Source organism: Bacillus cereus group sp. RP37, assembly GCF_040459695.1.
Taxonomy (GTDB): Bacteria; Bacillota; Bacilli; order Bacillales; family Bacillaceae_G; genus Bacillus_A.
This window is the reverse complement of record NZ_JARVHP010000001.1, coordinates 461,370-517,759: the sequence shown is the minus strand read 5'-3', so window position 1 is coordinate 517,759 and position 56,390 is coordinate 461,370. Positions and strand designations below refer to the sequence as shown.

Genomic DNA, 56,390 nt, shown 5'->3' with positions numbered 1-56,390 from the left:
GTTCCTCTGTTAGCTCATACTCTTCTTCCAATCTTTCTATTGCAGATCCCCTATCCAGTAATGGAATTTCTAATAAAAATCCACCGTTCTCTTCCATTTCTTCAAATGAATCGATTGAATACGCACCGCTATCCTCAATCCAAAAAGCTGTTGTAATGAAAGGAACTGTTTCGCCTTCTACTTCTTCTAATACGTATTGAAGTGCTTCTTCTTTCGCAATTTCTATCACTTCAGAAGGTGCTCCTTCAAAATAATTTGCTGCATCAATCCACTCATCAATTCGCTCACTATTCACGTCTTGAAGACATACAATCGTGTAATTCGGATAAAACGTAATTGTCCCTTGTCCGCCTTGAGTATCTTGCATACTATAGTTACATCCATCCCATGAACTTTCATGTGAGAAATCAGGAGCATGCGCTGCAAAAATTGCGCCTGCAATCGACTTTAAAATGCATCCTTTCCATAATTGTTCTTTATTTATATGTAATTTATATTTACTCATCATCTTCCTCCATGCACATATTTTGTCTATTATCTTTCGATTTCTCATTTCTTGTAAAGTGATTTTTCATTATTTCAAAATAATAAAGCACCCTTTGCATAAAGGATGCTTTTACATTCATCTACCATTTCTCTCTACACGTCTCAATTAAGTGCAGCAAATACCTCTTCGTCATATCTGCCCTTCTCCACCTTGAGAGCATTCGCTTTTCTTTTGGGTTTTTCCGTATTCTCGCTACTTCTTTTAATAAAAGCTCCCATTCTTCCGCTGAATGTTCTAATAAGTATTGTAACCCTCTATCTTTTGAAACAATTGTTTTATGATCTAGTGTATATAAAATACGCCCCATCGTAACGACCGCTGATTCTACCCATTCTTCTATAAAGAATAAATATGGCTGCTTGGCCTTTCCACTCCAGTACTGTTCTACGTTGTATTTCATCGTATTTACTACATCATCCCACCCTATTTGAAACGAAAGGTCTCCCGCTTCTTTCCCGGTAACTGTAATGCCTTGATTTTTCAATGTCCACCATGTGACCGCATTAATGTCCCAATGTCCTATATCCGCCTTGCCATCTGCACAATACACGTACTCATTCATTTCATCATTGTATTTCCCTAAATCAGCAAGCGGAATATACATACCATCCATTCTTTTACCTAACGTACTACTACTAAGTTTCTTATGTAGTTCTACAAGTTGTTGTTTTTCAGCCTCATTCACGGAATCACTTATTACCGTAACAAAATCAACATCGCTCGTTTCCACATGAAATGCACCGAGCGCGATAGATCCGTAAATATATACGCCGACTATTTTTTCGTCTAAGAAAATTTCTTTTAACCCTACTATGTACTGCTCCATCAACTGCTCTACTTCTTTTGGTAACACATGCTTTACTACATTCTCCACATCTATCCCTCCAATGAAAAAAGCCTTTGCAAATTCGCAAAGACTTCCTACTTTATAAATATTTCTCGATTTCTTCGTAAACATCCTTCAAACGAGGATTTCCTTCTCCAACAATTTCTCCATTTACAAGAACGACCGGATAAAATAAATCTTCCTCCACTACACGTTCTGCAAATGCTTTTTTATCTTCATCTTCTTGTTCTTCTTGAAAATCAATATACTCGAAATTAAATTTATTTTCTTGTCCTTCATATTTACGACCAATCGCCGCTTGTATCCACTCAAACGTTTCTGTTGAAGATGGCATTCCAACGCAGCTCGCACAAATTACTTTCGTCCCATACACTTGCACATTAACCATTTCTTCTCCCCCACTTCTTGTTTCAACAGCATATTCAGATGTCTTATTACATAAGCACATCATTTTACAAACTTATTCCATACCCCTATACTGAAAAAACACGAAAAAATATTTCGACAATAAAACAAGAAGAGAAAAAATAGATTTTCCCCTCTATCTTGATTATAATAAAACTGATGAAAGGAGTCGATAAAAATGGAAAACCCACATATGCAAGAACAAGTACTAGAAGTATTAGATAAATTACGTCCATTCTTACTTCGCGATGGCGGAGACGTTGAATTAGTAGACATTGAAGAAGGTATCGTAAAATTACGCCTTATGGGTGCATGCGGAAGCTGCCCAAGTTCTACAATCACACTAAAAGCTGGTATCGAACGCGCGTTACTTGAAGAAGTACCAGGCGTTATCGAAGTAGAACAAGTATTTTAATCTAAAAGCAGACGCGGCTCGTTCAGAATCGCTTGCTAGAAAGAGACCCATTTGGGTCTCTTTTTTTATTCAAATATCACTTATGCGTTAACATCATAAAACAAAATTGGAAATCCTTCTCAAAAAATGCGATAATTGATACTATATAGTGAATCGTTCACACATATAAAGTAAAAAACATAGGGGGACGACACATGCCAAAAATGGGGAACACTTTTTTAACAATTCAAGAACTAGAAAAGAAAAAAGAGTATTTATTAGACCTTTCATCCGTTATACCGACATGGAATGTGAGCTATCAATTTTTATTTAAAGAAATCCAGCAAGAATTATTGAGTAAAGTAAATGAAAAACTCGAAAAGCATCAATTCGTTTTAAATATATGTGCAGATCAACAGGTAGGGGCATAATGTATTACATACAATTGTAGTATAAAAAAAGAGACCTCAATCGGTCTCTTTTTTTATTTTAAGACAGCCAATCTAATTTCCTAATTCCTAACTTATCGACCGGTAAACGAAGTGAGCCATAAAAATGCTTCATAAATTGCTCAGAACGGTTCACATCGTGTAAAATGGCTTCTAAGCGATCTCTATATATGCTTTTTTGTTCTTCGTTTCCAGTTTGATAATATCGTTCGACTGTTTCAAAATAGTGAAGCGGGAACAGGAGCCTTGCAAATAATAGGCGCCAACCAAATGAGGATAGCGAATAATTTCGTTCGTAATCTGTAACAAATTGAACGATTGTTTTCTCCCAGTCTTTCTTTTTTTCTATCATCATATAACGGATTAATTCTGCCATATCTCGAGTTGGGTGATCATACACCCAATCAAAAGGAAGTTTGAGACGCTTCGTTTGATGCCATAATAAGGGTGTAAATCGTTCTTGGCAAATTGTTGCTGCATCAGTCATTTGCGGCGTATCATCCATCTCTGTATCGACAACATACTGAATTGCATTTTCTGCAACTCCTAAGTAATACGGGAAGGATTCAATAAACAATTGATCGAATACGTCTGTAGGGTGGTTCATCACTTGTGATTGCCAAAACTTTTCTAATTGATCGAGCCTTTTTTCCCATAATGCTTTCCATTCACCAATGCGGCTTAATTGCTCGATTTCTTCTGGAAAGAATGCACCTCGTTTATGGAATATAGAAAGCTCACTTCCTAATGATGTAGCATGTCGTTCTAACGCACGCATACCTTTTAATAAGCAGTAATTTTGTTCTTCTATCTCACTTACATAGTAGCCGTGTATAGTCGGAACGAAAGTCGCTACAGTTAGATCCCCTTGCTGGTTCATGTAATCACTGAGCTTTTTCATCTCTACAAGTACTTCTTCCGCCATTTCTCCAATTGGAATAAGTACATAAATCTTGTTGCGAATCCAAAAGCTTTTATAGGGGCCAAGGGGGATTAATTCTTTAACATGCATATGATAATGCTCATAAATATGATGAATCATCGCAGTCGCCACCTATGGTTTTTCTTTATATATATGAGCTTGTGCTCGCCTTTCATTCCTATGCACATGATAAAGCAACGAAACGTATACAAATACTAAAAAGAAAAAAAGGTGATAAACATGAAAGAATCAAATCAACTACAAGAAAGAGCATTACAACTATTACAAGAGCGCGGTGTAACAATTGACGATATTGCTGAGCTTGTTCATTTTCTCCAAAAAAAATATCATCCAAATTTAGAGATGTCAGAATGCCGTTATAACGTTGAGCGTGTATTATCAAAACGTGAAGTACAAAACGCACTGATTACTGGTATCGAACTCGATGTTCTTGCTGAAAAAGGAATGTTAAGTGAGCCGTTACAAGATATCGTAAAACGTGATGAAGGCTTATACGGAATTGATGAAGTGATCGCACTTTCTATCGTTAATGTGTACGGCTCTATCGGTTTCACGAACTTTGGATATATCGATAAATTAAAACCTGGTATTTTAGAATTCTTAAATGATAAATCATCTGGAAAGGTACACACATTCCTTGATGATATCGTTGGCGGAATTGCTGCCGCTGCTTCAAGCCGTTTAGCGCATAGAGCTGAGCATTCGGAATGAAATATGAAAGACCGTCAGTTTCATACTGACGGTCTTTTGTATTCCATGAGCATAAATTCTCTTCCGCGGCTCAAAAAAATAGGACCTTGTTGAAAACCTATTTTTTTATATAGCGTAATCGCCCTTGTATTAAATGTCGCTACACTAAGTCGAAATGTTTTCGGCTTACATTCTTTAACAGCAAACGCTATCCCAGCTTGAAAAAACATTTTTCCAAGCCCTTTCCCTGTTAACGCTGGCTTCATGCCAAGTCCGATATCAATTACATCTTCTCCACCATATAAATGAGCATCTCTTCCCCCCGGCACTTGTGCATTTTCCCCAAAACAAAAATAGCCGATAAACTCTCCCTTATCGTCACAACAGCCGTAATACGTCCCATCTAATAATTCTTCTATTACTTCTTCCTCACCTGAAAAACTATACAAGTTATAAGGTTCTTCATACGTCCATGTATTTATCTCATTTGCTTCTTCTACCGTTAACTTATGTATATCCATCCTTCTCTCTCCTAATCAAGTATTCTATATATACTCATTCATTTTTCGTGCCTCATTTCCCTTCAATCGAATTATGCATAATTACATACGCGCGCCTATGAAACAAATGGTACAATTTAATTGAATCGCTGTTGCTACACTTCTTGATCAAAGAAAAGGCGTTAAAACGGATATTAGCGCCTTATCAAACTCAAGCAATTGGCACATTTTGTCATCATGAAAGACACTCGAAAGAGTGTCTTTTTTTTATATCTCACAAGGACTTACTCATTTCAAAATATAAACACATAAAATAATGTAACTCTTTACACACATGAACCCCTTTCTAAAAGTTGTGAAGTAGATTCAAAATAAAAAGCACTCTTGATTAGAGTGCTTTTTACATTCAAATAAGGAGGTTACATATATGGATAGTACTCTCGTATTTAACTTTGGTATTGGTATTGTTATTATTTTATTTGTTTTCTTTGTTCTTTGTATGAGCGGGGTATAGAAAGACGATTTTAGCCGTCTTTTTATACATACATATGTATTATTTGACTTCCACAAAAGAAGTAACCATAATAGTTACATAAATAAAAAAACTATTCACATATCCACAAATAGGAGGAAGAACAATGAAACATGTAATCGTTTATGCACACCCAAATACAGAAAGCTTCAACCATGCAATTTTAGAAACAGTAAAAAGTGAATTAGAAGAAAAAGGTCATGGAGTACGCGTTCGCGATCTATACGAATTAAACTTCAATCCAGTATTAGGCGCTTCCGATTTCATTTCATTTTCTCAAGGAAACACACCAGAAGATATTAAAGAAGAGCAAGAGCATATCTCTTGGGCTGATAGCATTACATTCATTTACCCAGTTTGGTGGGCGGGACTTCCTGCTATTTTAAAAGGATACGTTGACCGTGTATTTAGCCACGGCTTCGCTTATGCTTACGGTGAAAATGGTATCGAGAAGTTATTAAGCGGTAAAAAAGGCTTATTATTATCTACAATGGGAAATACAAAAGAAGCATACACAGCAGGCGGTATGTTTGACGCAATGAAGAAAACAGCTGATGTTGGTATTTTTGAATTTACAGGAATTGAAACAATTGAGCATACATTCTATACAAGTGTCCCTTCTGTGGATGATAATGTGCGTAAACAATATCTTGAAGAGGTTAAAGATGTTGTGAATCGTGCATTTTAATAAAAAAACTCCGGTTGTTAAAACCGGAGTTTTTTTATTTCATCATTAATTTCGGAATATATCTTTGAAGAATGCTTTCTAATTCATTCATATCTTCCTGTCTAATAAGTAAATTCACATTGTCATTCATTTTTTCTCGCCCGCGATATAAAAATATATTTTCTTTTGGATTTTCCCATGTTGATGTTTTATAGCCTTTCAATTCTTCATATGAATAAAAGTTTAATCCGTCTACTACACCTTTTTCATATATTTGTACACTTTTAATAAGATGGATGGCTATTAAAGTCATAAAACAACTTGCTACAGCATGAATACCTAGCTGAACGAGAAACTGTTCAACTGTATCAATATCACCACTTACGTACCGAGCATATATATACATACATTGTCCAATGAAATATGCTGGTCCAAGTAATGCAATCCAACGTCTTTTCATCCGAGGATACATTGCAATGAGTTTTCCTGCGCTTTTTTTCATTTCATTTATTTTATATATCTTCCGTAGAACAAAAAACAAAACACATAATGTAAAAACAAACATAATACATGACATCCAGTACATTCTTATTCTCCCCCTTACATCATTACATTTAAATTTTACATTTTATATACTTATAGTACATATGCAATTATGCATAAAAAAACAGGTAACCTCTTCCGGTTACCTGCATTTCATTACATCTTCTCAATCCACTCCGTCAAGTTATGCACAACTTGCGTTGGTTGAACTTCGTATTCTGTTAACTTCTCCACAGTTGTGACTCCAGTGTGGACAAGAAGCGTATGCATACCAGCATTTATTCCTGCTAAAATGTCTGTATCGTAGTTATCCCCAACCATTAATGCTTCATTCTTTTCTATGCCAAGCACTTTCAAAGCTTGTTCCATAATGATTGATTCTGGTTTTCCGATAAAGATTGGATCCACACCTGTTGATACTGCTACAACTGATGTTAATGAACCGTTACCTGGTAATAATCCGCGCTCAGTCGGAATGGCAATGTCTCCATTTGTGGAAATAAATGTTGCGCCGTTACGCACAGCAAGACAAGCTTTTGCTAATTTTTCATATGTGATATCACGATCTAAACCAACAACAACGAAATCAGGATTTTCATCCACAAGTTCAAATCCTTTTTCCACAAGTGCCTCATGTAACCCTTCTTCACCAATCATATATACAGTTGCGTCTTGTTTACGTTCATAAATGAAGTTCGCTGTTGCCATACTCGTTGTGAATACTTGCTCTGCTTCCGCTGGAATATCGAAACGAACAAGTTTTTCTGCCACCTGTTCTGGTTTACGTGTTGAATTATTCGTAACGAATAAATAAGGAATACCGCGCTCTCCTAATGCTTTTACGAAGTCACTCGCTTCTTCAATTTGTTCTTCTCCGCGATACATCGTACCGTCTAAGTCAATTAAGTAACCTTTATACATCATTATGTCTCTCCTTCTATGCTAACGTTCTCATCTATCATACCACTCTTATATTACCCGCTTTTTCCAAAGAAAAAAACGCTTTACCTTAAAGCGCCCCATAACGTTCATTTTTTCTCTTTTACTTGGTAAGAACAACTACAATCGCCCTCGCACATGTTTGCTAACGCTTTCACATCTGCACCTGCAAATAAACGCTCATACATCTCTTTTTCATCTTCACATACTTGCGAGAATCTCTCTGCAATTTCCTTTAACGGACAGTTTTGTTTTTCAATTACGAAAGAATTCTCTCCATCTCTCTTGATTTGAACCATATAACCATTTTTCTCTTGCATAGCTGCTATCTCTTGCACTTTATATGCTAAATTCTTTTGATTACTCACTCGCTTTTGCAACTGTTCTTCCATTCGCTTCGTTCTCTCTTTTAAAACGTGACGAAGTATTTTTTCATCGCCCATTCGAGCTAAATCTTCTAGCATATCAATCGCGAATTGCTTATACTCCTTCGGGAATGTATCTTCTCCCTTTTCGCTTAATCCATACAAATAAGTAGGTCTTCCGACATGTTGCCTTACCATCTTGGAATAAATGAAACCATCTTTCTCAAGATTACTTAAATGTCTTCGGATCGCCATTTCTGTAATCTCTAAAACGTCAGCTAGTTCTGCTACCGTGTGCTCTCCCTTTACTTTCAACAATTGCACAATTTCATCTTTCGTCGTACGTGCTTCCCCCATGCTTCACCCTTCTCCCTTTTCTTTCTCACATACAATATAAGATCCCCAAAAAGTAGTCCTGGGGATCTTATAAGCATAATTATTCTGGTACAAATGCAGATACAGGTCCTAATTCCTTCTCTAAATAACTGCGAATATTTGCTGGGTATTTTTCTACCACTGCAATATATTTTTGAATCGTCTTATATAATTCATCATGATTCATTTGAATATAATCTTGCGTAAGCATTTTTCGAAGAAGGATAATTTCTTTCATCCCTTGTCCATCTTCTGCACTTATCACTCGCTCGTCCATTAAAATATCAATAATATCTTCATAGCTTCCCGGATCGCGCATAATAAATCCATCAATCATCGCATTCCCTACATCTAATACACAATCAATAATTAGATGAGCTATACGTTCTAATGCGTAAAATTCAAACTCGGTTTCATATATCTTTTTCTCTTGAAATGTACTTGTTGCTCGTTCTAAACATACTAGCATTTGTTCTATTTTCTTTCTGTCTACAAAATACATGAATGTCACCTACCTGGAAATTAAAGCATTTACATTTTAATTGTAACGCTTTCTTCTGAAAAAATCGACAATTTTTCGAATTCACCTTTTCTCCGTTATTTGTTATAGTTATATTTGTATGATTTTTGAAATTGGAGGAATGGAATCTTGGAACGTGAACTCGCACTAGAAATTGTCCGTGTAACAGAAGCAGCAGCATTAGCATCCGCACAGTGGATGGGCCGCGGAAAGAAAAACGAAGCAGATGATGCAGCAACTACAGCAATGCGTGATATGTTCGATTCAGTAAACATGGCAGGTACAGTTGTAATTGGTGAAGGAGAACTTGATGAAGCACCGATGTTATATATTGGTGAAGAACTAGGAACAGGTAACGGTCCAGAAGTAGATATCGCCGTTGATCCATTAGAAGGTACAAACATCGTTGCAAAAGGTCTTGCAAATGCAATGGCAGTTATCGCAATCGCAGATAAAGGAAACCTTCTTCATGCTCCTGATATGTACATGGAAAAAATCGCGGTTGGTCCAAAAGCAGCTGGCAAAATTAGCTTAGATGATCCAATTGAAAAAACAATCGAAATTGTAGCAGAAGCTAACAATAAAAAGATTCGCGATCTAACAGTTATCATTCAAGAACGTGAACGTCATCAAGATATTATTGACCGTGTTCGTGCAAAAGGTGCACGCGTAAAATTATTTGGTGATGGTGATGTTGGTGCGTCAATTGCAACAGCACTACCTGGAACAGGTATCGACTTATTCGTAGGTATTGGCGGAGCTCCAGAAGGTGTTATTTCTGCAGCAGCATTAAAGTGCCTTGAAGGTGAAATGCAAGCTCGCTTAGTTCCAATGAACGAAGAAGAAGAAGCTCGTTGTCGTGAAATGGGATTAGAAGACCCTCGTCAACTTCTTATGTTAGATGACTTAGTATCTGGGGATGATGCAATCTTCTCAGCAACTGGTGTATCTGCTGGTGAGTTATTAGACGGTGTTAAATTCCTTGGCGGAGATTTAGCTGAAACATACTCTATCGTAATGCGTTACAAAACAAGAACGGTACGATTCATTAAAACGCATCACCATTTAGATCATAAACCACACTTAAACTTAGATATTTAATAAAGGAGCCATGTGTATGGAAGAACGTTTCTTTCTGTACGACGATACAGTCGCTACAAGAACTCGTTTCGTTAGCTTTATGGGAGAAAATGAGCGTCATGATTTAGCGCTACTATACTCCGATCGTCATTACGGTAAAACAATTGTACTTGATATGCAAAGTAATAAATTTGCAATCATCGGTCCTGACGATTTAAACGAACCAGGCTACTTAGAGCACGCATTTTCTATGACTGAAGAAATTGCAGAAGAATTACGCTCATTTTTATTTGAACTTATATAATTTATCGTAGGCACCAGCTATTTTAGCTGGTGTTTTTTCATCACAAAAGTTTTGAATTTTCAATCTTCTGTGTTATAATTAAGAATAAATCTATTTGGATAGAAAGGACGTTATCTACGTATGCCAACATTTACTTTGTAATGGACCAGCAATTGGATAGCATTACTCTCAAAAAAGCACCACGCTTTTTCAAGGGAGTAGTCTGCCCATTCCCATTACAAAGGAACGTAATGCATCTGTAGTATGATGTTTACGGAGGTTCCTCTTTGGGGAACCTCCTTTTATTTTTGTCTTTTTCTCATGTCTTCATACTACAAGACATCCAAATAGCTGTATTACGTTCCTTTACCACTACTATAAGAGGTGAAGGAACATGCAGAAAGTACAACTTTCTTGGAGTTTATATGAAAACGAGCAAAACACAATTGAAAAGTATTGTAAAAATTGCAGACGCACTACCCTATTTACTGATACGAATATTCGTAGGCATAACGCCAATGGAAAAAATATATACCGCTTTGCCATTTATAAATGCCCGAAAGATCATACTTGGAACCAAAAACTTCGTATTTATAAAGCTTTTACCGATCATGTAGAGACAGTCGATATAAAGCAGCAAGATCAAATAGAAACAACTACTACCATTTCCATTACAAAGCATAAAGAAAGTGGCATAGCGGAAATCACTGTTGTATTAGACATTGTCTTCGGTTCCCACCGAATGGATAAAGCCTTATCCACATATATTTCCGAATGGAGCCGTACACTCATTGTGGATAAAATTAAAAATGGGGATATTCAATTAAACGGACAACAAATGAAGCCAAATACCATACTTTCTGAAGGCGATTCTATTTCGATTTGTTTATGAGGGGGAATCTCATGTTAAATGTGAGAAAAGGAACGATTGATTTATTAGACGAATTAGATGCAATGTATACGGAATGTAAAAAAGTACTCTTACAAAATCAGATTTATCAATGGGACGATTCTTACCCTACGCGAGAGCATATTTCCTATCACTTAGTGCAAGATGAACTTTACTGCCTATTTGAGCATGATTCACTCGTTGGCGCTGTTGTATTAAATGAATGGCAATCTCCTGAATACGCACTTATTGACTGGTCAGAAACAGACGGTCGCTTTCTTATCGTCCATTCTTTCGTCATCCATCCACTTACACAAGGAAAAGGATATAGCAAATTACTTTTATCCTTTTGGGAAAATGAAGCAAGACGGATTGGCTACAAAGGAATACACCTAGATTGCTTTACAGGAAATCCGATTTCATTAAACCTATACGAAAAGAACAATTATATTTGCCGAGGTGCTGTTTATTTTTCCAGTAAACAGCCTCCTCATAATTGGTATAACTGCTATGAAAAAATCCTCTTACAATCGTAAGAGGATTTTTTTATTTCTTCACTTTTCGTAATACGAAGTGTGCACAACCGAAGTTACAGTACTCGTATAAATACTCCGTTAACGTACTAATTTTCGTATCATATGTCGCACGCTGGTTACTATCATCAAAGAATCCGCGCAATCTAAGTTGCTCATAACCCCAGTCTCCAACGATGTAATCATATTTATTTAAAATTTCTGCATAGCGCTCTTTAAATGCTTCTTCACTAAAACCGTCACGAAAGTTTTTAATTACTTCGTACTGAACATTATTAATGCTCACCGTAGCATGAATCTCTTGCTTTTGCTCCATCATTAACTTCCTCTCTAAGCATTCTTCTTTTTATCGTATCACAAAGCATACCAACCAACAATTTCAAATACAAAAAATTGAAAATTAGTGCATGCTATGGAGAAGGAGGTGATACATCGTGAAAAAACAAATTATACTCTCTCTTCTCACTCTTTCCTTATTTGCAGGCTGTCAAACAAATAATAAAGCTGAAATGGAACGTGAAGAAGGAAGCCGTGTTCTTGTTTCCAATAAAAACGACATGTATCATACGGAAAATACAAATACACGATTAACGAGAGTAGGTTATTCATCTAAACAAAAACATGAAGTATCTAACAAACAAGTAGGAGCCATTAACCGTGAGAAAGTCGCTGAAATGATTACAAGCATGGCAGTCAAACTTCCTGACGTTACAAACGCTGCTACGCTCGTTACCGATGATGAAGTATTTGTTGTATACCGTGCAAACACAACAGATCCAAAACTCGTAGCAGATCAAGTATATAAAACTGCTTTGTCCATCGTCCCTCGCTATTATAAAGCATATGTATCAACAGACCAAAAGTTGATTTCTCAAATTCAAGGCCTTCAATCTGGTGCATTAAATGATACAGAATATACACAGAGCCTCGATATGTTAAAGCGTGAAATGAGTAAAAACCCTCATTTGAACAATACAGGGGATCAGACTTTGAATGATATGATAAAAAAATAAAGAAGGTGGAGAAAACCTCCACCTTCTTTATTTTTTTACTATTTCTTACAATCTGCATAAAACTCCATCGCATCACACATAAACTGCGCTAACCCTTCGCCAAACTTATCGATATTTTTTGTAAAGCGCTCATCAGCGACGTACATTTGGCCGAGGCCCTTAAAAGCATCTAATGAATATTCACCGAAGTTTTGCAAGTAATCGTACCATACTCCAATTGCTTCCTGCGCCTCTTTAGAATCAGGTGCGCCGTGTCTAAGCGCCGCTAAATTTCTGTAAATCGTATTAAACTCTTCTTGATTATCTTTTGACATACCTTTTGCATATTCGTTCGCTTTATCTACAGCTACATCTCCCCATTTTTCACGTGCCTCTTCTTCATATGGGTTATGGCTGAAATCGAATCCTTCAAATTTCTCTTTATTTGTCATTTCAATCTCTCCTTTTGTATGCTGAATTGTTTTATCAATCGTCGCAATCACTTTATCTAACCTTACACGCTTTTCAAGAAGCATTTTCTTATGAAGCTGTAGTGCTTCTTCTCGATCAAATGACGGGCTCATGATAATTTCTTTAATTTTCTTCAAAGGGAAGCCTAGCTCTTTAAAAAATAAAATTTGCTGCAATGTCTCTAAATTTTCATTGGAATACAGACGATATCCAGACTCTGTCGTCTCGTCTGGGGTTAACAACCCGATTTCATCATAATGATGCAGTGTGCGCACACTAATTCCAACTAAATTAGCTACTTCTTTTACCTTCATTGTCATGTGTATCTCCCCCTTAGTACATACGATAAAGTATGACGCAACGTTAGAGTCAATAAGTAAATTCATTTTCTTTATAAAATATTTCATGCATAATAGATATGTACATATATTAGAAAGCGGTGAAAATATGGTTTCAAATACTGTAATTGCCAGCATCATCTTTCAACTCATTGTCTCGATTCTGGTCCCAATTATTGTACTCGTTTATTTCCGTAAAAAATATAATATTAATTGGAAAGTGGTCGGTGTTGGTGTTCTTATCTTTATCGGATTTACCCAAATTCTCGAAACACCATTCCACCTATTTATGCGCGGTAATCCAGCAATCGCTCCAATTTTAGAAAATCCATTTGTCTTCGCACTGTATGGTGGACTAACTGCTGGTATTTTTGAAGAATTAGGACGCTTCGTTGCCTTCTTTTTCCTACTAAAAAAATATCAAGAATATAAAGATGGTTTTGCTTATGGAATTGGTCACGGCGGGATAGAATCCATTTTAGTTGGCGGATTCTCTGCATTCCAAGCACTTATATTTGCGAATTCAATTAACAGCGGTAGCTTCGCTCAAATGGTTGAAAAAATGCCAGAGCTAAGCCGCCTACAGGACATGTTAATTCAGCAACCTGCCTACTTATACTTCCTTGGTAGCTTCGAAAGAATTATGGCACTCGTGCTGCAAATCGCCTTTACAATGCTTGTCTTATACGCAGTAAAACAGAAGAAATATATCTTCCTTGTGTACGCTGTATTATTCCACGCATTTGTAGACTTTTTTGCGGCACTTTATCAAACAAAAACAATCAACATCTTTGTTGCAGAAGGAATTACCCTTCTCTTCACAATCGGTGCTGTCATTCTTATTCGTAAAATGAAAGCGAAATTAATGAGTGTGCCGGAGTAAAAAATAAACCACCAAAATTGGTGGTTTATTTTTTACCTGTTATTACGGACAGTAAGACTAATAATCAGTGGACAAACCTCACTGATTACGGTTTTACTCTATATGGATTATCATAATGACGATAGCTTTTTCCCGCTTGTAACTCCCTCTTTGTTTCTGCATCTATAACAATGTACTTATGAAACTCTTCTACTTCATTTTGAGAAAAGGAAGCGAAAAAATAAACTTGGCGATCAGGGTGAACAAAAGAATCTTGAAGCACCACTTCACCCCGACAACCCACGGCTGTTTTTTGCCTAAAAGAAGATTCTTCATCGGGCACTTCTTTAAATACGACTTTTTTTCGAACACTGTATGCTGCATTTTCATATTCTTTATAAATTTTCTTATCTAATTGTTCGTAAAACACATCCTCACTAACAAATGGCTTATGTCGATTACTTGGATAATCTAACTTTTGATTGGATTGTGCATATGTTGTGGACAATTGCGTAAGAAAACAAATCATGAATACGATACATATCATTTTTTTCATCATTGCACCTCGATTTTCTATTATCCACATTACTTTTCCACCTATTCAAATCAATATGCCGTTTCCAATAAAAAGGAATTATTTCCACTTTTGTCGAAGTATATAGCGTCAACTTGAAAGATGGGGATGAATTATGAAGAAAATAATTGTAATACGACATTGTTCAGCCGCTGGACAAGAACGTGATGCCGAGTTAACAATTGCAGGAAAAAATCAAGCAAACACCCTTGCTACATTCCTCTTAGAAGACCAACCACAAATAGATCATATTATTTCAAGCCCATTTGTGCGAGCTATCGATTCTATACGGCCCTATGCGCTCCAAGCTAACTTGTCTATTCAAGAAGATGAAAGATTAGCTGAACGCATATTAAGCGACGTTCCAATGGATGATTGGATGCAGAAACTAGAGTCTACTTTTACAAATATAGATATTGCCTTTTCAGGCGGAGAGTCAACAAAACAAGCAACGGACCGTGCTATATCGCTTATCCAAGACGTTTTAAAATTAAACCATACTACAACGCTACTTGTTACACATGGAAACTTACTTACGCTCATTTTAAGGCACTTTGATCAGACGATTGGCTTTAATGAATGGCGAGCTCTAACGAATCCTGATATTTACGAAATTACAATCGATGAACAATGTGTCCTAAAACGATTATGGGAAGCACCGTCCAAGTAATATCTCTTTCCAACATATTCAGTTGACGCCACGAGAAGAAACTGTACTAACAATAGAAAGGGGTATCACTCCATATGTACGAAGATGTACTTGCTTTACTACATAAAACAAATGCTTCTTACGAAAAGTTTGAACACGAACCAGTACTCGATTATGAAACAGATCGTATCGTACGTGAAAGGCTTGGCTTACAAGGCACTCCAAGTAAAAGCTTATTTTTAAAATCAAAGTCTGGAGATTATTACGTATTTTTCACGTTAGAGGGCACAAGGCTAAACCGGGGAGAGATGAAAGAAATAACTGGAGAAAGCTTATCTCTCTGTTCTCCTGATGAACTGCGAGACAAAACTGGTTGCGCACCAGGATGTGTAGCTCCTTTCGGTTATTCACAAAGTGTAACAATTATTGTGGATAGTGCTATTTATACGTACGATAAAATTTTAATTACACCTGGTGTACCTGAATTTACAATTGAATTATCCACAGAGGAATTAAAAAAGATTTTATTCACGTGCACAAATACTGTTTTAGAGTTCAAACAAAAAGAGAGCTAATAATTAGCTCTCTTTTTTCATTATTTTGCTTCTGCTGTTTTTTCTTTCGCAGAACGAACTTGCTCGTCCGCATGGTAAGAAGAACGCACAAGTGGACCAGCTTCACAGTGGCTAAAGCCTTTGCTAAGTGCAATTTCTTTAAGCTCTGCAAATTCTGCTGGTGGGTAATATTTAAGAACTGGTAAATGCTTCTTAGATGGTTGTAGGTATTGTCCAAGAGTTAAAATATCCACATTGTTTGCACGTAAGTCATCCATTGCTTCAATTAAATCTTCTCTCGTTTCACCTAAGCCCACCATAATGCTCGATTTAGTTGGAATATCAGGCTGCATTTCTTTCGCTCGACGTAAAAACTCTAATGAACGGTCATATTTTGCTCTAGCGCGAACTCGGTTAGATAATCGACGTACTGTTTCAATGTTATGGTTTAAAATATCTGGTTTTGCATCCATTAACATTTTTAAGTTTTCTTCTACTCCACCCATATCAGATGGTAATACTTCTATTGACGTAAATGGATTTTTACGACGAACAGCGCGTACTGTTTCAGCAAAAACAGCTGCTCCGCCGTCTTTTAAATCATCACGTGCAACCGCTGTTATAACAACGTGCTTTAAGCCCATTTGTACTACAGAATCTGCTACGCGTTCTGGCTCTTGTAAATCAAGCTCAGTTGGTAAGCCTGTTTTAACCGCACAAAAACGACAAGCACGTGTACAAACCGCACCTAAAATCATAAATGTTGCTGTTTTTCTTACAGCCCAGCATTCATGAATATTCGGACATTTCGCCTCTTCACAAACTGTATGAAGATTCTTAGAACGCATCATTTTCTTTAAGCCTGTATAGTTTTCATTCGTGTTTAACTTAATTTTCAACCATTCGGGCTTGCGCTTATATTCTGTTTGTTTTGTCATGGTTATCAACTCCGCACAATATGAAATAGTTTACCGTGTTCGCTTCTTTCAATGTAACATATCTATTCTAACGTATGAAAGCGATTTGCTCAAATGAAGATTCTAAGATTTTTTCCAATCGTTCCCTATAATGAAATACTCCGTATATCCCACACTAAAAAGAGTGATGTTGTGAAAGGAGTCTATTTCATGCTTCGAAAAATTTCTCTTTTGCTTTCGATTTGCTTTCTTCTTCACCAAAACATCGCTTACGGTGAAGATAATCAGCAAAGCATATACGAAAAGCGCATGGCACTATATAAAGAAACCGAGCAATCTTCAGGCATTCCGTGGTATTACTTAGCTGCAATGGATCAATATGAAAGAAATATACGGAGCGTAAGAAAAGATATTCCAAAAAAACCAGATGCCATCATTTCCCTTTATTTCAAACCAGAAATATGGGCTGGACCCGTTAATGGTAACGACACTCTCCCCCATACAATTTCTCTATTTGGCGGGATGGGTTTAGATGGTGACAAAGATGGATTTGCAAATGCAAATAACGACCGTGACCTTCTGCATACAGCAGCAACGATTTTAAAGAAACAAGGAACGTCCGAAGACCGCATTCACATTATGCTTTGGGAATATTATAGACGTGCGAAAACAGTTGATTTAATTACCGAATACGCCCGTATTTATAAACATTATGGACGTATTAATTTAGAAGGAAATGCTTTTCCTCTTCCTATTCGCAGTGACCATAGCTACCGTAGTACTTTCGGCGCTGGAAGAAGTTTTGGGGGAAGACGAATTCATGAAGGAACCGATATTTTTGCAGGCTATGGCGTACCAGTAAGATCCACTTGCTATGGCATTATTGAAACAAAAGGCTGGAACCGTCTTGGCGGATGGCGCATCGGTATTCGCGACCTTCATAATAATTATCATTATTACGCTCATTTAGGCGGATTCTCAAAAGAAATACAGCTTGGACAAATTGTCGAGCCTGGAAAAGTAATCGGATTTGTTGGTAGCACCGGTTACGGCCCTCCTGGCACAGCTGGAAAATTCCCGCCCCACCTACATTTCGGTATGTATAAAGACAATGGTTATACAGAATGGGCTTTCGATCCATACATGCATTTAAGTCTTTGGGAGCGAAAAGAACGCGCGAATACAAAACGATAACCGTAGCATATCGCTACGGTTATTTTTTATATACATCTAACTATCCGTTTTCTTTTTATCAGGTACAACAACACTCCCACTCCCATAATAAGTAGGCACTTCCCCTTGAACAATGCGCGTCGCAATCGGAACATCTTGTTTTACTTTTATTTCTTTCGTATGAAATGGAATAATGACTTGCAACGTGACTTCCATCTCCATAATGATTTGAATCGCTGTCGTATTGATCCCGTGCGGTTCAATTTTTTGTTTAATATCCGTATTCACATGACCAATCGTCGTGAAATCAATTGGAATATCGGGTCCTATATTTCCAAGAAGCGCATTATCCGTCACACGACCAAAAGGAACTGCCATCGTTGCCCCATTTTTTTCAGAAATACCTAGCCCCTTCAAATTACCTTGTTCTACTTGCTGTAAATATTTTTCTATGTATGTGGTCGTTGACGTTACGATTTCATTTACTTGCTTCGTATTTAAATTAATTGTGGATACTTTCCCGTTTTTATCATTTTGTACTTTCATTAATGAATCGACATCGAACCCTTCATCAATTCTGTCTTTTACCGCCTTCGTCATAACTGCTGTCGCCATTTTTTGCGTCTCTACTTCCCCATATTTAATTAATGTCGGCTGAATGCTGCTATTCACAATCCATAATCCTTGTACTAGTAATATGATAAAAAGAATAAACGACATAAGCAGTATGTACCGAAAGGAAATGGGCCCCCTTCGAAACCGCGAATTTTTCGAACGAAATATACTCATAAAAAACCCTCCTTCTTATATTATTTCTATGCAAGAAGGAGGGACGATATATGCTTATCTCATTTTTAATAGTGCTTCTTTTCCGATTGTGCCGGCCGTAATACCTAAAGCTTCAGCTTCAATCGTTACTGATTCTAGCGGTGCTTCAAGAAGTTGTTCAATCGTTCTTACACCAACCGCACGGCCAGCAATAATTCCTCGATCACCTAACTTCTCATTTAAAAGACCTACATCTAATGCACCGCACATAATATATCCTTTATCGCTCATTACAGCTAGCAAATTTGTCTTTGGAAGTTTAACACTAACCGCAATAAACGTATAATTATCGATTATAATTGGCTCCACATTAACCATAGTTCACACTCCTCTCTTTCTTATCTGTATGACAAGAGAAAAATGAGTGTTACAAGTTAACTAGCCTATAGTTTGACGGAAGATGTATGAGTTATCAACATGTCTGTTAACACATCTCTAAGTAGTTCTGGCATATAATATTGTTTGTCAGAAAGTGTGGATAGCTCTGGGTATAAGTATCCAAATGTAAACATATCAATCGTTCCTACCGTATATATGCGATCTAATTCCAGCGATTCCCCATTAATCAATACATCTTCCAGTAAAATTTTGTTCCCAGGAATCGTATCTGGAATGACTTCTACACCAGCGTAAATCATTTTCCCCATCACTTTTCCGCGAAATCCGAATCCTTTTACCTCAAGGTTCTCCATATTCGGACGACGTGCTTTCAAAATAACTTCTCTTAACGTTTTCCCAGGTACTTTTAATAGACATGGATTAATTGGATGTGGACAAATTCTGTGAATATCTCCGCGCGTCACAACACCCTCTTCTAATCCTTCAAGAAGTACACCAGCGTTCACCATTCCAATCTCAGCACTGCACCACGTTTTCAGTGCATTTGCTAACATGTGCGAAAATGACGTCTCATGAAACCAATCAATCGGTAATGATTCCTTTAAATGAACGACAGGCTCTTCCATAATATGTTTACTTTCTTCCTGCAGCACTTCGATTGTGGATAACGTTTTGCTATAAGCACCTAAACGTTCTGTCTTAATCGCTCTACCGTCCTTTTTCAACAGCTTCTTCGTCTCTTTATCCACAGTAAGCTGAACGTGCCCAACGTAACGTCCCCACTTTTCACAACAACAAAGTAACGTATTATTCATAAGAACACCTCGCTCAAATAAATGATGCGTATGTGCCCCTAAAATAACATCTATATCATAATGCTCCGCCATATACTCATCCATACTTTTTCCAAGGTGAGAAAGGACAACCGTAATATGAGCCTCATCTCGCACTTCTTCTAAAATAGACTCTAAATGGATAAGCGGATCTTCAATATGCCAATCAAGCATATGATAAAACTCTGGATACGCAACCGTTAACCCGATAAAGGCAATCGTAATCCCATCTGTCGTTGTATGTAATTTATAAGGCTTTGCCCAATCTGGACGTACACCTTCTTTTTCAAATAAATTCGCGACGAGCACCTCAAACCCAGCATCATCATATAGACGATTCAAATGCTCCTTCGCTAACGTAATTCCTTCATTATTTCCGATCGTTACATAATCATATAACGCCTCATTTAAAAGCTTCGTATTGCCAAGCCCATTTGTTGCTTCCGAAATACTATGAAAACGATCCACATGATCGCCGATATCAACCGTCAAAACGGTCTCTCCCGCTTCCTGTCTACGCTTTTTCTCTCCTTGTACAAACCGAGAAATTTGCGGCCAATTTTCAAAATGACTATGTATATCGTTTGTATGATAAAGGTGGATGATTGTTTCTTTATTTATATTCAGAGAAAAAACCTCCTCTCAGTTCCTTACTGCCATTTACGCTACACGTACGCAATAATCCTGTAAATACTTTTCGTCTTTTCTTGCTATTTTACATTGTACTCGCATTATGAGAAAAAGCAAAAGATTGCCCTTTTAATGTGAGAAATCTTATATTACTTTTTCTAATCTGTTGATTAGTTTGAGGGAGATTTTTCAGGGAGTTTGTTGGGAGCTTCTTCTGTGGATTCTTCTGTGGATTCTTCTGTGGATTTGTCAGTATCTTTGCCTTGCTTCTAGTCATATAGGTGCTCCTCTCCTATTTTCGCATGTTGAGGGGTATATGAGGTGTTTCTTTTGTCGTAATTTGTTGGTAAATCGATATCCCTTGTCGAAGCGTTGATATATTGAAATAATCGTTGATATATTCAGGGTTATGATCGATATATTTGAAAAATCGTTGATATATTTAGCTGAACACCCACCTGGGTATCCGCCCTCCCTCCCGATCCAATCCGAACCCACACAACATAAAAAAAGCGCCCTGCATAGCAGGACGCTTCCTCATTTCTATTTAACCAATAGAACCTTCCATCTCAAACTTGATTAGGCGGTTCATTTCAACTGCGTATTCCATTGGAAGTTCGCGAGTGAATGGCTCGATGAAGCCCATTACGATCATTTCTGTAGCTTCTTGCTCAGAAATACCGCGGCTCATTAGGTAGAATAATTGTTCTTCTGATACTTTCGATACTTTCGCTTCATGCTCAAGTGAAACGTAATCGTTTTTGATTTCGTTATAAGGAATTGTATCAGATGTAGATTGGTTATCCATGATTAACGTGTCACACTCGATGTTAGAGCGAGAGTTTTTCGCTTTTGGTCCGAAGTGTACGATACCACGGTAAGTTACTTTACCACCATGCTTCGCAATCGATTTAGAAACGATTGTTGAAGACGTGTTTGGTGCTAAGTGAATCATTTTCGCACCAGCATCTTGGTGTTGGCCTTTACCAGCAATCGCGATAGATAATGTTAAACCACGAGCGCCTTCGCCTTTTAAGATAACTGCTGGGTATTTCATCGTTAATTTAGATCCGATGTTACCGTCAATCCATTCCATCGTTGCGTTTTCTTCACAAACCGCACGTTTTGTAACTAGGTTGTATACGTTGTTCGCCCAGTTTTGGATTGTAGTGTAACGGCAATAAGCATCTTTCTTAATGATGATTTCTACTACCGCACTATGAAGTGAGTTAGTTGTGTAAACAGGTGCTGTACAACCTTCTACGTAGTGTACGTGTGCGCCTTCGTCTACGATGATAAGCGTACGCTCGAATTGTCCCATATTTTCAGAGTTAATACGGAAATACGCTTGAAGTGGTGTATCCACTTTAATACCTTTTGGAACGTAGATGAATGATCCACCAGACCAAACTGCAGAGTTTAATGCAGAGAATTTGTTGTCTGTTGGTGGGATTACTTTTCCGAAGTGCTCACGGAAAATGTCTTCGTTCTCTTTTAATGCGCTATCTGTATCTTTAAATACGATTCCTAGAGCTTCTAGGTCTTCTTTCATGTTGTGGTATACAACTTCAGATTCGTACTGTGCAGATACACCAGCTAAATATTTTTGCTCAGCTTCTGGAATACCTAATTTATCAAATGTCGCTTTAATTTCATCAGGTACTTCATCCCAAGACTTCTCAGATTTCTCAGATGGTTTTACGTAGTACGTAATTTCATCGAAATCTAAGTCGTTTAAGTCGCCGCCCCATTGTGGCATTGGCATTTCATAGAACTTATCCAGTGATTTTAAACGGAAGTCTAACATCCACTGTGGTTCTTCTTTCATACGTGAAATCTCTTCAACGATCTCTTTTGTTAAACCGCGTCCAGCACGGAAAATCGAAACGTCTTTGTCTTTGAAACCATATTTATAATCGCCGATATCTGGCAGTTGCTTCGCCATGTTGGTGTGTCCCTCCTTAGATAACCTCGTTTTTAGGAACCTTTAACATTACTTATCTTCGTTTAAGCCCTTTTCTAACGCTTTCCACGCTAATGTTGCACATTTAATACGTGCAGGGAACTTGCATACGCCTTGTAATGCTTCAATATCTCCTAAATCGATGCTGTCATCGTACTCTTTTCCTAGCATCATGTCAGAGAAAATTTTAGAAAGCTGAAGTGCCTCTTCAATTTTCTTCCCTTTTACTGCTTGTGTCATCATTGAAGCTGAAGACATTGAGATGGAACATCCTTCGCCTTCAAACTTCGCCTCTTGCACAATCCCCTCTTCTACTTTCATCGTAAGTTGAATACGATCGCCGCAAGTTGGATTGTTCAAGTTAACGGTAACACTATCTTCTAACACGCCATGGTTACGAGGATTCTTATAATGATCCATAATAACTTGACGGTATAACGTATCTAAATTATTAAATGACATTTGTGAAATACTCCTTTGTCTTGATTAGCGATTCAACAAATGTATCAATTTCTTCTTTTGTATTATATAAATAGAAGCTCGCACGTGCTGTTGAAGAAGCTTTTAGCCACTTCATAAGCGGTTGTGCACAGTGGTGTCCTGCGCGAACTGCAATGCCTTCTACATCTAATACAGTTGCTACATCGTGAGGATGTACGTCTTCAATATTAAATGTAACCAGGCCAGCGCGATGCTTTGGACCATAAATTGTAACGCCATCTACTTCTGATAGTCTTTCTAAAGCGTATTGCGCTAATTCATGCTCATGCTTTTCAATATTATGAAGACCGATTTCTTCAAGGAAATCAATTGCCGCACCAAGTCCGATTGCATTACCGATAATCGGTGTACCTGCTTCAAACTTCCACGGAAGCTCTTTCCACGTAGATTCTTGTAAATCTACGAAATCGATCATTTCACCACCAAATTCAATTGGCTCCATATTGTTTAGCAATTCTTTCTTGCCATATAATACGCCGATACCTGTAGGTCCGCACATCTTATGAGCAGATAATGCGTAGAAATCACAGTTTAAATCTTGTACATCTACTTTCATATGAGGTGTACTTTGTGCACCGTCAACGACCATAATTGCACCGTTTTCGTGTGCGATTGCTCCGATTTCTTTTACAGGGTTAATCGTTCCAAGTACGTTTGATACTTGCATAATAGAAACGATTTTTGTATTCGGTGTAACTGTTTGACGAACATCTTCTAAAGAAATTGTACCGTCTGGTTGAAGCGGAAGGTATTTTAAAGTTGCACCCGTTTTCTTCGCAACTTGCTGCCACGGAATGATGTTACTATGGTGCTCCATGTAAGAAATAACGATTTCATCGCCTTCTTTTACATTATCAAGACCATAGCTAGCCGCTACTGTATTTAATGCAGTTGTCGTTCCGCGCGTGAAAATAATCTCTTCCATTGATTTCGCGTTAATAAACTTGCGAACTTTCTCGCGTGCACCTTCATACGCGTCGGTAGCTTTCGTACCGAGCGTATGAACACCGCGATGCACGTTAGAATTATATTCTTTATAGTAACGTTCTAACGTTTCAATGACTTGAATTGGTTTTTGAGAAGTTGCTGCACTATCGAAATAAACAAGTTGTTTGCCGTTCACTTTTTGATCAAGAATTGGAAACTGTTTGCGTATTTCATGAATATTCATTAGCGAACTTTCCTTTCAATTACCTCAACAAGCTGTGCTTTTACTCCTTCAATTGGAAGCTCATTTACTACAGGTGCTAAGAATCCATGGATGACTAAACGTTCTGCTTCGCGTTTTGGAATACCACGGCTCATCAAGTAGTATAATTGGTACGGATCTACGCGGCCTACTGAAGCTGCGTGACCTGCCATTACATCATCTTCATCAATTAGAAGAATTGGGTTTGCGTCACCGCGAGCTTTCTCATCTAACATAAGAACGCGAGAAGATTGTTGTGCATTTGATTTAGATGCACCGTGTTCAATCTTACCAATTCCGTTAAAGATAGATGTTGCACTATCTTTTTGTACACCGTGCTTTAAGATCCAACCTTCAGAGTGTTTACCGAAGTGAACAACTTTAGTTGTAAAGTTTTGTGTTTGGTTACCACGGCCAATTGTTACTGTTTTCGTATCAGCATATGATCCGTCGCCCATTAAGTTCGTAACGTTCTCTGAAATTGTGTTTCCGTCATTCATAAGACCTAGAGCCCAATCAATGCGGCCGTCGCGTCCAACAACACCGCGGCGGTTAACATAAGTTGTTACGTCTTTTGCTAATAGATCAACCGCACCGAATTTCACTTGTGCGCCTTGTTCCACGATTACTTCTGCTACGATATTTGCAATACCTTTAGCATTTTCATTTGCAACGTAGTTTTCTACATAAGTTGCAGTACTGTTCGCATCAGCTACGAATAATACGTGGTTATATACGTTAGCTTCTTCGCCGTCTACTAAGAATACAGCTTGAAGTGGAGTTTCAAGAACAACGTTTTTCGGAACATATACAAATGCACCGCCGTTGATTAATGCAGCATGAAGTGCAGTTAAACGATGCTCGTCTACCTTCACGCCGTCTTTCATTAAATACTTTTGTAATAGTTCAGCATGCTCTGTTGCAGCTGTTACGATGTCTGTAAAAATAACACCTTTTTCTTTTGCTTCGTCTGCTAAAGAAACGAATGCAGTTGTACCAGTGCGTTGTACTAATACGCTGTTATTTTCATCGATTAAGTTTTTCACTGCTTCTGGAAGCTCTGTTAAAGAACTTACAGGCTCTTGCTTAGCAGCGTCGCCTTTTCCGATAAAGTCCCATTTTTCAATTTTCGTTTTATCAGGCGTTGGCATTGGAAGTTCAGTTGCTTGTGCAAGAGCTTGTAAGCGGAACTCAGTCAACCAAGCAGCTTCGTTTACTTCGCTTGCGCGTTGACGGATTGTTTCTTGATCGAAAGGTAATGTACCGATTGTCATGTTTATGCTCCTCTCTTACGCTTCTTGCTCTGTTGTTTCGTCTTCAATACCTAATTCTTTTTTAATCCAGTCGTAACCTTCAGCTTCTAGACGTTGTGCAAGCTCAGGGCCACCAGATTTAACGATACGACCGTTCATCATAACGTGAACGAAGTCTGGAGTGATGTAGTTTAATAAGCGTTGGTAATGCGTAATCATTAGGCAACCGAACTCTTCGCCGCGCATTTGGTTAATACCTTTAGATACAACTTTTAATGCATCGATATCAAGACCAGAGTCGATTTCGTCTAAGATTGCGATTTTTGGCTCAATCATCATTAATTGAAGAATTTCGTTACGTTTTTTCTCACCGCCAGAGAAACCTTCGTTTAAGTAACGTTGTGCCATTTCTGGATCCATTTCTAGGAATTCCATGTTTTTATCTAATGTACGGATAAATTTCATAAGAGAAATTTCATCGCCTTCTTCACGACGTGCATTAATTGCAGAACGTAAGAAGTCAGCGTTTGTTACTCCGCTAATTTCACTTGGATATTGCATTGCTAGGAATAGACCAGCTTGTGCGCGCTCATCTACTTCCATTTCTAATACATCTTCACCGTCGATGATGATGCTACCTTCTGTTACTTCATACTTTGGGTGACCCATAATCGCAGAAGATAAAGTTGATTTACCTGTTCCGTTAGGTCCCATAATTGCGTGGATTTCTCCACCCTTTACTTCAAGGTTTACACCTTTTAAAATTTCTTTGCCATCAATTGATACGTGTAAGTCTTTAACCGTTAATGTAGAACCAGCCATCTCAATACCTCCATTAATCCTATATATACATTTTAAAAATTACTAAAACGTTCATATTCTCATTTTATTCTCATTCTAATCTTATATCAAATAAAATGATATCGCAAACGATGAAAAAATGTAACAATTTTTTCACAAATGTATATAAGTATTTCCCTTGCATCCTTATATGATACACCTTTCTTCTTATTTATATAAAGAAAAAAGGACTGGGAATTTTCCAGTCCTTTCCTTATACTTATTCACTTACCGGAAGTACAGCACCTTTATATTCTTTAGTAATAAAATCTTGAATTTCTTTTGAATGCAGTACTTCTACTAGCTCTTTAATTTCTTTTTTCTTCTCGTCACCTTTACGAACTGCAATAATATTTGCATACGGAGAATCTGATCCTTCAATCGCAATTGCATCTTTTGTTGGATTTAATTTCGCGTCAATTGCGTAGTTTGAATTAATAAATAGAGCATCACCTTCATTATTTTCATACAGCTTTGGTGACAATCCAGGCTCTACATCTGTTTTAAATTTTAAGTTTTTCGGATTTTCTACAACATCTTTTACTGTTGCTTTAACAACATCTACACCGTCTTTTAATTTAATCACGCCGCCTTTTTGTAATAGTGCTAACATACGGCCACGCTCCGCTACGTTATTACTCATAATCACTGTCCCGCCATCTGGCAAGTCTTTTAAGCTTTTATATTTCTTAGAATAGATACCCATTGGCTCTAAATGGATTTTTCCTGCGTTTACAATTTTATATCCTTTTTCTTGAATTTCTTTATTTAAATACGGAATGTGCTGAAAATAGTTCGCATCAATTTCTTTATCCGCTAACGCTTTATTCGGTAACACATAGTCTTGGAATTTTTTAATTTCTAATTTAATACCCTTTTTCTCTAATATTGGCTGTGCTTTTTCTAAAATAACAGCGTGCGGCACGTTAGAAGCTCCAACAACAAGCTTATTCTCATCTTTCCCCCCGCAAGCAGCTAATGTAAATACAGATAGCGCTGTAACAACTGACAGTAGAATCTTTTTCATATGATGTCCCCTTCTCCCCAATAGTTATGTAGTTAGAAAAAAGGGCCGGCATACACCAGCCCTTTTCAGCAATTATTCTTTTACAGGAACAACCGCTCCTTTATATTCTTTAGTAATAAAGTCTTCGATTTCTTTAGAATGCAATACTTCTACAAGTTCTTTAATCGCTTTTTTATCTTTATCACCTTTACGAACTACTAATACGTTTGCGTATGGAGAATCATCACCTTCAATTGCAATCGCATCTTTTTCTGGGTTTAATTTCGCATCAATTGCATAGTTCGAGTTAATTAAAACAGCGTCTCCTTCTTTATTGTTATACACTTGTGGTAACAAACCAGGCTCAATATCCGTTTTGAACTTTAAGTTTTTCGGATTATCTGCAATATCTTTTGGAGTTGCACTAACTGGATCTACTCCGTCTTTAATTTTTAAAATGCCTTCTTTTTGTAAAATTGCTAAACCACGTCCATGGTCAGTAACGGAATTACTCATAATAATTGTCGCCCCGTCTGGAAGTTCTTTTAAGCTCTTATATTTTTGAGAATATACACCAATTGGCTCTAAATGAATTTTCCCTGCTATTTCAAAATCATATTTTTTATCCTTAATTTCTTTTTCCAAATACGGAATGTGCTGGAAGTAGTTTGCATCTAAATCCTTATCCGCTAACGATTTATTTGGTAATACGTAGTCTTGGAATTTTTTAATTTCTAACTCAATTCCTTTTTTCTCTAATAAAGGTTTAGCCTTTTCTAAAATAACCGCATGCGGCACGTTAGAAGCCCCCACAACTAGTTTCTTTTCATCTTTATCTTTCCCGCCACAAGCAGCTAACCCAAAAATTGAAGTTGAAATAAGTGCTGTAAGTAATAATTTTTTCATTTGAAACATCCTCCCGTTTTTTATTATCGTTTATCTATTCGAGTCGTTACACGATCACCAATCCACTGAATGAAAAATACAACTAGTAATACACAAATTGTCGCAACGATTGTTACATCGTTATTTCCTCGTTGAAATCCTTCTAAATAAGCAAGTGTTCCAAGACCACCAGCACCAACAACTCCCGCCATTGCTGTATAGCCTACTAACGCAATTGTGGTAACCGTAATACCAGATACTAACGCTGGTAACGATTCTGGAATTAACACTTTCAAAATAATTGTGCTTGTTTTTGCTCCCATCGCTTTCGAAGCTTCAATTACACCTTTATCAATTTCACGAAGTGCGATTTCAACCATTCTCGCGTAAAATGGTGCCGCTCCAATAATTAAAGCTGGAAGTGCTGCACTCGCTCCAAGAATTGTTCCAAGCAGAATCTTTGTGAATGGGATTAATAAAATGATTAAAATAATGAACGGTATCGAGCGGAAAATGTTTACGAACGCTCCAATTGCCGTGTTAACCGCTTTGTTTTCCCATATATTATCTTTCGCTGTCATAAAGAGTAACAATCCTAAAATTAGTCCTAAAACAAATGTTGCAAGAGCGGCGATTGCCGTCATATATAACGTTTCACCAGTTGCTTCTAACATTTGATTCCAATCAACATTTGTGAGTAACTTATCCATGTGCAATCACCTCCAGCTCTACTTGATCTTGATGTATTCCCTCTATTGCTTGCTGAATCGCTGTTTCCTCACCATTTAAATGAACAACTAAACTACCGTAAGAACCATTATTCGTTTGTGCGATATTCCCTTGCAAAATGCTAACTTCTATATCACTGCGTTGCATCAATCTTTGAAGTACTGGTCTTTCTACAGCCTCACCGATAAACTGCAAACGAATTACTTTACCATCTGGATACTTTTCAATTAAACTTTCAATCGTTTCATTTGTATCTTCAGAATCCGTTAACTGCTGTACAAATCGTTTTGTAATATCTTTCTGTGGATTACGGAATACATCAAGTACTGGACCTGTTTCTACAATCTTTCCTTTCTCCATTACCGCAACACGATTACAAATCTTTCGAATCACGTGCATCTCGTGTGTAATGAGTACAATTGTTAAACCGAGACGCTTATTAATATCTAATAATAAATCTAAAATTTGATCTGTCGTTTCTGGATCAAGAGCTGACGTTGCTTCATCACATAAAAGTACTTGTGGGTTATTAGCTAACGCTCTTGCAATCCCAACGCGTTGCTTTTGTCCTCCGCTTAGCTGGGATGGATACGCGTCTCCTCTTCCTTCTAATCCAACAAGGTGAATTAACTCGTCAACACGTTTTCTTCTCACCGCCTTATCGACTCCTGCAATTTCAAGTGGGAACTCGATATTTTCACGTACAGTTCGTGACCAAAGTAAGTTGAAGTGCTGAAAAATCATTCCGATCTCTTGCCTTGCCTTACGAAGTTCGCTTCCTGTAATGGCTGAAATGACACGATTTGCAATTGTAATTTGTCCTGAAGTTGGTTTCTCTAGCTGATTGAATAATCTGATTAACGAACTTTTCCCAGCACCACTATATCCGATAACACCAAATATTTCGCCTTTCTCTATTTTTAAATTGGCGTTATCTACAGCAGTGACATCACCGCTTTTTGCTTTATATATTTTCTTTACATTCTCTAATAGAATCATGGTGTATCACCCCTTTTTTATTTGGATCGACTCCGCAATTTTTTATGTTTAATGCGTGTAGTCCACCGTTATCATTACTTTTATTATTTGAATGTCCTCCACATTCAAACAACAAAAAAACCTTTCCGCTTTAGAGAAGCAGAAAGGTTTATATGCGTATATAACAACATTATCCCTCTCTCTCATCTCTCAAAGCATTTGCTTTGCAGGAATTGGCACCATTTCAACATAAGTTGACGGTTGCCGGGCTTCACAGGGCACAGTCCCTCCACCTCTCTTGATAAGAGAAATCAGATTACATTTTCGTCTGATTTGTAATTTATGAAATTGTCTATATTTTATGAATTGAATTGTATCAATATCCATACACCATGTCAACAGAAATTTTCGCAAAAAATGAAACTTCAGAATTTTAAGCACCTACTGACATCGGTTTACATATATGAAACATCGATTCAACTAATAGCATCGTTCGATACGTTCCCGAATATTGTACACGTCCATCGTTCATTAACATTTGCAATCGTACATTGCCGTTCACCAATTGTTTTACATCTTCTTCATCAACACAAACGATTTGCTCCGTTCCTCTTTCCTCATGTAGCAGCTCTATATAATCTCTTGAAATTTGTAACGAACAACTTTCATCTCCAAAGCGAAAATTCACAGTTTTTTCTCCTTGTCTTAAAAGCGGCTCTAAATGATATTGACCATTAGCGTAATTTACAAATGATTGCAGCAAAGAATATAATTTCACCCTAAATCACATCCTTCATATCACTTTCTATTACACATACCATTCCCTCTCACTAAAGAGCAATCCTGTTACTTTCGCTCGACAAATACTGTAACCACCCTGCATCTCGACATATTTCCCAAGAAATATGTCGAGGCGGCAAAAACTTTGCCGCCTACTTTAATTCCGTATATAAATATTCAACCGAATGAAATGCATATATCTTCTTCATGAGTGTCCCATTTTCAAAAACAAGTAAACACGGTACACTTTCGATTCCATACTCTTTCGCTAAATGCGGAGCATAATTTAAATCTAACATTCCAATTTTCAAGTCTTCAATTGTCATCTCAACGACTGTTAACATCTTTTTTGCTAATTGGCATGTTCCACACATTGGAGTATATACATATAACACTGTTTTTTCTTCATTCTCTATTAGGGCTGTTGCTTCGGCTCCTGTCCAGTCAATCACTTCTATCATTCCTTACCGTAAATATTCTGTATAAACGTCAATGTCAGCTCCCCATAATACATTTGCTAAGTGTGAAGATGGCGCGGTTGCCACTTCCCGGTACGAGCGATCAATATAAATATGCTCTGCTTGCGGAAATTCTTTTCGAAATTGTTTCCTTAACTTTTCTCCAGCATCATCAGCATCCACTAGCACATATACTTCCTTATCAAAAAACTGATCAATGAGCTCATCCATTTTCGACAAACCAATTGTACCATTTGTACAAACAATTTCCACCGGTTCACGAATAATAGATTCAATCTTTCTTCTATCTGATTTACCTTCTACAATAATGACTTTTTCCACATAAATCATATGTCATCACCCGATCACCATATACTATACAACCTTTAACTTAGTATATAGTATATTCGTTATTTTCATGTTGTTTCCTGTTTATTTTTGCAAAAGAAAAGCGGAGCCGACTGTTCAGCCCTGTTGGCTAAGGTTCTTTCGTACAGAAGACGCTTTTTGTCTTCTCTTGCGGAAGATTCTTAGACATGAAGGACTAGGAGGTGGAGCTAGACAAAGAAAAGCGCAAGCGGCTCGTTCAGATTGTGAGGGGGATGGAGCTTCTGACGTAAAGGCGCTTTTTGCCTTGCAGGAAGAAGTGAAGCCACCGAACAATCTAGCCGCTGGAGCTAGATCATAATGAAAAGCGCAAACGAAAAAGTTTTTTCAAAAAATGTTCTCCTACACAATAATTAGTATATGATTCTACATTCATTATTTAACCCAAAATAAAAAAGGACAGCACAAAGGCTGTCCTTTAGTCGACTATAATTAGTCTTGGTTTGTCATTTCTGCATATTTTTCTGCAGTTAATAACTTCTCAACTTGGCTTGCATCAGAAAGTTCAACTTTAACCATCCATGCACCCTCGTATGGAGATTCGTTAACAAGTTCTGGTTGGTCACTTAATTCTTCGTTTACTGCTACAACTTTACCGCTTACAGGAGCGTATAACTCAGAAACTGTTTTAACAGATTCTACGCTTCCGAATGGCTCGTCAGCTTCGATTGTTGCACCTACTTCAGGAAGTTCAACGAATACGATATCGCCTAGCTCACCTTGTGCAAAGTGAGTAATACCGATAACAACTTCATTACCTTCAGTTTTTACCCATTCGTGTTCTTCAGAGTAACGTAAATTATTTGGAATGCTCATGACTGTACCTCCAGTGAATGTATTAATTATGTAAAAATACCTTATTGGTACTTTTTCCACACACTTTCAAACTGCTCTTCGTTAAAACCAAGTGTTACATTCGTTCCATCTGTTACAATTGGACGCTTAATCAACATGCCATCAGATGCTAAAAGCTCATACATTTCGTCTTCGCTCGCATCTTTTAACTTATCTTTCAGACCAAGTTCACGGTAACGCATTCCACTTGTATTAAAGAATTTTTTCAATGGTAATTCACTTTTTTCATGTAAATTACGTAAATCTTCTTTTGATGGTGGATTTTCAACAATATGAATCATCTCATATGCTACATCGTTTGCCTCAAACCATTTCTTTGCTTTTTGACATGTGCCACACTTTGGATATGAATAAAATGTTACTGTCATAAATTCACCTACTTTTTTACTAACCTTTACCTTTATCATATAGAAAACGTTTTATTATTTCAAACGATTATTCGCTAAACTTTTACTTATTTCGTGATAATTTTTAATAATCCTGCAAATTTTTCTTATTTTTCCGCCATTTGTTAAGAAAAAAATAAATATATAATTTTTTTAGATTCTTCTCTCATCCTTCGCCGAACATATATCTTAAACTAACGTTTGATTAACTCCTTATATTTCTTTGTTAGCCCTTGAGCTGCATCAGTTTCTTCCTACCGAACATACATCTTAAACAAACGTTTGATTAATTCCCATTTTTCTTTGTTAGCCCTTGAGCTGCATTGCTTTCTTCCTACCGAACATACATCTTAAACAAACGTTTGATTAATTCTCATTTTTTCTTTGTTAACCCTTGTGCTACATCGATTTCTTCCTACCGAACATACATCTTAAACAAACGTTTATTTAAAAAATAAGAAGCCTCGTTTACAGGCTCCTTCATCATCTATTCAAATAATCTGCAATTGTTTGAAATACTACGGTATACATATTATGAATACTTTCTTCAGTATTTCCACCATTGGACAAACCAACTGCCCATTGTTGCCCTTCACCACTTCCAATATTTGCAAATCCTTGCGTATACATAGCATTTACATCTTTTCTTGCACTGTTATACTCTATCCCTTTTGTAGTAAAAATTGAATATGATTTATCTTGTAAACCGATAAAAAACACTGGTTTCTTTAGCGATGAAAATACATTTTTATACTGATCTGTTGAGGCTTCTTGAAAGTGATCTTTCATTATTAGAAAACCATCCACTTCCTTAGATTTCTTTTCCAGTTCCTCTAACTTCATTTCCTCAAACTTTATATTCCTAAACGTATCTTTCGGCTTTTCTCCAATAACTCCAATTACGAGTGCTCTTCCGTTATATTCTAATTTCTCTCCTTCTTTATCCTTTGCACACCCAGCACCTACTAGGCATATCAATATAAAAAATAAGAAATACGATAAACGCTTCATTTAGCACCCTCCCCTTCTTTTCAGTCAAGTGACAAAAACGTAAGGTGAATTCAAGAAAATGTAAGTAAAATCGATAGCTCAAATTACGTTTCTATATTATAATCAATTGAATTTACTTACATTACTAAACATAGGAGATTATCATGAAGAAATTTAAACTTTCATCTTTTCTTCCGTTAAGTTATATACTTCTACTCGTACTCGTAAGTCCCCTTTACGATGTATTAAATAAATCGACTGTACACGCAGTAGATGTCACAACTGTAGTAGATGATTGGATTCCATTTGTGAAAGCATTTATTATTCCTTATTTACTTTGGTTTCCTTACTTATACGGCGCACTTATTTATTACTGCTTTGCGAATCGAAAACAATATTATGTCACTTTAAGTAGTATCATTCTTGGAAAACTTGCTTGTTTTTCTATTTATTATTTTTGGCAGACAACTGTACCACGTCCAACAGTCGTTGGATCAGACGTATTTTCCGAACTAGTTCGCTATATTTATAGTATCGATCAACCGGTAAACTGTTTCCCTAGCATTCACGTTCTTACTACCTTTGTCATTATGCTAGCTGCTTTTAAACGTAGAGAACAACATGCTTTTGAATATTATATCCTTACGTTCTTCGGTACGCTTATTATTTTATCCACGCTATTTACGAAGCAACACGCATTTGTAGACGCCATTTCTGGAATGACGCTTGCAAGCATACTTTACTTCGGCGTTCAGCTTTTATTAGCAAAAGAAACCGTACGTGTTCCAGTAAAACAAAATCAAAAAATGTAAAAAGCAGACTGTGGCTTCCAGTCTGCTTTTCTCTATATAAAAGGAGATTTTCAATTTAAGATTGCGGTACAGTCATATCACCAGAGTGAATACGACCTGCTTTTTTAAGAGCAATGTAAAGTATATAAGAAACAGCTACTGGAATGATGATATAAGTGATTACCATCGCTGGGACAACTTCCCATCCTTCGCTGGAAATTAAATTAATTGGTGCGATAAGAGAACTTAATCCAAGACCTGCAATTTCTTTTCCTGCTTCCAGTTGGAAAATTAATGCTGATACAGGACCAACTATAGCACTGGCGACGACTGTTGGGACGAGAATCATTGGATTTTTAGTGATATTTGGCAACTGTACTTTCGGAGTACAAAGCGCTTGAGCTAATATGCCACCTAAATTATTTTCTTTCGCTGAGATGACAGAGAATCCGATAAACTGAGCAACGCAGCCTGCAAGAGCAGCACCACCTGCCACACCGTCTAAGCTAAGTGCGATCGCTAACGCAGCTGATGAAGCTGGAGAGATAAGTAATAGGCCCCAAACGACTGCAATGACGATAGAAGCGATAAACGGGCTACCAGCTGAACTATCTTTAATAAACGCTCCAACTGTATTTAACACAGGAGTAATATTATGAGACAACCAAATACCGACTAAACCAGAACCTAATATGGCCGCAAATGGAACGAGCATCATATCTAACGCAGTTTTTCCGCTTAAACGTTTACCAATATATACAGCTAAAGTCGCTGTTAATAATGCACCGATTGGCTCACCTGTTTTAATAATTAGACCTGCTTCAGTAATTGAAATGGATCCGGCACCAATCGCTCCAGCTACCATAGCTGAGAAGATTACAAGACCATTTGCACCGAGCATAAAGGCAATTCCGGCACCAATGGCTGGTGCCATAAGTGATTTTGCAACAACTCCGATTGTAATAAGCAATGGAATATCAACAATTCTTCCTATATTTTCGATTAGTAAACCAATTCCAAGGGATACGAAAATACCTTGTGCAATTCCAGCTGATGCTTTAAATACACGGGACATTATATATTCCTTCATTTGTTTCACCTTCTCCTATAAGTTAGTAACCAATTGTTTTCATATAATCACGTAACATATCGTTTGATTTTGCGAATCGAGATTCTTCATCCTCTGTTAAGTTTAGTTCTACAACTTCTTTCATACCATCTCTAGTAATAATGGCTGGCACTCCTGTACAAATATCATACTCACCGTACTCACCATCTAAAATAGCTGATACAGCAATTACACGGTGATCATCGTTAAAGATTGAACTCGCAATATATGCTAGAGAATTTCCGATTCCGTAATAAGTAGTGCCTTTTCGTTTATAAATTTCCCATCCTGCTTTTGCAGTCTTCTCAACAATTTCATCTAAGTCTATTTCACCAAATTGGTCTTTTTTCTCTTCTAAAATTTGCAGAATTGGCTTTCCACCAACAGTTACGTGAGACCAAGCAACCATTTGAGAATCACCATGTTCTCCTAGGGAATACCCATGAATACTACGAGGATCTACATGTAACATTTCAGATAAAATTGTTCGTAAGCGAGAAGAATCTAGTGATGTACCAGTACCGATCACACGATTTCTAGGTAATCCAGATAATTTCCACACCTGATAAGTAATAATATCAACTGGGTTCGATGCAAGTAAGAAAATACCATCAAATCCACTTTCCATTACGCCGCCAACAATGCTTTCCATAATCTTCGCACTCGCTCCTAAAGTATCTAAGCGACTTTGCCCTGGTTTTGGTGCTGGTCCTGCTGTAATAATAACGATGTCCATATCTTTGCAGTCTTCATAGCTTCCTGCATATACTTTTGTTCTTGTATTTGTAAAGTTAATGCAGTGTGATAAATCCATTGCTTCCCCAACTGCACGTTCATGATTTATATCAATTAATAATAGTTCTTCGCAAATGCCTTGATTTACAATGGAATATGCACAACTTGATCCAACTAATCCAGTACCGATAATTGCAATTTTTCTTGTATTTCTTTTCATAGCAATCTCTCCTAATTGATCATATAATCTATTTCTTTTGTTCTTTACACTCCTAATTATAGAGATTCCCACGATAGAAACCATGGATACTTTGTGAAATGTTGAGCAAACTTTTGTCCTTTTTGTGAATTGTTATATTCCATTTTCGTCATATTTGTTACAACTGGAAAAATATTTATTATATATTTATTGACATGCCCAAAACAAAAAAACGAGCGACTTCATTCGCTCGTTTTTTTATCCCCTTATTCCGCACTTAATTGACCTTTTAATTGCTGTACAATCATTGGGTTAGCAGGTGCAGCTGGCTTATAATAACTCTTTTGCTTTGCGTACTCATACATATTACGTTGACGCATCTCATCTTGATTACGAATTTGGATTAACGTTTGATGTAACTGTTCATTATCAGACTGAGAAATATAATTTGCATAACTTGTTAAACTTGCATTTAACCCTGCTAAATAATCATTTACCATATCTTTTTCATTCATGTTCTGCTTCCTCCTATCCTAGAAAAGTCATTAATTGCTGTTTCGTATTTCGTGCATCTTGCGCATCCTTTTGTAGCATTTGTTTCAGTTGTGGATCTGTACACGTCTGTGCATACTGCTCCAACTTGTTAATAATTGTTGCGTGTCCACCAATTAAATGACGTAAGTTTTCTACTTCAAGCTCTGTTAAGTTTTGCATAGAATACTCCTACCTTTCTTTATTCGTTCACTGTTAGTATTTAGCTCTTTTTTGATTGTATACATGAATTAGCTTTTTCACGTGCATACAAAATAAAAGATGAATAGCTAAGCCATTCATCTTTTATACTGGTTATGTATTTATTTTTATAGAGACACAATCATACTTATACTCACAAGTAAGTTCCATACAATGTGTAAAATAATACTAGGTATAATAGATTGCGTCTTTTTGTATAACATTGCAAATACCATTCCCATAATCGTTGCCGTAATTAGAAGACCTCCATGAAGAATTCCAAAAATGAAGGAAGAAATAATGATACCAACTAAAAAATTATATTTCTTTTCTAAAAATCGATATAAAATACCTCGAAATAGAATTTCTTCTTTAACCGGTGTAATTATAGCAACACTTAACACATATATAATACTTTGTATGCTATTTTGAATCCCGAAGCTCCCTAATTGTTCCTTCTGTTCTGCTGCACTTTCAAAACTAAACACATGTAACGTTAAATATTGTGATAACGCAATGACTATAAAACCAATTAATAGATATAAATATGTCTTCCCATTCTTCAAAACGGATACATCCCAAATAGATTTAATAAAATGAAGAACTGGTTTATAAGCTAATAAAACGATAGCAACAACAGCTGCATCAAATAAGAGTAAATAATATCCTTCTAAATTAGTACTTAATACTTCTTCTCCATAAATCTCAAAGGCTAAACCAAGGAATAATCCTCCTAGGAGTGAACTCCCTATAATCATTGCTATCGTTACAAATAGATTTTTATATGTTATATTCTCTATTTTTCTTTCCACACTATACGCTTCTAACACTGTTTTACTCACAGTATCCCTCCAGTTATTCTCATTTATCTTAATAAAACCCTTTAATTGAAATATAAAGATAATATAACAAAATTTCCAAAAAGAATAATATGCAATTTTACATATTATGAAAACTTTATATTTTATAGTTTTAGGAATAGGATTGCTATGCAATAATTATTATATGAAATTTCAAAAAACACTTCCTATCCACCATAACCCTCGCATCATATAAAACTTATTAGTTAAAGGAGCAATGAACATGAAAACACATGACTTCCTTACAGAAATCCAGAAAGGTTCTGAGCCTAGTCCATATCAAGATCCTATCGCATTTATTTTCGTTTGCCTTTCCTTAGCCATATACACATTTTTCAAACCAGCTAAATAATATCATTTAACAAGAAAGAGCCTCTAAACCATTAGAGACTCTTTTCCAGTTAATATCTTCTTTTTAAAACTACGATAGTTAAAGCATAAGAACAAAGTACCCCTGCTAATAAAAATGCATTTGCTAATTTATACTGTTCACCTGTCAATGAATATAGATTCCCAATTAAAAAGATAACTAAATATAGAAATAAAAATACAAACAATGAAATTTTAGCTGCATTCCCTGTAATATGCTCGCCTCTTTCATCTTCCCCTTCATTCTTCTGAAAACGTGTTGAATATAAAACACCTATTAGCCCTGCTACTGAGATTATTATCCCTATTACAATACTCATTCCGTTTCCCCCTCTATCTTATATTGAAAAACTTCATGAAACTCCTTACCTAAAATATGTGCAATTTCAAAAGCTAAAATTAAAGATGGATTATAACGATTCGCTTCAATTGAGGCGATTGTTTGTCTACTTACCCCAGCTTTGTTCGCTAAATCTGTTTGTGACCAGCGCTTTTCTGCTCTGAGTACAACGAGATTATTTTGTAAATTCCCACTTTGTTTCATAACCTCTCCTTGTTTTACATTATTTTCTATATTTTGATTGTAATTTATTTTTAACATCATGTAAACTATTTTTAACATAAATAAAGTGAAACTTTAATCCTCCCACCTACCATTCTTTTGGAATCATATGCACTAAAAAAACCTTAGAATCGCTTCTAAGGTTTTTAGTTGCCTCGCTTCTTATTTAATTTCTCATTCCATGTAATCCTTTAATAAACGTTTCCAATAATACATGTAAACTTGTATCTAAATCTAGCGGCAAACCAAATCCACCCTGCTGTTCAATCGACGCAAATCCATGACAAATACTTCTGAATCCACGTGTCGCATGAAGTGCATTCTCTCCTTCTAAGCCGTATTGTTGTAAAACATGAAGACAAAGCTTCACAATTCCGTCTCCTGCTTTTCTTACTTCTTCATCTCGTAAAAAGGTTGCTTCATACAGTCCAGGATGTTTGCGTACGAATGCTACATACGCTTCTCCTAATGCATGAATTGCTTCATCCATACGTTTATTCTCGGTCGCTTCTTCCAGCTTGTTATGCAGCTGTTGTATTCCGTAAATACCAAGATGTTTCCGTACATCTTGTAACCCTTTCACATGATTATATAGTGAGGGAGAACGTATCCCTAACGTTTGCGCTAATGAAGCTAACGTTACTTCTTGTATTCCATTTGCATCTGCTATTTCTGCAGCTGTTTCTATAATTTTCTGTAATGTAAGTCCGATTCTCGGTGACATAAATTAACCCTCTTTCTTACTTTCTATATTCCGCTTCGCTTCCTTAATAGCAAGCTCTATGACAACCCCTGGATCCTTTATCATTTTTCCGTGCCCTGCCGCAAGCAAGGAAGGCTCATATTCTCTTAACTTCTCTGCACTTTGTAATGATATGTCTTTGCTCCACGTTGCCATCGCCGGAAACGGAAACCAAAATTTCATTTGTCCTGAAACAGCCATACCTCCTCTTGTTTGGAATGCATCCCCGACAATCAGAGCTTTATTTCTTACATCAAGAAACGACATGGAGCCTGGTGTATGTCCCGGTGTCATAATCGCAAGAAGCGATCCAACTCGGTCGCCATCTTCTAATAAAACATCAGGTACCGTTTTTATCTTTTTAGGTACACCGCCTTTTATTGGCGTATTTGGTTCATCCTTTTGTAACGTCGTATCTCCTTCTAACAGCTTTGCTTCCCTCTTAGAAATATAGACTGGAACATGAGGAATTACTTCCTTTAATGCGTCTAATGCACCGATGTGATCATCATGCGCATGTGTTAATACAATCTTAGTAATTGGTTTCCCTATTTTCTCAGCCGCCTGCAAGATCCCTTTTGCGCTATATGGCAAAGCAGCATCAATTAAAGTTAAACCATCTTCTTCCTCCACAAAGTAACAATTTACAGGAAACACTCTTGGCAAAAATGACAATTGATATACCGTTTTTTCATGTATCATTCTCATATTTCCATCTCCCTTTTCACGAAAACTAATACCATTAGTTTTATTATACTAATGTCATTAGTTTTATGTCACTAAAAATTTCTTTTTTTCAAAAAAAATAACAGTAGTCGTTTATACGACTACTGTTATTTAAAGGTATTAAACTGTGTAACGCTCATCTTCTAAAATTTTCGCAGCGATCTCACGTTTCTTCGGAATTACGTTAAGTGGTGTGTGGCGAGTTAATTTACGTAATGATGATAACATCATGCGCAGCATGTCGCCGTTTTCAACTGCGATAAGTGTTTCTTTCGCATCTGCTTCGATTTCGTTGAATGCTTCTTGGCAGAATACTTCAGTGTATAACACTTTTTGTTTATTCTTTTCAAGGCCAGTTGTTTTAATTGCTTTTTCTGTACGAAGAACAGCAGACTCCATTGCGTATAGGTTGCTTACGATGTCAGCGATATTCACAAGAATTTCTTGCTCTTTATCTAGTGCTTTACCGTATTTTTGAGCTGCTAATCCAGCTACCATTAAGCCGATTTTTTTCGCGTTAGTTACTAAATATTTTTGAAGTGCTAATGGCTCATCGCCTACTTCTTCTGGCATCATCATCATTAACTCTTCTTGTAATTTTTGTGCTTTTTGAAGAAGCGGTAATTCACCTTTCATCGCTTTACGTAAGAACGTACCTGGTACGATTAGGCGGTTAATTTCGTTCGTTCCTTCGAAAATACGGTTAATACGAGAGTCACGGTACATTCTTTCAATCTCGTACTCTGCCATAAATCCGTAACCACCATGAATTTGAACACCTTCATCTACTGTATAATCTAGTACTTCAGAACCGAATACTTTATTTAAAGAACACTCGATTGCATATTCAGCGATAGAAGCTGCTACTGCTTTACCGTCTTTTACTTCTTCTTCAGATAATGTGCTCATGCGGCTTTCGAATAGACCTACTGTACGATATACAGAGCTTTCAGCTGCATATGTTTTCGCTGCCATATTCGCAAGTTTCTCTTGAATTAATGGGAATCGAGCGATTGGTTGTTTGAACTGTTGACGTTGGTTTGCATATTGTGCTGAAATTTCTACTGCACGTTTCGCAGATCCAACTGTACCAACACCTAATTTATAACGGCCGATATTTAAAATGTTGAACGCGATAATATGACCTTTACCGATTTCACCAAGTAAGTTTTCTTTCGGTACTAATGCATCTTCTAAAATTAAAGTACGAGTTGATGAACATTTAATACCCATTTTCTTTTCTTCTGGGCTTGTAGATACGCCAGCATACTCTTTCTCTACGATAAATGCTGAGAAGTGCTCTCCATCAATTTTTGCGTATACGATAAATACATCAGCAAATGCAGAGTTTGTAATCCATTGTTTTTCACCGTTTAATACGTAATGTGTACCTTCTGCATTTAAACGTGCAGTTGTTTTTGCGCCTAATGCGTCAGATCCTGAACCTGGCTCTGTTAATGCGTATGCAGCTAATTTTTCACCAGTTGCAAGTAATGGTAAATACTTTTTCTTTTGCTCTTCGTTACCGAATAACACGATTGGTAAAGATCCGATACCTACGTGAGCACCGTGAGTAATTGCAAAGCCACCAGCGCGAGAGAATTTCTCTGCGATTAACGCTGAGCTTACTTTATCAAGACCAATTCCGCCGTACTCTTCTGGTACGTCAGCGCCTAATAAACCAAGTTCCCCAGCTTCTTTTAAAAGACGAACAGAACGATCAAACTCGTGTTGCTCTAAATATTCAAGCTCTGGAAGAACTTCATTCACAATAAAGTCCTCTGTCGTTTTTGCAATCATTTTATGCTCAGATGAAAAATCCTCTGGCGTAAACACTTGATCAATCGTAATCTCATCAACTAAAAAGCTACCGCCTTTAACCGCATTTCCTACTGTTTTTTCCATGAAAATTTCCTCCTTCATATTTTCATAAGCCGCTTCTCTCATTTTGAAAGAAGCTGGCTCTCAATTTTATTTTTTATAAACCTTTGTCGCTTCCATTCTTTTCTTTAGCGTCGTCTCGTTCTGAGCGAGCCACCTGCACTTTTTTTCAATCCAGTTCCGGTGGCTAGAACAGTCGGTCGTTTCACCCCTTCCTGTGAGGCAAAAAGCGCCTCTTCGTCAGGGCTTCCAACGCCCTCTTGTTCTGAGCAAGCCACCTGCACTTTTTTCAATCCAGTTCCAGCGGCTAGAATGTTCGGTGGCTTCGCTTCTTCCTGCGAGGCAAAGAGCGCCTCTACGTCTGAAGCTCCATCCCCCTCACATTCTGAGCGAGCCGCTTCCACTTTTTTTATAGTAATTCAAACACTCCCGCTGCTCCCATTCCGCCGCCGATACACATTGTTACGATACCGAATTGTTGGTTGCGGCGTTTCATTTCGTGAATAAGAGATAGTGTTAGTTTTGCTCCTGTACAGCCAAGTGGATGTCCAAGTGCGATTGCACCGCCGTTTACGTTTACTTTTTCTTCATCTAAACCAAGTTCACGAATAACTTGGATTGATTGAGAAGCGAATGCTTCATTTAGTTCGAATAGGCCAATATCAGATAGCTCTAAACCAGCTAATTTTAACGCCTTTGGAATTGCAGCGATTGGACCGATTCCCATTACTTCTGGTGGTACGCCAGCTACTGCAAATGAACGGAATTTCGCAAGTGGCTTCATACCATCACTCACTGCTTTTTCACGATCCATTAATAGTACAGATGCTGCACCGTCACTCATTTGTGAAGAGTTACCAGCTGTTACAGAACCGCGAACGTTAAATGCTGGACGTAATTTACCTAAAATGTCTAGCGACGTTTCTGCTCTTACACCTTCGTCTTGTGCGAAAATGATTGTTTCTTCTTGCAGTTTGTTATTTGATCCAACAGTACGTAACGTTACATCTACAGATACTGTTTCATCAGCAAAGTTCCCTGCAGCTAATGCTTTCGCAGCACGTTGATGACTTCTTACTGCAAATGCATCTTGCTCTTCACGAGAAATTCCATATTTCACAGCAACTTGCTCTGCTGTATGTCCCATACCCATATAATATTCTGGAGCTGCTTCTACAAGGCGACTATTCGGACGAACAACGTGTCCCATCATCGGAACTAAACTCATTGATTCCGCTCCGCCTGATAATACAGCTTCCGAGTGACCAAGCATAATGCGCTCTGCTCCGTAAGCGATACTTTGTAAACCTGAAGAACAGTAACGGTTAATCGTAATAGCTGGAACATCGTAAGAAAGTCCTGCTAGTCCGCCGATATTACGAGCCATGTTCAAGCCTTGCTCTGCTTCTGGCATCGCACAACCGAAAATTAAATCGTCGATTGGTCCTTCATAATTCGCACGCTTTAACGTTTCCTTTACTACTAATGCCCCTAGATCGTCAGGACGAACTGTTTTTAATGAACCCCTCTTTGCTTTTCCAATTGGTGTTCTTGCTCCCGCAACAATGACAGCTTCTCTCATGAACGATATCTCCCCTCGTTATTAGTTACGTAATGGCTTTCCTTTTACAAGCATGTGCTGCATTCTTGCTTGTGATTTCATCTCACTTACTAAGCTAATAAATGCTTCACGTTCTACATCTAATAAATACTGCTCATCAACTTCTGTTCCGTACGGCACTTTTCCGCCCGCAATGACATATGCAAGTTTCTTCGCAATGTGAAGATCATGTTCAGAAATGTAACCTGATAAATGCATTGCTTCTGCACCAAGTACAAGAGTTGCATATCCTGTTTCACCAACAACTGGTATCTTTTTACGGATCGGTGCTTTATAGCCAGCTTCATATAAAGCAAGTGCTTTTTGTTTCGCATCATATAGTAAATGATCACCATTCACACTAATACCGTCTTTATCGCCTAAGAAGTTGTTCGATACAGCTTCTTGTGCTGATGTAGAAACTTTCGCCATCGCTACAGATTCGAATACTTTATTCGCAACTTTTTGCAGATCAAACTCTACACCGTTTGGCATTTTATTTAAGTGTTTAATGTATAGCTCTTTATTACCGCCTCCGCCAGGGATTAAGCCAACCCCAACTTCTACTAAGCCCATATACGTTTCGCTAGAAGCTTGAATGCTAGCTGCTGGTAAGCAAACTTCTGTACCTCCGCCAAGCGTCATACCGTATGGTGCTGCTACAACTGGCTTAGAAGAGTACTTAATTTTCGTCATCGCATCTTGGAAGTTTTTAACAACTAACTCGATTTCAAAGTAGTTGTCATCTTGTGCTTCCATTAAGATCATCGCTAGGTTCGCACCAACGCAGAAGTTCTTCGATTGGTTACCGATAACAAGACCTTTATAATTCTTCTCTACTTCATCAACAGCGTAGTTAATCATTTGCGTAATATCCATACCGATTGCATTGCTCTTCGAATGGAATTCTAAGCAAAGGATGCCGTCACCTAAATCGATTAAGCTCGCTCCGCTATTTTTCTTTAATACGCCATTTTTCGCTTTTAATTGTTTAAGGGAAATTGCCTTTTTATTACGTTCGATTCGCTTATATTCGCCATTATCGTAATAGTAGCTATCTCCGTTATCATGTTTGTAGAAAGTAGTGAAACCTTTCTCTAACATTTCTTTCACCCAAGTCGGAACAACTACGCCGTTTTCTTCCATCTTTTGAACGGACTTTTCAACGCCAATTGCATCCCAAACTTCAAATGGTCCTTGCTCCCAGCCGAAGCCCCACTTCATCGCTTGGTCAATTGCAACGATATCGTCAGCAATTTCTTTATGAAGTTTTGCAGAGTATAAAAGAGTCGGTGTGATGATGTTCCATAACAACTCTCCTGCGCGGTCTTTCGCGTATACAAGCGCTTTCAATTTATTCGATAAACCTTTTTCTTGTTTACTTAACTCGATAGATGCAGCTTTTAATTTTTTGCGAGCTTCGTATTCCATCGTTTCAGGATTCAATTCTAAAATTTCTTTTCCTTGTTTTAAGAAGAAGCCTTGACCTGTTTTACTTCCAAGCCATTTTTTATCAAGCATGTCATGCATGAAAGCTGGTACTTTAAATACATCACGCTCTTCTTCTTGTACGTTTTCATATACGTTATTTGCAACGTGTACGAATGTATCTAAACCAACAACATCTAATGTACGGAACGTTGCGCTCTTCGGACGGCCAATAAGTGGGCCTGTTACAGAATCAACTTCCCCAATGCTATAGCCGCGTTTTATCATCTCTTGAAGAGTTACTAATAAACCGTACGTACCGATGCGGTTTCCAATAAAGTTTGGTGTGTCTTTTGCGATAACAACGCCTTTTCCAAGAACGTCTTCGCCAAATAGTTTCATGAAGCTTAATACTTGTGGATCTGTTTCTTTCGTCGGTATTACCTCTAGAAGTTTTAAATATCGTGGTGGGTTAAAAAAGTGTGTGCCTAAGAAGTGCTTCTGGAAGTCGTCTGAACGACCTTCTGCCATTTTTTCTACTGAAATGCCTGACGTATTCGAGCTTACAATAGAACCCGGTTTACGAACAGCATCTACTTTTTCAAATAGTTTCTTTTTAATATCTAAGTTTTCAACTACTACTTCAATAATCCAATCTACATCAGCTAGACGCTCAAGATCATCTTCTAAGTTACCTGCTTCAATCAGTGCTAGATTTCCTTTCACTGTCAGAGGAGCTGGTTTTTGCTTTAATAGTTTTTGCACAGCCGTATTACTAAAACGATTTCTCACACTTTTATGTTCTAATGTAAGTCCCTTCGCTTCCTCTTCTTTTGTTAGCGCAGGTGGTACAATATCAAGCAATAATGTCGGAATACCAATATTAGCTAAGTGTGCCGCAATCCCTGAACCCATTACGCCTGAACCTAGAACAGCAGCCTTTTTAATTTGGAACATCCAATTCTCCCCCTATTCTTGAATGAATGCTCATTCAATTTTTCGACATAAGTCGCAATCAATGAGTGAGCCTCTACTAATAAATATATGATACAGTTTGAATTTTCGCAATATATTTATTGATAAAATTTTCAGAAATAAATATTTTTCTTTTATTTGCCCATGCTATATATATGTATTTTCTTCACTTAAATACACTTTTCCTTTTTATAATCTGACGAAACTGGAGGAATATATATGGCAAAACTTAAGAAGAACCCTTCAAAAGCTGGAATTAGCGCAGCAAGCGTAACTGGAAATGCAGGTCCGCATAATCACGGTGTGGAAAAGGGCCGTCAAGGTAATAACCAACAATATAAGAAGCATAATATGGGCGAAAAATAACGGTATATTTTTGGGCAGAAAACGTGGCATAATGGGTAATGGCTGCTTTTTCTGCCCAATTTATTTGTACATATGGAAAACAAAAGAGGGAACGATGATGAAACGAACAATAGTTATGATTGTAATGATTGCCACACTATTTACAGGGATGATTTTTTTCTCTTACGCACAAAGACAACAAGCTGTAAGAGCCGATCAACCTAGCATTACTGGGCAATACGGAATTACAATCGATGCAGACACAGGTGAAATTTTGTATGGGAAACGTGAAGACGAGCGGTCTTATCCGGCTAGTATAGCCAAAATGATGACAACCCTTCTCTTACTAGAGAACGTAAAAGAAGATGAAGAAATTACTATTACAGAGAACGCAATTAAAACAGAGAGTCAAAGTAAAAAAATTAAACTTCGTGCTGGGGAAAAGTTAAAACGAGATGAGGCATTAAAACTGATGCTTATCATTAGTGCAGATCCAATAGCTGAATCCATCGCAGAACATATCGCAGGATCAAAAAATGAATTTGTAAAAATGATGAATGCTAGAGCGAAGGAACTTGGTACAAAGCATGCGACTTTCAAAAACGCAAGTGGTGCTGATGCACTCGGAAATAAAGTATCACCTTATGACATTGCTATGATTACGAAAGAAGCATTAAAGTACCCAGTTGTTCTAGAATATATGAATTCAACACGTACAACTCTACATACTTCAGAACGCTCTCCAAAAATCGCAAACTATGGACGAGAAGAACTATATGACGATCCATATGCAATTGGAAGTAAAAGTGGTCTATCAGCACTCGGAAAATATACGGTCGTAACAGTGGATGAAAAAGACGGTAAACGCGTCATTAATGTTGTATTATCTTCTACTCGCGCGCAACTATATCCTGATACGAAGAAAATGGCACATTACGCCTTTCAGCAATTAAAATAACCAAGGAGTATTTTCTCCTTGGTTATTTTTTAACCATACCTTTTAATACGAACGCAACGTTTGCTGGACGCTCTGCTAGACGACGCATGAAGTAGCCATACCAGTCGTTTCCATAAGGTACATAAACACGCATTTTGTAACCTTCTTTTACTAGCTCAAGTTGACGCTCATTACGAATACCATATAACATTTGGAATTCAAATTGGTCTCTTGGAATGTTGTGTTCTTCGGCAAGTTTTTTCGTATATTCAATAATCGCTTCGTCATGTGAAGCAATTGCAGTATAATTTCCATTTAATAAGTGCATTTTAATAATTTTTTTATAATTGTCATCTACATCTTTCTTGTCCGGGAACGCCACTTCTTCGGGTTCCTTATAAGCACCTTTTACAAGACGTAAATTAGGATTGTAAGCATTTAAGTCCTCAATATCTTTTTCTGTACGATATAGGTAAGCTTGAATAACAGTACCAATATTATCGTATTCAGATTTTAACTGTTTAAAGATATCAATTGTCTTTCCGCAGCGTGTATAGTCTTCCATATCAATTGTAACAAACACACCATTTTCTTTTGCAGCTTCTAAAATGCGGCGCATATTGTTCATTACGATTTCATCAGAGATGTCTAATCCCATAGAAGTCATTTTTAAAGAAAGCTGCGAATCAAGACCTTCTCTTCCAATTGCACGGATTGCTTCAATCGATTGGGTAGCCATTTCATTTGCTTCCGCTTCATTATCAACGAATTCCCCTAAATAATCGATTGTTACACAAAGACCTTGCTTGTTTAATGCCTGAATAGCTGCTGTCGCTAATTCAATCGTCTCCCCTGCGACGAAGCGACCTGCACCAAAGCGTAAACCGTACTTTTTAGCCAGTTTTGTTAGCGCTTTATTTTTAGATAAGAAAAGAAACGAATTTCGCATTAATTGTTCCATGTAATTCACCCCTATGACTTGATTTATCTGTTTTTTACCCCTCTTCAAAATTATATCATTGTTTAAAATTATTGGATACAAATAATTATTTAGATAATTTATAAAATACTATAAAAACATTTAAAACCCTATATTCTCGCTTATAAATATGCAGGAAATATTTTTCGACATTTAGAAAAAACGAGTTTACTAGGCACAAAATAAGCATGTCGAAAATATTCGACATGCTTATAAAACCCTTTATATTCCATGTAAATTATATGAGGATATTAATAAAGAAAACTTGATGTAACATTCACCTCAAGTTTTCTCACTGCTCATTTCTCTTCTCTTCATTCATTTTTTTAATGTCCGTAATTAGCTTCACCATCTCTTCTTTCGCATCTGGATACGTCTCATTCCAATGCTTCACTAAAGCTGGCATCGTCTTGGCAATATAAGAATAAAGTGCCCACTTCTGCACCTGTTCTTTTCTCTCTTCATTGCTCTCTCCCAGTAATAGTTCCGTGTATTTCTCTAACAACCCGTCAAATTGTTCGTTAAACTTTTCATTCATCTTATTTACCTCCTATATGAAAAAAGCAGCGGAAATCGCTGCTTTTTCTTATAATTTTGATCGAACAGAGTTTAATTTTTTCTCCATTGTGCTTACTTTATCACGACGATCATCGATACGAATTGTTGTTGCAACGCGCTGTGCACCTTTCGTATATGGAACTTCATGCATTTGTTGAATTACTTCTAGAATGACAGGAAGATCTCCTTCAATAACTGTATTCATTGGTGTTAATTGATACTTCACGCGATCTGCATTTTTCTCTAGCACCTTTTGTACTTCTGCTACATATTCACTAACACTTGGATTACCCGTTCCTACTGGAATAATCGATACGTCAACAATTGCCATAGTAGTCTTCCTCCTATACTTGCTTCTTATATATCCATTCTCTATTTTACCGAAATACTCGTCATTTTACTAATTTGTTATTCCTCTATTTTAAACTGCTCAACTAATCTTTCTAAGTCTCTCATATGCTCCGTCAAACTTTCCATCGTATGAGCTACCTTTTCTAGATGATCCACTTGAGATTCAGTTGCAGCATTTACTTCTTCAGAAACAGCTGCGCTTTCTTGACTCGTACTAGCAATTGTATGCATTACCGTTGTAATTTCTCCTTGCTCGTGACCAATATTATGTACCTCTTCGACAATTTGTTCCACTGAAGTACTAATCGTATTTACAACAGACATAATTGTACGGAATTCCGCCTCTGCCTCTGTCGTAACGTTATTTTGCACATCCGCAATATCTTTTAATTTACTTACAACTTCTACAACTCGTTTTACCTCTACTTGTACATCACCAATCATTGTTGTGATTTCTCCTGTCGCCTCTTTCGATTGTTCTGCTAACTTTCGAACTTCTTCAGCAACAACAGCAAACCCTTTACCTTGTTCACCTGCACGCGCCGCTTCAATCGATGCATTTAAAGCAAGTAAATTCGTTTGATCCGAAATACCCTTTATAAGCTCTACAACATTTTGAATCGATCCAACTCTTTGCTCTAACTTTCCGGATGCTTCCTCTGTATGAACAACAATCGAAGATGATTGGCCCCTTGTACGAACTAAATTCCGCATCGTATTTAATCCTTGCTTAGATGCCTCTTCAGCTTTGCCAGCCACTCCTTTTATTTCACCAACAGAGTTATTCATTTGTTCCACTGACTGCGCCATATTCTTGAGCTGCTCTGAAACTTCATCTACACTATTAGCAAGCGTAGAAGCTCCTCCGCTCACATCATCCATTGCACCTGATACTTCTCTACTAGCTGCTACAGTTTCATTCGTTAAATAATGTAGATTGCTCGTTGATTGTTGCACTGTTGATACACTATTTTTAATTTTACTTACCATCTCATTCATTTGCTCAACCATATGATTAAAATGGTTCGTCAGTTCTCCAACTTCGTCCTTACTTGTCACTTTCATTCGTAACGTTAAATCACCTTCTGCTACTTTTTGAACGTGATTCGTTAATAGTTGCAGTGGTCTTGCTAATCTTCTTGAGAACAAATATGAAGCTGCGATTCCAACGAATAAGCTAATACATGCCATTATAATGACTGTATTTCTCGTACTATTTAATAGCCCATCAATCGTTTCTTTCGGATAAAAAATTCCTATCTTCCATTTCATCAAATCAAATGACTGACTATAAACAACTACATCTTCACCTTTTAATGTAGTGACAGCATATTTTGTTACCTCTTTATTTAAACTCTTCACAAGTGGCTCTTTCGAAACATCTTTCCCGATTTTCTCTGGGTAAACAAGAGCCATATTTTTATCATTTATAATAAACATTTCTCCGCCGTTATTGTATTGAATATTATGAAGTAACTTCTGAATTGTTCCAAGTGATACATCCATCGCTACAACACCTAATACAGATCCATCTTGAGCTGTAATTGCTTTAGACACTCCCACACTTAGCTTACCTGTAGCAATTTCATACATAGGTTGTCCCCAGTGAACCTTTTTCACATCAGCTTCTGAGTCTTTATACCAAGGTCTTGTCGTTGGGTCATATCCTTCTGGCACTTGTCCACCTTCAGCAAGATTGGCACTTAATGTTTTTTTATCTTTCGTACCAATATATAAGTCTAAAATGCCAGGATGATTCTTTTTATACTCCGAAAACTCTTTCGTCAAAAATGCTTCCTCTTCTGGAGTAACTCCATCTTGAAGCATATTACGAATCATCTCACTGCTCGCATAATACCCCATATCTTCATCCGTTCTTTGAACAAATGTCGTAAGTTGCTCTGTCACAAGATCCATCGTATTTTGAGAATACTGGTCTAAGGAGCGCACTTCCTTCTCTTTCTGTAATTGATACATAGCTGTACCTAATATTACAAACATCATAGAAATAAGAACCGAAAATACTACCGCAATTTTTAAACGTAAACTTCTCAACATCTTCCCCCAAGCATCCCGATACGATAAACTTAACTAAATCTATATAATTCAATCAAATTTACACAAGTTAGTGCTTCATCGTGTTCTCGCAACCCCGAAGGGACGAGGGGTATAACACTCCACACGAGGCAGTATCGTTACCTCCTATTATCAAGCATTTATTTTACCCATCTTGATAAATTTGTCGACGCATTTACATCCCTATCGTGATGGCTATTGCATGAAGCACAAGGCCACTCACGTATTTTTAAACTCCACTGTCCTTCTGGTTGAACTGAATGGTCGTATTTCATGCCACAACATGAACAAATCTTGCTTGAGGCGAACCATTTATCAGCTTTTACATACGCAATGCCATACTTCTCGCACTTGTATGATAAACATTGAAAGAAGAAGTTTAATTTTTGGAATGAAAATGCTTTCGATAGCTTTTTGTTTTTTAACAGGTTTGAGATAGATAAGTCTTCCACAACAATCCTCATTGGTTTGGTTTTCACCAATTTAGCTGTTGCTTGATGGATATGGTTATTTCGGATATTCGTAATTTTCCTAGATAACCGCAGGTGCTCAGCTTTCGCTTTTTCATATCCGGCAGATTGAATTTTTGCACCTTTTTTAAATCTCCTAGACATATCTCTTTGTGCTGACTTTTTCCTTTTCAAAAGTTTTTTAACCTTGGCATCTTTGTTTATATTTCGTTCTTTCATACCATTAGAAGCTACAAAAAGCTCTTTTAAACCAACATCCACACCAATCGACTCATTCGTTAGTTCTTGTAATTCAAAGTCTTCTTGGAATCCTACACTAATCCACCAGTGACGACCATCAAAGGTAACTCTTGGATTGGATGGTTTTTTGTTTCTTGGTAGTTGTTGGCTTGTTTTCACTTCTCCAATGGACTGAATATGAACTACTTTCTTTCCTATAGTCAGTCTTTCATAATTGGCATAAAATCCTTGGATTAAATCTTTTTTGGATTTATAAGAAGTGTGAGAACCATTTTTGTACTTTTTGAACGCATATTTTCTCGCCGTATCAAAATCTTTTGAAGCCTGTTTAGGAACTTGTGCATTGATGTCTTTTAACCACTCATATTTCTTTCGCTTCTTGATCTTTGTAAATCGTTTCTGTAAAGCTAACTGTGAAACAGATTTTCCAAATAGCTTATAGTATCTATCACTCATTCTTTTACAATAGTTATAAGCGAATCTTGCAGCTCCAGCATGGTTTCTAAGCACTTGTTCTTGTTCAGGCGTTGGAATCAGTCTGACTTTCTTCGCCAATATCATCAGAATGTAACTCCTTTAATGAAAGATTTGTTCTTCTGAATCGTAGCGTGTTCCACCAGCATTCTCCTTAGACTACTCGGATGCAAACCTGTTAATTCTGATACTTGACTAACTCGTGAAAATTTCATTATTATTCTCACCTCATTGAATCCAACATAGCACGTACGTTCGATATTTTCAATGAAGTTTGATAGATTTAATAAAATTTATCTTGTTCAACTAAGGGCGCAATTCCTTAGCCAGTTCTCTTATGAACTTCTCATGTTTTCACATGAGCGCAGACTATATGTTTATCTCCTTAGAGATAGAGGATTTTTCCACCACCATAGGCTTGTGGTGTACTCTCGTCAGTTATACGAGATAGTCGTTGAACGTTCATCTTATCAATTTTAACTTAGATGATTCGATGCGGAAGACCCATTGTTCTAATGTTTAGGATTTAACCTTGCACCATCTGATTGATTTTTTCTGCTTTCGCAACATTCACGCTCGCCATTTCTAGCCACGTTGTAGTTCAACCAGCTTTAGGGATTGCCCGCAGTTAACCCTCACTACTAGCCAATCACTTGACTAGCAGGGCTTACTGATATATTTAATTAACTTTCGTTATAATTGGTTAAATAAATCGTAACAGTTAGTTACCCTTCATGTTGTATTGTAATCGTATTAATCACTATATTAAGTATAATGGATAAAATTAAAAAATTGAAATTAATTCTCCTCCCAATCTGAGTAGAAAACTTACAACCACTTGTGTAAAAACAAATAGTTCATTATCCTTAAGCTATACAATCTCATTCGTTCGGAGGGAACTATGTTACAAAAATTCGGTTTCTCACAATATGAAAGCCAAGCTTACGAAGTTGTCGTATCGAGCAACGAACCATTAGATGCTACAACGATTGTGAAGCATTCTGGTGTTCCAAAAGCCAAAATATATGAAGTGCTTGCACGCCTAATCGATAAAGGAATGGTAATGGATTCTGTTTCAGAAAAGAAAAAGCTGTATACAGCATTACCACTCAAGCTAGCAATTGAAAAATTAACGACAGAGTTTCAATCAAATATTGAAGAATTGGAAACGAATATATCAAAAAAATCATTTACAGATGACCGTGTGTGGAGCTTAAAAATGCAATCTTCTATTCGAGTTCAAAGTAAAGAACTCATCGAAAGTGCAAAAGAATCAATTCGCATTTCAGCTTGGAATGATACCCTTTTAGAATATCTTCCTTTATTAGAAGAAAAGGCAAAACAAGGCGTCAAAACCGAGTCCCTTATCGTTGGAAAAGTAGAAACAGACTTAGAAAACATGCATTTTCTAATCCCAGCCGAAGAGCCTAACGCGCTAGAGCGATACTTACTGCTCATCGTTGACGACCGTGAAATTTTATTTGCTGGTGTAGAGCAAGAGTCATGGCAAGCAATGAAAACAATGTCACAACCTTTCGTGAAGTTCTTTACAGAATTTTTCTATCATGACGTTGCACTTGCAAAGATTACCCAGAAACACCATGATCTATTTATGGAAGATGAGGAAATTAAGAGTTTGTTGATGAAGTTGAGATACTAAAAAAACGCCCTTATTACAAGGCGTTTTTTTTCTACATTTCTTTTCTATTTTTCATCCTTAACACATAAGCACCAGCAATAATAAAACCAATTCCTAAAACGAATAAAGCCGTAAATTCATTGCCGACGCCGCCAGTAGCTGGCAAACTCACTTCATTATGAATATTAGCTTGTTGTACCGGCTTCACATCAGCAGAAGGTTTCACTTCCCCATTCGGTGTTGGCTTATTTGGCTTAGAAGGAAGCGATGCCTTTTCTTCTTTCTTATTTTTCACAATATGTTTAATAATTTCTCCGTCCTCTTTTATTTCAAATGCGAACGTCTCTTCATTTATTACATATCCATTTGGCGCGATTGTTTCTTTATACGTGTACTTTCCGTATGGTAGTTTAAATTTCGCTACACCTTTTTCATCCGTTTTCCCTTTTACTACTTCTTTCCCTTGTTCGTTGTAGATTGTAAATTCTGCATTTGGTAACTTCGTATTCCCATCCGCTACATCTACTTTCGTTATTTCTAACTCGCCTTCTACCTTCTTATCTTGAACGATATGTTTAATAATTTCTCCATTCTCTTTTATTTCAAATGCGAACGTCTCTTCATTTATTACATATCCATTTGGCGCGATTGTTTCTTTATACGTGTACTTTCCGTATGGTAATTTGAATTTCGCTATACCTTTTTCATCCGTTTTCCCTTTTACTACTTCTTTCCCTTGTTCGTTGTAGATTGTAAATTCTGCATTCGGTAACTTCGTATTTCCATCCGCTACATCTACTTTCGTTATTTCTAACTCGCCTTCTACCTTCTTATCTTGAACGATATGTTTAATAATTTCTCCATTCTCTTTTATTTCAAATACGAATGTCTCTTCATTTATTACATATCCATTTGGCGCGATTGTTTCTTTATACGTGTACTTTCCGTATGGTAATTTAAATTTCGCTACACCTTTTTCATCCGTTTTCCCTTTTACTACTTCTTTCCCTTGTTCGTTGTAGATTGTAAATTCTGTATTCGGTAACTTCGTATTTCCATCCGCTACATCTACTTTCGTTATTTCTAATTCACCTTTTACATTTTCATTTTTCAGCTCTAATACAGCTGTTTCACCAGTTTTCACTTCAATTTTTTTAACACTTCCGTCTAACACATATCCAGCTGGCGCTTGAATTTCTTTGACACTATATATACCGATTGGAAGATTACCTAACTCCGCAATCCCCTTATCATTAGTGGTAACATTTTGTTTAAAGTTTTCATTAGAAACTTCAAACACCGCTCCTTTTAATAATTCCTTTTTTTCTCCTAATTTCATAATCTTTAAAGAGCCTACTGATTCCCAATTTACAACTAAATCTGTACTGATTTTCTCACTATTTCTTTGTAACAATACCGTTGTATTTTGAACTTTTTCTGACCCTTTAAAAGCTATCGCTTGTAAATTTGTTAACGTAGACTTCACTTTCATTTTAAAATTACCACTACTCGTATCTTTCGGGATTAAGATTTTGAATTTTTCGTTAATTGATAATATGCTTTTCTCTTCTCCATTTTCATTTACAATTCGAAGCCCTTTAGGAGCATTTTCAGGAAGAATTGTATAAGAGCCAGATACCGCATTTGTTTGTACTGCATAAAATCCTGTTTCTAAATAATCTCCTTTTTGTGTAGCAGTTTGTGGATCTACAAGATTAACTTTAAAGAATACATCTTGTGATCCAGTTTCTT

General features: G+C 37.0%; 68 protein-coding genes and 1 riboswitch (2 of these 69 cut by a window edge). Of the genes, 18 read left to right on the top strand and 50 right to left on the bottom strand.

All coding sequences use genetic code 11. The annotated features are described in order from the left end of the window. The 3 genes from QCI44_RS02590 to QCI44_RS02580 all read right to left on the bottom strand — a co-directional run. On the bottom strand, positions 1-505 hold the 5' portion of the coding sequence (locus QCI44_RS02590) for a hypothetical protein (RefSeq protein ID WP_016135937.1). It extends 164 nt beyond the left edge of the window; only the first 505 of its 669 coding nucleotides appear in the window; its start codon is at positions 503-505; its stop codon lies off the left edge, out of view. Between the two features lie 121 nt (positions 506-626). Then, positions 627-1,421 (bottom strand): nucleotidyltransferase domain-containing protein, encoded by a 795-nt coding sequence (locus QCI44_RS02585; RefSeq protein ID WP_016085715.1) that lies wholly within the window; start codon positions 1,419-1,421, stop codon positions 627-629. 52 nt (positions 1,422-1,473) lie between these two features. Continuing rightward, entirely contained in the window at positions 1,474-1,782 is a 309-nt protein-coding gene (locus tag QCI44_RS02580; RefSeq protein ID WP_016085714.1) for a YuzD family protein, read from the bottom strand. Positions 1,783-1,977: 195 nt separating this feature from the next. On the opposite strand from QCI44_RS02580, the gene QCI44_RS02575 reads away from it, so the two are divergent. Then, positions 1,978-2,214 (top strand): NifU family protein, encoded by a 237-nt coding sequence (locus QCI44_RS02575; RefSeq protein WP_000431159.1) that lies wholly within the window; start codon positions 1,978-1,980, stop codon positions 2,212-2,214. A 194-nt stretch (positions 2,215-2,408) separates the two neighbouring features. Continuing rightward, positions 2,409-2,624, top strand: coding sequence for a hypothetical protein (locus QCI44_RS02570; RefSeq protein ID WP_016085713.1), 216 nt, complete (start codon positions 2,409-2,411; stop codon positions 2,622-2,624). Between the two features lie 58 nt (positions 2,625-2,682). On the opposite strand, the gene yutH is transcribed toward QCI44_RS02570, so the two are convergent. Continuing rightward, the gene (yutH, locus tag QCI44_RS02565) at positions 2,683-3,684 is read right to left on the bottom strand and encodes a spore coat putative kinase YutH (RefSeq protein WP_016085712.1); all 1,002 of its coding nucleotides are present in this window, start codon (positions 3,682-3,684) and stop codon (positions 2,683-2,685) included. A 120-nt stretch (positions 3,685-3,804) separates the two neighbouring features. Between yutH and QCI44_RS02560 the strand changes: the two genes are divergently transcribed. Continuing rightward, the gene (locus QCI44_RS02560; protein WP_000665100.1) at positions 3,805-4,296 is read left to right on the top strand and encodes a phosphatidylglycerophosphatase A family protein; all 492 of its coding nucleotides are present in this window, start codon (positions 3,805-3,807) and stop codon (positions 4,294-4,296) included. 20 nt (positions 4,297-4,316) lie between these two features. On the opposite strand, the gene QCI44_RS02555 is transcribed toward QCI44_RS02560, so the two are convergent. Then, positions 4,317-4,796, bottom strand: coding sequence for a GNAT family N-acetyltransferase (locus QCI44_RS02555; protein WP_098486561.1), 480 nt, complete (start codon positions 4,794-4,796; stop codon positions 4,317-4,319). 617 nt (positions 4,797-5,413) lie between these two features. Here QCI44_RS02555 and QCI44_RS02550 point away from each other — a divergent pair. After that, positions 5,414-5,995: an NAD(P)H-dependent oxidoreductase gene (locus QCI44_RS02550; RefSeq protein ID WP_353810993.1), complete on the top strand. Its 582-nt coding sequence runs from the start codon at positions 5,414-5,416 to the stop codon at positions 5,993-5,995. A 34-nt stretch (positions 5,996-6,029) separates the two neighbouring features. Here QCI44_RS02550 and QCI44_RS02545 read toward each other — a convergent pair whose 3' ends face one another. The 4 genes from QCI44_RS02545 to QCI44_RS02530 form a co-directional block, all read right to left on the bottom strand. Continuing rightward, positions 6,030-6,560 (bottom strand): iron ABC transporter substrate-binding protein, encoded by a 531-nt coding sequence (locus QCI44_RS02545; RefSeq protein ID WP_098486560.1) that lies wholly within the window; start codon positions 6,558-6,560, stop codon positions 6,030-6,032. Between the two features lie 113 nt (positions 6,561-6,673). Next, positions 6,674-7,438 (bottom strand): TIGR01457 family HAD-type hydrolase, encoded by a 765-nt coding sequence (locus tag QCI44_RS02540; RefSeq protein WP_016085709.1) that lies wholly within the window; start codon positions 7,436-7,438, stop codon positions 6,674-6,676. A gap of 107 nt (positions 7,439-7,545) precedes the next feature. Then, the gene (locus QCI44_RS02535; protein WP_016085708.1) at positions 7,546-8,178 is read right to left on the bottom strand and encodes a helix-turn-helix transcriptional regulator; all 633 of its coding nucleotides are present in this window, start codon (positions 8,176-8,178) and stop codon (positions 7,546-7,548) included. A gap of 79 nt (positions 8,179-8,257) precedes the next feature. Next, entirely contained in the window at positions 8,258-8,698 is a 441-nt protein-coding gene (locus tag QCI44_RS02530) for a DUF86 domain-containing protein (protein ID WP_016085707.1), read from the bottom strand. A gap of 147 nt (positions 8,699-8,845) precedes the next feature. On the opposite strand from QCI44_RS02530, the gene glpX reads away from it, so the two are divergent. From glpX to QCI44_RS02510, 4 genes are all read left to right on the top strand, one after another. Then, positions 8,846-9,817 (top strand): class II fructose-bisphosphatase, encoded by a 972-nt coding sequence (glpX, locus tag QCI44_RS02525; RefSeq protein ID WP_016085706.1) that lies wholly within the window; start codon positions 8,846-8,848, stop codon positions 9,815-9,817. A gap of 16 nt (positions 9,818-9,833) precedes the next feature. Beyond that, a complete protein-coding gene (locus QCI44_RS02520; protein WP_016135944.1) occupies positions 9,834-10,100 on the top strand; it encodes a DUF3055 domain-containing protein in 267 nt (88 codons plus the stop codon). Positions 10,101-10,473: 373 nt separating this feature from the next. Then, positions 10,474-10,971: a cytoplasmic protein gene (locus QCI44_RS02515; protein ID WP_016085705.1), complete on the top strand. Its 498-nt coding sequence runs from the start codon at positions 10,474-10,476 to the stop codon at positions 10,969-10,971. A gap of 11 nt (positions 10,972-10,982) precedes the next feature. After that, entirely contained in the window at positions 10,983-11,504 is a 522-nt protein-coding gene (locus QCI44_RS02510) for a GNAT family N-acetyltransferase (RefSeq protein WP_353810992.1), read from the top strand. Positions 11,505-11,514: 10 nt separating this feature from the next. Here QCI44_RS02510 and QCI44_RS02505 read toward each other — a convergent pair whose 3' ends face one another. Continuing rightward, positions 11,515-11,817: a YutD family protein gene (locus QCI44_RS02505; RefSeq protein ID WP_000435943.1), complete on the bottom strand. Its 303-nt coding sequence runs from the start codon at positions 11,815-11,817 to the stop codon at positions 11,515-11,517. A 118-nt stretch (positions 11,818-11,935) separates the two neighbouring features. On the opposite strand from QCI44_RS02505, the gene QCI44_RS02500 reads away from it, so the two are divergent. Further along, the gene (locus QCI44_RS02500; RefSeq protein WP_016085703.1) at positions 11,936-12,514 is read left to right on the top strand and encodes a YhcN/YlaJ family sporulation lipoprotein; all 579 of its coding nucleotides are present in this window, start codon (positions 11,936-11,938) and stop codon (positions 12,512-12,514) included. Positions 12,515-12,552: 38 nt separating this feature from the next. Here QCI44_RS02500 and QCI44_RS02495 read toward each other — a convergent pair whose 3' ends face one another. After that, complete coding sequence (locus QCI44_RS02495; RefSeq protein WP_016136921.1) at positions 12,553-13,284, bottom strand: MerR family transcriptional regulator; 732 nt, start codon at positions 13,282-13,284, stop codon at positions 12,553-12,555. 85 nt (positions 13,285-13,369) lie between these two features. Here QCI44_RS02495 and QCI44_RS02490 point away from each other — a divergent pair, with 85 nt between their 5' ends. Further along, positions 13,370-14,185: a YhfC family intramembrane metalloprotease gene (locus QCI44_RS02490; RefSeq protein WP_016085701.1), complete on the top strand. Its 816-nt coding sequence runs from the start codon at positions 13,370-13,372 to the stop codon at positions 14,183-14,185. An 85-nt stretch (positions 14,186-14,270) separates the two neighbouring features. Here QCI44_RS02490 and QCI44_RS02485 read toward each other — a convergent pair whose 3' ends face one another. Next, on the bottom strand, positions 14,271-14,750 hold the full coding sequence (locus tag QCI44_RS02485) for a hypothetical protein (RefSeq protein WP_116363708.1): 480 nt from the start codon (positions 14,748-14,750) through the stop codon (positions 14,271-14,273). Positions 14,751-14,853: 103 nt separating this feature from the next. On the opposite strand from QCI44_RS02485, the gene QCI44_RS02480 reads away from it, so the two are divergent. Together QCI44_RS02480 and QCI44_RS02475 are read left to right on the top strand one after the other, a co-directional pair. Continuing rightward, positions 14,854-15,408 carry a histidine phosphatase family protein gene (locus QCI44_RS02480; RefSeq protein ID WP_016136923.1) on the top strand — a complete coding sequence of 185 codons (555 nt, stop codon included), beginning with the start codon at positions 14,854-14,856 and terminating at the stop codon, positions 15,406-15,408. Positions 15,409-15,482: 74 nt separating this feature from the next. Next, entirely contained in the window at positions 15,483-15,962 is a 480-nt protein-coding gene (locus QCI44_RS02475) for a YbaK/EbsC family protein (protein ID WP_016085698.1), read from the top strand. A 20-nt stretch (positions 15,963-15,982) separates the two neighbouring features. On the opposite strand, the gene lipA is transcribed toward QCI44_RS02475, so the two are convergent. Further along, positions 15,983-16,879, bottom strand: coding sequence for a lipoyl synthase (gene lipA, locus QCI44_RS02470; RefSeq protein ID WP_000166375.1), 897 nt, complete (start codon positions 16,877-16,879; stop codon positions 15,983-15,985). A 189-nt stretch (positions 16,880-17,068) separates the two neighbouring features. Between lipA and QCI44_RS02465 the strand changes: the two genes are divergently transcribed. Next, positions 17,069-18,052, top strand: a complete 984-nt coding sequence (locus tag QCI44_RS02465) for a M23 family metallopeptidase (protein WP_016085697.1) — start codon at positions 17,069-17,071, stop codon at positions 18,050-18,052. A 36-nt stretch (positions 18,053-18,088) separates the two neighbouring features. Here the strand turns inward: QCI44_RS02465 and yunB are convergent, their stop codons facing one another. The 18 genes from yunB to QCI44_RS02375 all read right to left on the bottom strand — a co-directional run bounded on the left by yunB (position 18,089) and on the right by QCI44_RS02375 (position 33,882). Next, positions 18,089-18,820, bottom strand: a complete 732-nt coding sequence (yunB, locus tag QCI44_RS02460; protein ID WP_088084551.1) for a sporulation protein YunB — start codon at positions 18,818-18,820, stop codon at positions 18,089-18,091. Between the two features lie 54 nt (positions 18,821-18,874). Beyond that, positions 18,875-19,177, bottom strand: coding sequence for a YunC family protein (locus tag QCI44_RS02455; RefSeq protein WP_000248463.1), 303 nt, complete (start codon positions 19,175-19,177; stop codon positions 18,875-18,877). Between the two features lie 65 nt (positions 19,178-19,242). Next, positions 19,243-20,634, bottom strand: coding sequence for a bifunctional metallophosphatase/5'-nucleotidase (locus QCI44_RS02450; protein WP_080117812.1), 1,392 nt, complete (start codon positions 20,632-20,634; stop codon positions 19,243-19,245). A gap of 574 nt (positions 20,635-21,208) precedes the next feature. After that, positions 21,209-22,606: a Fe-S cluster assembly protein SufB gene (sufB, locus tag QCI44_RS02445; protein WP_001118824.1), complete on the bottom strand. Its 1,398-nt coding sequence runs from the start codon at positions 22,604-22,606 to the stop codon at positions 21,209-21,211. Between the two features lie 48 nt (positions 22,607-22,654). Further along, entirely contained in the window at positions 22,655-23,086 is a 432-nt protein-coding gene (gene sufU / locus QCI44_RS02440) for a Fe-S cluster assembly sulfur transfer protein SufU (protein WP_000009523.1), read from the bottom strand. Beyond that, the gene (gene sufS / locus QCI44_RS02435; protein ID WP_116363710.1) at positions 23,076-24,296 is read right to left on the bottom strand and encodes a cysteine desulfurase SufS; all 1,221 of its coding nucleotides are present in this window, start codon (positions 24,294-24,296) and stop codon (positions 23,076-23,078) included. Before sufS ends, sufU begins: the two co-directional genes overlap by 11 nt. Then, positions 24,296-25,588, bottom strand: coding sequence for a Fe-S cluster assembly protein SufD (sufD, locus tag QCI44_RS02430; protein WP_000152177.1), 1,293 nt, complete (start codon positions 25,586-25,588; stop codon positions 24,296-24,298). The genes sufS and sufD overlap by 1 nt, the downstream gene beginning before the upstream one ends. A gap of 15 nt (positions 25,589-25,603) precedes the next feature. Continuing rightward, positions 25,604-26,389, bottom strand: a complete 786-nt coding sequence (gene sufC / locus QCI44_RS02425) for a Fe-S cluster assembly ATPase SufC (RefSeq protein ID WP_000929163.1) — start codon at positions 26,387-26,389, stop codon at positions 25,604-25,606. Between the two features lie 238 nt (positions 26,390-26,627). After that, complete coding sequence (metQ, locus tag QCI44_RS02420; protein ID WP_016085694.1) at positions 26,628-27,434, bottom strand: methionine ABC transporter substrate-binding lipoprotein MetQ; 807 nt, start codon at positions 27,432-27,434, stop codon at positions 26,628-26,630. Positions 27,435-27,506: 72 nt separating this feature from the next. Further along, a complete protein-coding gene (metQ, locus tag QCI44_RS02415) occupies positions 27,507-28,319 on the bottom strand; it encodes a methionine ABC transporter substrate-binding lipoprotein MetQ (RefSeq protein ID WP_016085693.1) in 813 nt (270 codons plus the stop codon). Positions 28,320-28,342: 23 nt separating this feature from the next. Further along, entirely contained in the window at positions 28,343-29,008 is a 666-nt protein-coding gene (locus QCI44_RS02410; protein ID WP_016085692.1) for a methionine ABC transporter permease, read from the bottom strand. Next, positions 29,001-30,026: a methionine ABC transporter ATP-binding protein gene (locus QCI44_RS02405; RefSeq protein WP_016135954.1), complete on the bottom strand. Its 1,026-nt coding sequence runs from the start codon at positions 30,024-30,026 to the stop codon at positions 29,001-29,003. Before QCI44_RS02405 ends, QCI44_RS02410 begins: the two co-directional genes overlap by 8 nt. 179 nt (positions 30,027-30,205) lie before the next feature. Continuing rightward, positions 30,206-30,313: riboswitch (SAM riboswitch) on the bottom strand. Positions 30,314-30,438: 125 nt separating this feature from the next. After that, complete coding sequence (locus QCI44_RS02400) at positions 30,439-30,783, bottom strand: hypothetical protein (protein WP_000781217.1); 345 nt, start codon at positions 30,781-30,783, stop codon at positions 30,439-30,441. A 154-nt stretch (positions 30,784-30,937) separates the two neighbouring features. Then, entirely contained in the window at positions 30,938-31,246 is a 309-nt protein-coding gene (locus tag QCI44_RS02395; protein ID WP_002008881.1) for a thioredoxin family protein, read from the bottom strand. 3 nt (positions 31,247-31,249) lie between these two features. Continuing rightward, positions 31,250-31,594: a toprim domain-containing protein gene (locus tag QCI44_RS02390; protein ID WP_000640866.1), complete on the bottom strand. Its 345-nt coding sequence runs from the start codon at positions 31,592-31,594 to the stop codon at positions 31,250-31,252. A gap of 468 nt (positions 31,595-32,062) precedes the next feature. After that, positions 32,063-32,446, bottom strand: coding sequence for a glycine cleavage system protein GcvH (gene gcvH / locus QCI44_RS02385; protein ID WP_000026896.1), 384 nt, complete (start codon positions 32,444-32,446; stop codon positions 32,063-32,065). A gap of 41 nt (positions 32,447-32,487) precedes the next feature. Beyond that, positions 32,488-32,853 (bottom strand): arsenate reductase family protein, encoded by a 366-nt coding sequence (locus QCI44_RS02380; RefSeq protein ID WP_000218968.1) that lies wholly within the window; start codon positions 32,851-32,853, stop codon positions 32,488-32,490. Between the two features lie 501 nt (positions 32,854-33,354). Further along, complete coding sequence (locus QCI44_RS02375) at positions 33,355-33,882, bottom strand: hypothetical protein (protein WP_016085689.1); 528 nt, start codon at positions 33,880-33,882, stop codon at positions 33,355-33,357. A 143-nt stretch (positions 33,883-34,025) separates the two neighbouring features. On the opposite strand from QCI44_RS02375, the gene QCI44_RS02370 reads away from it, so the two are divergent. Further along, positions 34,026-34,673 carry a phosphatase PAP2 family protein gene (locus QCI44_RS02370; RefSeq protein ID WP_016085688.1) on the top strand — a complete coding sequence of 216 codons (648 nt, stop codon included), beginning with the start codon at positions 34,026-34,028 and terminating at the stop codon, positions 34,671-34,673. Between the two features lie 55 nt (positions 34,674-34,728). Here QCI44_RS02370 and QCI44_RS02365 read toward each other — a convergent pair whose 3' ends face one another. From QCI44_RS02365 to QCI44_RS02345, 5 genes are all read right to left on the bottom strand, one after another. Continuing rightward, positions 34,729-35,742, bottom strand: coding sequence for a PTS sugar transporter subunit IIC (locus QCI44_RS02365; RefSeq protein WP_000666176.1), 1,014 nt, complete (start codon positions 35,740-35,742; stop codon positions 34,729-34,731). Between the two features lie 22 nt (positions 35,743-35,764). Continuing rightward, entirely contained in the window at positions 35,765-36,715 is a 951-nt protein-coding gene (locus QCI44_RS02360; protein WP_088084556.1) for an L-lactate dehydrogenase, read from the bottom strand. Between the two features lie 245 nt (positions 36,716-36,960). After that, entirely contained in the window at positions 36,961-37,209 is a 249-nt protein-coding gene (locus QCI44_RS02355) for a spore coat protein (protein ID WP_001002991.1), read from the bottom strand. A 13-nt stretch (positions 37,210-37,222) separates the two neighbouring features. After that, complete coding sequence (locus tag QCI44_RS02350) at positions 37,223-37,408, bottom strand: hypothetical protein (RefSeq protein WP_001180555.1); 186 nt, start codon at positions 37,406-37,408, stop codon at positions 37,223-37,225. A gap of 146 nt (positions 37,409-37,554) precedes the next feature. Further along, positions 37,555-38,268, bottom strand: coding sequence for a CPBP family intramembrane glutamic endopeptidase (locus QCI44_RS02345; RefSeq protein ID WP_016085686.1), 714 nt, complete (start codon positions 38,266-38,268; stop codon positions 37,555-37,557). Between the two features lie 241 nt (positions 38,269-38,509). Between QCI44_RS02345 and QCI44_RS02340 the strand changes: the two genes are divergently transcribed. After that, complete coding sequence (locus QCI44_RS02340) at positions 38,510-38,638, top strand: hypothetical protein (RefSeq protein WP_000848031.1); 129 nt, start codon at positions 38,510-38,512, stop codon at positions 38,636-38,638. A gap of 49 nt (positions 38,639-38,687) precedes the next feature. On the opposite strand, the gene QCI44_RS02335 is transcribed toward QCI44_RS02340, so the two are convergent. From QCI44_RS02335 to QCI44_RS02305, 7 genes are all read right to left on the bottom strand, one after another. Further along, positions 38,688-38,975: a DUF2178 domain-containing protein gene (locus QCI44_RS02335; protein WP_016085685.1), complete on the bottom strand. Its 288-nt coding sequence runs from the start codon at positions 38,973-38,975 to the stop codon at positions 38,688-38,690. Then, a complete protein-coding gene (locus QCI44_RS02330) occupies positions 38,972-39,199 on the bottom strand; it encodes a helix-turn-helix transcriptional regulator (RefSeq protein WP_000813830.1) in 228 nt (75 codons plus the stop codon). The genes QCI44_RS02335 and QCI44_RS02330 overlap by 4 nt, the downstream gene beginning before the upstream one ends. A gap of 184 nt (positions 39,200-39,383) precedes the next feature. Then, positions 39,384-39,941, bottom strand: coding sequence for a TetR/AcrR family transcriptional regulator (locus QCI44_RS02325; RefSeq protein WP_016085684.1), 558 nt, complete (start codon positions 39,939-39,941; stop codon positions 39,384-39,386). Between the two features lie 3 nt (positions 39,942-39,944). Beyond that, positions 39,945-40,667 (bottom strand): MBL fold metallo-hydrolase, encoded by a 723-nt coding sequence (locus QCI44_RS02320; RefSeq protein WP_098986774.1) that lies wholly within the window; start codon positions 40,665-40,667, stop codon positions 39,945-39,947. 138 nt (positions 40,668-40,805) lie between these two features. Then, the gene (locus QCI44_RS02315; protein ID WP_000416287.1) at positions 40,806-42,590 is read right to left on the bottom strand and encodes an acyl-CoA dehydrogenase family protein; all 1,785 of its coding nucleotides are present in this window, start codon (positions 42,588-42,590) and stop codon (positions 40,806-40,808) included. A gap of 385 nt (positions 42,591-42,975) precedes the next feature. Then, on the bottom strand, positions 42,976-44,148 hold the full coding sequence (locus tag QCI44_RS02310; protein ID WP_001206340.1) for an acetyl-CoA C-acetyltransferase: 1,173 nt from the start codon (positions 44,146-44,148) through the stop codon (positions 42,976-42,978). Positions 44,149-44,169: 21 nt separating this feature from the next. Further along, positions 44,170-46,551 (bottom strand): 3-hydroxyacyl-CoA dehydrogenase/enoyl-CoA hydratase family protein, encoded by a 2,382-nt coding sequence (locus QCI44_RS02305; RefSeq protein ID WP_016085681.1) that lies wholly within the window; start codon positions 46,549-46,551, stop codon positions 44,170-44,172. A 237-nt stretch (positions 46,552-46,788) separates the two neighbouring features. Here QCI44_RS02305 and QCI44_RS02300 point away from each other — a divergent pair, with 237 nt between their 5' ends. Both QCI44_RS02300 and QCI44_RS02295 read left to right on the top strand, forming a co-directional pair. After that, positions 46,789-46,935 carry a YuzL family protein gene (locus QCI44_RS02300; protein WP_001096344.1) on the top strand — a complete coding sequence of 49 codons (147 nt, stop codon included), beginning with the start codon at positions 46,789-46,791 and terminating at the stop codon, positions 46,933-46,935. Between the two features lie 97 nt (positions 46,936-47,032). Further along, complete coding sequence (locus QCI44_RS02295; protein ID WP_033659965.1) at positions 47,033-47,872, top strand: D-alanyl-D-alanine carboxypeptidase family protein; 840 nt, start codon at positions 47,033-47,035, stop codon at positions 47,870-47,872. A gap of 22 nt (positions 47,873-47,894) precedes the next feature. On the opposite strand, the gene QCI44_RS02290 is transcribed toward QCI44_RS02295, so the two are convergent. The 6 genes from QCI44_RS02290 to QCI44_RS02265 all read right to left on the bottom strand — a co-directional run bounded on the left by QCI44_RS02290 (position 47,895) and on the right by QCI44_RS02265 (position 53,214). Beyond that, positions 47,895-48,812: a proline dehydrogenase family protein gene (locus QCI44_RS02290; RefSeq protein ID WP_016085679.1), complete on the bottom strand. Its 918-nt coding sequence runs from the start codon at positions 48,810-48,812 to the stop codon at positions 47,895-47,897. 310 nt (positions 48,813-49,122) lie between these two features. Continuing rightward, on the bottom strand, positions 49,123-49,368 hold the full coding sequence (locus tag QCI44_RS02285; RefSeq protein ID WP_016085678.1) for a YusU family protein: 246 nt from the start codon (positions 49,366-49,368) through the stop codon (positions 49,123-49,125). 48 nt (positions 49,369-49,416) lie between these two features. Continuing rightward, positions 49,417-49,719: an MTH1187 family thiamine-binding protein gene (locus tag QCI44_RS02280; RefSeq protein WP_001018862.1), complete on the bottom strand. Its 303-nt coding sequence runs from the start codon at positions 49,717-49,719 to the stop codon at positions 49,417-49,419. A 77-nt stretch (positions 49,720-49,796) separates the two neighbouring features. Further along, positions 49,797-51,797: a methyl-accepting chemotaxis protein gene (locus QCI44_RS02275; protein ID WP_088084558.1), complete on the bottom strand. Its 2,001-nt coding sequence runs from the start codon at positions 51,795-51,797 to the stop codon at positions 49,797-49,799. Between the two features lie 158 nt (positions 51,798-51,955). Next, entirely contained in the window at positions 51,956-53,086 is a 1,131-nt protein-coding gene (locus QCI44_RS02270) for an RNA-guided endonuclease InsQ/TnpB family protein (RefSeq protein WP_353810991.1), read from the bottom strand. Continuing rightward, positions 53,086-53,214: a hypothetical protein gene (locus tag QCI44_RS02265; RefSeq protein ID WP_000672785.1), complete on the bottom strand. Its 129-nt coding sequence runs from the start codon at positions 53,212-53,214 to the stop codon at positions 53,086-53,088. Before QCI44_RS02265 ends, QCI44_RS02270 begins: the two co-directional genes overlap by 1 nt. A gap of 686 nt (positions 53,215-53,900) precedes the next feature. Between QCI44_RS02265 and QCI44_RS02260 the strand changes: the two genes are divergently transcribed. Further along, the gene (locus QCI44_RS02260; RefSeq protein WP_016085676.1) at positions 53,901-54,659 is read left to right on the top strand and encodes a TrmB family transcriptional regulator; all 759 of its coding nucleotides are present in this window, start codon (positions 53,901-53,903) and stop codon (positions 54,657-54,659) included. A gap of 31 nt (positions 54,660-54,690) precedes the next feature. Here QCI44_RS02260 and QCI44_RS02255 read toward each other — a convergent pair whose 3' ends face one another. Beyond that, positions 54,691-56,390 carry the 3' portion of a SpaA isopeptide-forming pilin-related protein gene (locus tag QCI44_RS02255; protein WP_116349179.1) on the bottom strand. The gene runs 457 nt beyond the window's last position, so the window shows 1,700 of its 2,157 coding nt (coding positions 458-2,157); its start codon lies off the right edge, out of view; it ends in the stop codon at positions 54,691-54,693.

Coding starts and splice junctions, on each gene's coding strand:
- QCI44_RS02300 (WP_001096344.1), top strand. CDS start 46,789: ATGGCAAAACTTAAGAAGAACCCTTCAAAAGCTGGAATTAGCGCAGCA.
- QCI44_RS02545 (WP_098486560.1), bottom strand. CDS start 6,560: ATGTACTGGATGTCATGTATTATGTTTGTTTTTACATTATGTGTTTTG.
- QCI44_RS02560 (WP_000665100.1), top strand. CDS start 3,805: ATGAAAGAATCAAATCAACTACAAGAAAGAGCATTACAACTATTACAA.
- QCI44_RS02495 (WP_016136921.1), bottom strand. CDS start 13,284: ATGACAATGAAGGTAAAAGAAGTAGCTAATTTAGTTGGAATTAGTGTG.
- QCI44_RS02520 (WP_016135944.1), top strand. CDS start 9,834: ATGGAAGAACGTTTCTTTCTGTACGACGATACAGTCGCTACAAGAACT.
- QCI44_RS02310 (WP_001206340.1), bottom strand. CDS start 44,148: ATGAGAGAAGCTGTCATTGTTGCGGGAGCAAGAACACCAATTGGAAAA.
- QCI44_RS02465 (WP_016085697.1), top strand. CDS start 17,069: ATGCTTCGAAAAATTTCTCTTTTGCTTTCGATTTGCTTTCTTCTTCAC.
- QCI44_RS02260 (WP_016085676.1), top strand. CDS start 53,901: ATGTTACAAAAATTCGGTTTCTCACAATATGAAAGCCAAGCTTACGAA.
- QCI44_RS02285 (WP_016085678.1), bottom strand. CDS start 49,368: ATGAATGAAAAGTTTAACGAACAATTTGACGGGTTGTTAGAGAAATAC.
- QCI44_RS02555 (WP_098486561.1), bottom strand. CDS start 4,796: ATGGATATACATAAGTTAACGGTAGAAGAAGCAAATGAGATAAATACA.
- QCI44_RS02355 (WP_001002991.1), bottom strand. CDS start 37,209: ATGAATGAAAAAGATATGGTAAATGATTATTTAGCAGGGTTAAATGCA.
- QCI44_RS02380 (WP_000218968.1), bottom strand. CDS start 32,853: ATGACAGTAACATTTTATTCATATCCAAAGTGTGGCACATGTCAAAAA.
- metQ (WP_016085694.1), bottom strand. CDS start 27,434: ATGAAAAAGATTCTACTGTCAGTTGTTACAGCGCTATCTGTATTTACA.
- QCI44_RS02390 (WP_000640866.1), bottom strand. CDS start 31,594: ATGATTTATGTGGAAAAAGTCATTATTGTAGAAGGTAAATCAGATAGA.
- sufU (WP_000009523.1), bottom strand. CDS start 23,086: ATGTCATTTAATAATTTAGATACGTTATACCGTCAAGTTATTATGGAT.
- QCI44_RS02315 (WP_000416287.1), bottom strand. CDS start 42,590: ATGGAAAAAACAGTAGGAAATGCGGTTAAAGGCGGTAGCTTTTTAGTT.
- QCI44_RS02270 (WP_353810991.1), bottom strand. CDS start 53,086: ATGATATTGGCGAAGAAAGTCAGACTGATTCCAACGCCTGAACAAGAA.
- QCI44_RS02335 (WP_016085685.1), bottom strand. CDS start 38,975: ATGAGTATTGTAATAGGGATAATAATCTCAGTAGCAGGGCTAATAGGT.
- QCI44_RS02330 (WP_000813830.1), bottom strand. CDS start 39,199: ATGAAACAAAGTGGGAATTTACAAAATAATCTCGTTGTACTCAGAGCA.
- QCI44_RS02405 (WP_016135954.1), bottom strand. CDS start 30,026: ATGATTCTATTAGAGAATGTAAAGAAAATATATAAAGCAAAAAGCGGT.
- QCI44_RS02505 (WP_000435943.1), bottom strand. CDS start 11,817: ATGGAGCAAAAGCAAGAGATTCATGCTACGGTGAGCATTAATAATGTT.
- QCI44_RS02275 (WP_088084558.1), bottom strand. CDS start 51,797: ATGTTGAGAAGTTTACGTTTAAAAATTGCGGTAGTATTTTCGGTTCTT.
- QCI44_RS02570 (WP_016085713.1), top strand. CDS start 2,409: ATGCCAAAAATGGGGAACACTTTTTTAACAATTCAAGAACTAGAAAAG.
- QCI44_RS02340 (WP_000848031.1), top strand. CDS start 38,510: ATGAAAACACATGACTTCCTTACAGAAATCCAGAAAGGTTCTGAGCCT.
- QCI44_RS02455 (WP_000248463.1), bottom strand. CDS start 19,177: ATGGTTAATGTGGAGCCAATTATAATCGATAATTATACGTTTATTGCG.
- yutH (WP_016085712.1), bottom strand. CDS start 3,684: ATGATTCATCATATTTATGAGCATTATCATATGCATGTTAAAGAATTA.
- QCI44_RS02395 (WP_002008881.1), bottom strand. CDS start 31,246: ATGATAGAAGTGATTGACTGGACAGGAGCCGAAGCAACAGCCCTAATA.
- QCI44_RS02295 (WP_033659965.1), top strand. CDS start 47,033: ATGAAACGAACAATAGTTATGATTGTAATGATTGCCACACTATTTACA.
- QCI44_RS02365 (WP_000666176.1), bottom strand. CDS start 35,742: ATGAAGGAATATATAATGTCCCGTGTATTTAAAGCATCAGCTGGAATT.
- QCI44_RS02410 (WP_016085692.1), bottom strand. CDS start 29,008: ATGGATAAGTTACTCACAAATGTTGATTGGAATCAAATGTTAGAAGCA.
- QCI44_RS02305 (WP_016085681.1), bottom strand. CDS start 46,551: ATGTTCCAAATTAAAAAGGCTGCTGTTCTAGGTTCAGGCGTAATGGGT.
- sufC (WP_000929163.1), bottom strand. CDS start 26,389: ATGGCTGGTTCTACATTAACGGTTAAAGACTTACACGTATCAATTGAT.
- QCI44_RS02265 (WP_000672785.1), bottom strand. CDS start 53,214: ATGAAATTTTCACGAGTTAGTCAAGTATCAGAATTAACAGGTTTGCAT.
- QCI44_RS02280 (WP_001018862.1), bottom strand. CDS start 49,719: ATGGCAATTGTTGACGTATCGATTATTCCAGTAGGAACGGGTAATCCA.
- QCI44_RS02370 (WP_016085688.1), top strand. CDS start 34,026: ATGAAGAAATTTAAACTTTCATCTTTTCTTCCGTTAAGTTATATACTT.
- QCI44_RS02350 (WP_001180555.1), bottom strand. CDS start 37,408: ATGCAAAACTTAACAGAGCTTGAAGTAGAAAACTTACGTCATTTAATT.
- lipA (WP_000166375.1), bottom strand. CDS start 16,879: ATGACAAAACAAACAGAATATAAGCGCAAGCCCGAATGGTTGAAAATT.
- QCI44_RS02575 (WP_000431159.1), top strand. CDS start 1,978: ATGGAAAACCCACATATGCAAGAACAAGTACTAGAAGTATTAGATAAA.
- sufB (WP_001118824.1), bottom strand. CDS start 22,606: ATGGCGAAGCAACTGCCAGATATCGGCGATTATAAATATGGTTTCAAA.
- QCI44_RS02360 (WP_088084556.1), bottom strand. CDS start 36,715: ATGAAAAGAAATACAAGAAAAATTGCAATTATCGGTACTGGATTAGTT.
- QCI44_RS02320 (WP_098986774.1), bottom strand. CDS start 40,667: ATGAGAATGATACATGAAAAAACGGTATATCAATTGTCATTTTTGCCA.
- QCI44_RS02550 (WP_353810993.1), top strand. CDS start 5,414: ATGAAACATGTAATCGTTTATGCACACCCAAATACAGAAAGCTTCAAC.
- QCI44_RS02490 (WP_016085701.1), top strand. CDS start 13,370: ATGCATAATAGATATGTACATATATTAGAAAGCGGTGAAAATATGGTT.
- QCI44_RS02480 (WP_016136923.1), top strand. CDS start 14,854: ATGAAGAAAATAATTGTAATACGACATTGTTCAGCCGCTGGACAAGAA.
- QCI44_RS02325 (WP_016085684.1), bottom strand. CDS start 39,941: ATGTCACCGAGAATCGGACTTACATTACAGAAAATTATAGAAACAGCT.
- QCI44_RS02530 (WP_016085707.1), bottom strand. CDS start 8,698: ATGTATTTTGTAGACAGAAAGAAAATAGAACAAATGCTAGTATGTTTA.
- QCI44_RS02290 (WP_016085679.1), bottom strand. CDS start 48,812: ATGGAACAATTAATGCGAAATTCGTTTCTTTTCTTATCTAAAAATAAA.
- QCI44_RS02580 (WP_016085714.1), bottom strand. CDS start 1,782: ATGGTTAATGTGCAAGTGTATGGGACGAAAGTAATTTGTGCGAGCTGC.
- sufS (WP_116363710.1), bottom strand. CDS start 24,296: ATGAATATTCATGAAATACGCAAACAGTTTCCAATTCTTGATCAAAAA.
- QCI44_RS02485 (WP_116363708.1), bottom strand. CDS start 14,750: ATGTGGATAATAGAAAATCGAGGTGCAATGATGAAAAAAATGATATGT.
- metQ (WP_016085693.1), bottom strand. CDS start 28,319: ATGAAAAAATTATTACTTACAGCACTTATTTCAACTTCAATTTTTGGG.
- sufD (WP_000152177.1), bottom strand. CDS start 25,588: ATGACAATCGGTACATTACCTTTCGATCAAGAAACAATCCGTCAACGC.
- yunB (WP_088084551.1), bottom strand. CDS start 18,820: ATGAGTATATTTCGTTCGAAAAATTCGCGGTTTCGAAGGGGGCCCATT.
- gcvH (WP_000026896.1), bottom strand. CDS start 32,446: ATGAGCATTCCAAATAATTTACGTTACTCTGAAGAACACGAATGGGTA.
- QCI44_RS02375 (WP_016085689.1), bottom strand. CDS start 33,882: ATGAAGCGTTTATCGTATTTCTTATTTTTTATATTGATATGCCTAGTA.
- QCI44_RS02515 (WP_016085705.1), top strand. CDS start 10,474: ATGCAGAAAGTACAACTTTCTTGGAGTTTATATGAAAACGAGCAAAAC.
- QCI44_RS02540 (WP_016085709.1), bottom strand. CDS start 7,438: ATGTATAAAGGTTACTTAATTGACTTAGACGGTACGATGTATCGCGGA.
- QCI44_RS02535 (WP_016085708.1), bottom strand. CDS start 8,178: ATGGGGGAAGCACGTACGACGAAAGATGAAATTGTGCAATTGTTGAAA.
- QCI44_RS02475 (WP_016085698.1), top strand. CDS start 15,483: ATGTACGAAGATGTACTTGCTTTACTACATAAAACAAATGCTTCTTAC.
- QCI44_RS02510 (WP_353810992.1), top strand. CDS start 10,983: ATGTTAAATGTGAGAAAAGGAACGATTGATTTATTAGACGAATTAGAT.